General features: G+C 64.5%; 42 protein-coding genes and 2 tRNA genes. 19 read left to right on the top strand and 25 right to left on the bottom strand.

The window, feature by feature from the left end:
* Positions 1-268: 268 nt before the first annotated feature.
* Together IEX64_RS20505 and IEX64_RS20500 are read right to left on the bottom strand one after the other, a co-directional pair.
* Positions 269-1,030, bottom strand: a complete 762-nt coding sequence (locus IEX64_RS20505) for an SDR family NAD(P)-dependent oxidoreductase (RefSeq protein ID WP_188822744.1) — start codon at positions 1,028-1,030, stop codon at positions 269-271.
* A 31-nt stretch (positions 1,031-1,061) separates the two neighbouring features.
* Positions 1,062-1,934, bottom strand: a complete 873-nt coding sequence (locus tag IEX64_RS20500) for a LysR family transcriptional regulator (RefSeq protein ID WP_188822742.1) — start codon at positions 1,932-1,934, stop codon at positions 1,062-1,064.
* 132 nt (positions 1,935-2,066) lie between these two features.
* On the opposite strand from IEX64_RS20500, the gene IEX64_RS20495 reads away from it, so the two are divergent.
* Positions 2,067-3,668 carry a carboxyl transferase domain-containing protein gene (locus tag IEX64_RS20495; RefSeq protein ID WP_188822739.1) on the top strand — a complete coding sequence of 534 codons (1,602 nt, stop codon included), beginning with the start codon at positions 2,067-2,069 and terminating at the stop codon, positions 3,666-3,668.
* A 23-nt stretch (positions 3,669-3,691) separates the two neighbouring features.
* Here IEX64_RS20495 and IEX64_RS20490 read toward each other — a convergent pair whose 3' ends face one another.
* Positions 3,692-4,123 (bottom strand): endonuclease domain-containing protein, encoded by a 432-nt coding sequence (locus IEX64_RS20490; RefSeq protein WP_188822737.1) that lies wholly within the window; start codon positions 4,121-4,123, stop codon positions 3,692-3,694.
* Between the two features lie 99 nt (positions 4,124-4,222).
* Here IEX64_RS20490 and IEX64_RS20485 point away from each other — a divergent pair, with 99 nt between their 5' ends.
* Genes IEX64_RS20485 through IEX64_RS20475 form a run of 3 tightly spaced genes read left to right on the top strand, consistent with a single transcriptional unit; the run spans position 4,223 to position 6,987 of the window.
* The gene (locus tag IEX64_RS20485) at positions 4,223-6,067 is read left to right on the top strand and encodes an acetyl/propionyl/methylcrotonyl-CoA carboxylase subunit alpha (protein WP_188822735.1); all 1,845 of its coding nucleotides are present in this window, start codon (positions 4,223-4,225) and stop codon (positions 6,065-6,067) included.
* A 9-nt stretch (positions 6,068-6,076) separates the two neighbouring features.
* Positions 6,077-6,535 carry a GFA family protein gene (locus tag IEX64_RS20480; protein ID WP_188822733.1) on the top strand — a complete coding sequence of 153 codons (459 nt, stop codon included), beginning with the start codon at positions 6,077-6,079 and terminating at the stop codon, positions 6,533-6,535.
* Positions 6,535-6,987, top strand: a complete 453-nt coding sequence (locus IEX64_RS20475) for a MaoC family dehydratase (RefSeq protein WP_188822731.1) — start codon at positions 6,535-6,537, stop codon at positions 6,985-6,987. The genes IEX64_RS20480 and IEX64_RS20475 overlap by 1 nt, the downstream gene beginning before the upstream one ends.
* A 108-nt stretch (positions 6,988-7,095) precedes the next feature.
* On the opposite strand, the gene IEX64_RS20470 is transcribed toward IEX64_RS20475, so the two are convergent.
* Both IEX64_RS20470 and IEX64_RS20465 read right to left on the bottom strand, forming a co-directional pair.
* Positions 7,096-8,799 (bottom strand): FAD-binding protein, encoded by a 1,704-nt coding sequence (locus tag IEX64_RS20470; protein WP_188822729.1) that lies wholly within the window; start codon positions 8,797-8,799, stop codon positions 7,096-7,098.
* Positions 8,800-8,875: 76 nt separating this feature from the next.
* Positions 8,876-9,676 carry an IclR family transcriptional regulator gene (locus tag IEX64_RS20465; protein WP_188822727.1) on the bottom strand — a complete coding sequence of 267 codons (801 nt, stop codon included), beginning with the start codon at positions 9,674-9,676 and terminating at the stop codon, positions 8,876-8,878.
* Between the two features lie 122 nt (positions 9,677-9,798).
* Between IEX64_RS20465 and IEX64_RS20460 the strand changes: the two genes are divergently transcribed.
* From IEX64_RS20460 to IEX64_RS20440, 5 genes are all read left to right on the top strand, one after another.
* Positions 9,799-11,370 carry an acetate--CoA ligase gene (locus IEX64_RS20460; RefSeq protein WP_229710607.1) on the top strand — a complete coding sequence of 524 codons (1,572 nt, stop codon included), beginning with the start codon at positions 9,799-9,801 and terminating at the stop codon, positions 11,368-11,370.
* A 136-nt stretch (positions 11,371-11,506) separates the two neighbouring features.
* Positions 11,507-12,631 (top strand): FAS1-like dehydratase domain-containing protein, encoded by a 1,125-nt coding sequence (locus IEX64_RS20455; RefSeq protein ID WP_188822723.1) that lies wholly within the window; start codon positions 11,507-11,509, stop codon positions 12,629-12,631.
* A 110-nt stretch (positions 12,632-12,741) separates the two neighbouring features.
* Positions 12,742-13,764, top strand: a complete 1,023-nt coding sequence (locus IEX64_RS20450; RefSeq protein WP_188822721.1) for an alpha/beta hydrolase — start codon at positions 12,742-12,744, stop codon at positions 13,762-13,764.
* Positions 13,765-14,979 carry a CaiB/BaiF CoA transferase family protein gene (locus IEX64_RS20445; RefSeq protein ID WP_188822719.1) on the top strand — a complete coding sequence of 405 codons (1,215 nt, stop codon included), beginning with the start codon at positions 13,765-13,767 and terminating at the stop codon, positions 14,977-14,979.
* A gap of 122 nt (positions 14,980-15,101) precedes the next feature.
* Positions 15,102-16,025 carry an SDR family NAD(P)-dependent oxidoreductase gene (locus IEX64_RS20440; protein WP_188822718.1) on the top strand — a complete coding sequence of 308 codons (924 nt, stop codon included), beginning with the start codon at positions 15,102-15,104 and terminating at the stop codon, positions 16,023-16,025.
* A gap of 11 nt (positions 16,026-16,036) precedes the next feature.
* Here the strand turns inward: IEX64_RS20440 and IEX64_RS20435 are convergent, their stop codons facing one another.
* The 4 genes from IEX64_RS20435 to IEX64_RS20420 all read right to left on the bottom strand — a co-directional run bounded on the left by IEX64_RS20435 (position 16,037) and on the right by IEX64_RS20420 (position 20,474).
* Positions 16,037-16,378, bottom strand: coding sequence for a hypothetical protein (locus IEX64_RS20435; RefSeq protein ID WP_188822716.1), 342 nt, complete (start codon positions 16,376-16,378; stop codon positions 16,037-16,039).
* A 196-nt stretch (positions 16,379-16,574) separates the two neighbouring features.
* The gene (locus IEX64_RS20430) at positions 16,575-17,453 is read right to left on the bottom strand and encodes an SDR family NAD(P)-dependent oxidoreductase (RefSeq protein WP_188822714.1); all 879 of its coding nucleotides are present in this window, start codon (positions 17,451-17,453) and stop codon (positions 16,575-16,577) included.
* Between the two features lie 160 nt (positions 17,454-17,613).
* Complete coding sequence (locus IEX64_RS20425; protein WP_188822712.1) at positions 17,614-20,010, bottom strand: PQQ-dependent dehydrogenase, methanol/ethanol family; 2,397 nt, start codon at positions 20,008-20,010, stop codon at positions 17,614-17,616.
* Positions 20,011-20,246: 236 nt separating this feature from the next.
* Complete coding sequence (locus IEX64_RS20420; RefSeq protein WP_188822710.1) at positions 20,247-20,474, bottom strand: DUF2171 domain-containing protein; 228 nt, start codon at positions 20,472-20,474, stop codon at positions 20,247-20,249.
* Between the two features lie 173 nt (positions 20,475-20,647).
* Between IEX64_RS20420 and IEX64_RS20415 the strand changes: the two genes are divergently transcribed.
* Positions 20,648-21,076 (top strand): PepSY domain-containing protein, encoded by a 429-nt coding sequence (locus IEX64_RS20415; protein WP_373290177.1) that lies wholly within the window; start codon positions 20,648-20,650, stop codon positions 21,074-21,076.
* 241 nt (positions 21,077-21,317) lie between these two features.
* Here IEX64_RS20415 and IEX64_RS20410 read toward each other — a convergent pair whose 3' ends face one another.
* Positions 21,318-21,596 (bottom strand): DUF2171 domain-containing protein, encoded by a 279-nt coding sequence (locus IEX64_RS20410; protein WP_229710606.1) that lies wholly within the window; start codon positions 21,594-21,596, stop codon positions 21,318-21,320.
* Between the two features lie 108 nt (positions 21,597-21,704).
* On the opposite strand from IEX64_RS20410, the gene IEX64_RS20405 reads away from it, so the two are divergent.
* The 3 genes from IEX64_RS20405 to IEX64_RS20395 all read left to right on the top strand — a co-directional run bounded on the left by IEX64_RS20405 (position 21,705) and on the right by IEX64_RS20395 (position 24,312).
* Positions 21,705-22,157, top strand: a complete 453-nt coding sequence (locus IEX64_RS20405; protein ID WP_188822706.1) for a cupin domain-containing protein — start codon at positions 21,705-21,707, stop codon at positions 22,155-22,157.
* A 269-nt stretch (positions 22,158-22,426) separates the two neighbouring features.
* Positions 22,427-23,479 carry a ribonucleotide-diphosphate reductase subunit beta gene (locus IEX64_RS20400; protein ID WP_188822704.1) on the top strand — a complete coding sequence of 351 codons (1,053 nt, stop codon included), beginning with the start codon at positions 22,427-22,429 and terminating at the stop codon, positions 23,477-23,479.
* A gap of 455 nt (positions 23,480-23,934) precedes the next feature.
* Positions 23,935-24,312 (top strand): endonuclease domain-containing protein, encoded by a 378-nt coding sequence (locus tag IEX64_RS20395; RefSeq protein ID WP_188822702.1) that lies wholly within the window; start codon positions 23,935-23,937, stop codon positions 24,310-24,312.
* Between the two features lie 134 nt (positions 24,313-24,446).
* On the opposite strand, the gene lysA is transcribed toward IEX64_RS20395, so the two are convergent.
* The 3 genes from lysA to argH form a co-directional block, all read right to left on the bottom strand.
* Complete coding sequence (gene lysA / locus IEX64_RS20390) at positions 24,447-25,706, bottom strand: diaminopimelate decarboxylase (RefSeq protein ID WP_188822700.1); 1,260 nt, start codon at positions 25,704-25,706, stop codon at positions 24,447-24,449.
* Positions 25,707-25,810: 104 nt separating this feature from the next.
* On the bottom strand, positions 25,811-26,065 hold the full coding sequence (locus tag IEX64_RS20385; RefSeq protein WP_188822698.1) for a hypothetical protein: 255 nt from the start codon (positions 26,063-26,065) through the stop codon (positions 25,811-25,813).
* Positions 26,066-26,070: 5 nt separating this feature from the next.
* Positions 26,071-27,444 (bottom strand): argininosuccinate lyase, encoded by a 1,374-nt coding sequence (gene argH, locus IEX64_RS20380; protein WP_188822748.1) that lies wholly within the window; start codon positions 27,442-27,444, stop codon positions 26,071-26,073.
* 19 nt (positions 27,445-27,463) lie between these two features.
* Between argH and IEX64_RS20375 the strand changes: the two genes are divergently transcribed.
* Entirely contained in the window at positions 27,464-28,054 is a 591-nt protein-coding gene (locus IEX64_RS20375) for a TlpA family protein disulfide reductase (protein WP_188822696.1), read from the top strand.
* 3 nt (positions 28,055-28,057) lie between these two features.
* On the opposite strand, the gene IEX64_RS20370 is transcribed toward IEX64_RS20375, so the two are convergent.
* The 5 genes from IEX64_RS20370 to IEX64_RS20350 form a co-directional block, all read right to left on the bottom strand.
* Entirely contained in the window at positions 28,058-28,978 is a 921-nt protein-coding gene (locus IEX64_RS20370) for a VOC family protein (protein ID WP_188822694.1), read from the bottom strand.
* 101 nt (positions 28,979-29,079) lie between these two features.
* Entirely contained in the window at positions 29,080-30,438 is a 1,359-nt protein-coding gene (locus IEX64_RS20365; RefSeq protein ID WP_188822692.1) for an aromatic ring-hydroxylating oxygenase subunit alpha, read from the bottom strand.
* A gap of 87 nt (positions 30,439-30,525) precedes the next feature.
* Complete coding sequence (locus IEX64_RS20360; protein WP_188822690.1) at positions 30,526-31,770, bottom strand: MFS transporter; 1,245 nt, start codon at positions 31,768-31,770, stop codon at positions 30,526-30,528.
* Between the two features lie 2 nt (positions 31,771-31,772).
* Positions 31,773-32,186, bottom strand: a complete 414-nt coding sequence (locus tag IEX64_RS20355; RefSeq protein WP_188822688.1) for an EthD domain-containing protein — start codon at positions 32,184-32,186, stop codon at positions 31,773-31,775.
* Between the two features lie 12 nt (positions 32,187-32,198).
* Positions 32,199-33,806 (bottom strand): SMP-30/gluconolactonase/LRE family protein, encoded by a 1,608-nt coding sequence (locus tag IEX64_RS20350; protein WP_188822685.1) that lies wholly within the window; start codon positions 33,804-33,806, stop codon positions 32,199-32,201.
* Positions 33,807-34,075: 269 nt separating this feature from the next.
* On the opposite strand from IEX64_RS20350, the gene IEX64_RS20345 reads away from it, so the two are divergent.
* A complete protein-coding gene (locus IEX64_RS20345) occupies positions 34,076-35,008 on the top strand; it encodes an SDR family NAD(P)-dependent oxidoreductase (RefSeq protein ID WP_188822682.1) in 933 nt (310 codons plus the stop codon).
* A 98-nt stretch (positions 35,009-35,106) separates the two neighbouring features.
* Positions 35,107-36,936: a flavin-containing monooxygenase gene (locus IEX64_RS20340; protein ID WP_188822680.1), complete on the top strand. Its 1,830-nt coding sequence runs from the start codon at positions 35,107-35,109 to the stop codon at positions 36,934-36,936.
* 48 nt (positions 36,937-36,984) lie between these two features.
* Here the strand turns inward: IEX64_RS20340 and IEX64_RS20335 are convergent, their stop codons facing one another.
* Together IEX64_RS20335 and IEX64_RS20330 are read right to left on the bottom strand one after the other, a co-directional pair.
* Positions 36,985-38,460: an AMP-binding protein gene (locus IEX64_RS20335; protein WP_188822678.1), complete on the bottom strand. Its 1,476-nt coding sequence runs from the start codon at positions 38,458-38,460 to the stop codon at positions 36,985-36,987.
* Between the two features lie 4 nt (positions 38,461-38,464).
* Positions 38,465-39,388, bottom strand: coding sequence for an enoyl-CoA hydratase (locus IEX64_RS20330; protein ID WP_188822676.1), 924 nt, complete (start codon positions 39,386-39,388; stop codon positions 38,465-38,467).
* 168 nt (positions 39,389-39,556) lie between these two features.
* Here IEX64_RS20330 and IEX64_RS20325 point away from each other — a divergent pair.
* Positions 39,557-39,632 (top strand) — tRNA-Thr (locus IEX64_RS20325).
* Positions 39,633-39,663: 31 nt separating this feature from the next.
* Here the strand turns inward: IEX64_RS20325 and IEX64_RS20320 are convergent.
* From IEX64_RS20320 to IEX64_RS20310, 3 genes are read right to left on the bottom strand one after another with little or no spacing between them, the layout of a single operon-like run.
* Complete coding sequence (locus IEX64_RS20320) at positions 39,664-41,199, bottom strand: hypothetical protein (RefSeq protein WP_188822674.1); 1,536 nt, start codon at positions 41,197-41,199, stop codon at positions 39,664-39,666.
* Positions 41,196-41,579 (bottom strand): GtrA family protein, encoded by a 384-nt coding sequence (locus tag IEX64_RS20315; RefSeq protein WP_188822673.1) that lies wholly within the window; start codon positions 41,577-41,579, stop codon positions 41,196-41,198. The genes IEX64_RS20320 and IEX64_RS20315 overlap by 4 nt, the downstream gene beginning before the upstream one ends.
* An 18-nt stretch (positions 41,580-41,597) precedes the next feature.
* A complete protein-coding gene (locus IEX64_RS20310) occupies positions 41,598-42,650 on the bottom strand; it encodes a glycosyltransferase family 2 protein (protein WP_188822670.1) in 1,053 nt (350 codons plus the stop codon).
* Between the two features lie 200 nt (positions 42,651-42,850).
* Here IEX64_RS20310 and IEX64_RS20305 point away from each other — a divergent pair, with 200 nt between their 5' ends.
* Positions 42,851-45,076, top strand: a complete 2,226-nt coding sequence (locus IEX64_RS20305) for a tetratricopeptide repeat protein (RefSeq protein WP_188822668.1) — start codon at positions 42,851-42,853, stop codon at positions 45,074-45,076.
* Between the two features lie 26 nt (positions 45,077-45,102).
* Here IEX64_RS20305 and IEX64_RS20300 read toward each other — a convergent pair whose 3' ends face one another.
* Entirely contained in the window at positions 45,103-45,714 is a 612-nt protein-coding gene (locus IEX64_RS20300; RefSeq protein ID WP_188822666.1) for an LON peptidase substrate-binding domain-containing protein, read from the bottom strand.
* A gap of 7 nt (positions 45,715-45,721) precedes the next feature.
* Complete coding sequence (locus IEX64_RS20295; RefSeq protein ID WP_188822746.1) at positions 45,722-46,624, bottom strand: tetratricopeptide repeat protein; 903 nt, start codon at positions 46,622-46,624, stop codon at positions 45,722-45,724.
* A gap of 239 nt (positions 46,625-46,863) precedes the next feature.
* Here IEX64_RS20295 and IEX64_RS20290 point away from each other — a divergent pair.
* Positions 46,864-46,938: transfer RNA gene (locus IEX64_RS20290), tRNA-Gly, on the top strand.
* Positions 46,939-47,904 lie beyond the last annotated feature (966 nt).

Here is a 47,904-nt window from a genome sequence, read left to right as displayed (position 1 = left end):
TCTGAATCAGAAATCGTGACCAAAGGGAATCCCATGCCGATTCAGAACGGTCGAAAACCGCTCTAGGACCAACTTGCTCATATCAAATTGCAGGGTGCTGTCATGCACTCTCTCGATTGCTCCGCTGCGCACAGATACCACATGTCTTTGTATGTAGCTGTGTCGGCGTGTTCGAAAAGACAGTTATTGAGTTAAAATCGAGCACAGCGGTCATCTCGCGCTATACCCAGGATCACAATTTGCCCATGGGTAGTCCTGTCTCCGGTGGCTAGTCCGCCGTCACGCCCGCGTCGATGTTGATGCAGGCGCCGTGATACGAGCGCGCAGCAGGCGTTGCCAGAAATACTACCGTCTCGGCCACGTCCTCGATCTCGCACAGCCCGCGCGGGGAGCCGATGCGGCCGATCAGTTCGCGGTCGCATTCGGCGAGCGCCGCCATGCCGCCGACGAGGCCCGTCATCATTCCGCCAGGCGCCACGGCGTTGATGCGGATCGGCGCCTTCATGTATTCCATGGCCAGCGCCTTGGTCATGTTGGTAAGGCCGGACTTGGTGGCGCAATAGGCGGCGAAATAGGCCTGTCCTTGGAATGCCGCGCACGAGGTCACGTTGACGATGGCGCCGTGGCTTTCGAGCAGATGCGGCAGGGCGGCGCGGATCAGGAAGAACGGGGCTTCCAGATTGACCTTCATGGTGAGGTCCCAGGCCTCGTCGGAAAATTCCGGCGTTGGTCCGGGCTTCATCACGCCGGCCACGTTGCACAGAGCGTCGAGCCGGCCGAACGCCGCAAGCGTGTCGTCGACGGCCTTGGCGCAGTTGCTGCGGACCGACAGGTCGAGCGGGAGGACCAGCGCTTCGCCGCCGGCCTCGCGAATGGTGCTGGCGGCCTCTTCCAGCCCCTGTTCGACCACATCGACCAGCGCCACTTTCGCGCCGAGCGCAGCCAGCCGTTCCGCCGATGCGCGGCCCAGACCCGCTGCCGCGCCGGTGACCAGCGCGACCTTTCCGCTCATGTCCGCAGGTTGCAGCATATCTCTCTCCTCGCCTGTCTCTTCGGGCGCTTCATGCCTTGCCGTAGTGCCGGCGGACAAGGCCGATGAAGGGGCTGGCCAGCGCCTGAGCGATATGCGGCTCACCGGCATGGAGCAGGCCGACGTCGCGGGTCAGTTCGAAGTCCTTGACCGGCACGAAGCGCACCGCAGTTTCGGCGAAACATTCGGGCATCATCCCGACCCCGGCTCCCGCGCGCACGACGGCGAGCACGCGCTCGTCTGTGGTGGTCTTGAGCACGAAGCGCGGGCGCACCCCGCGGGCTATGAAGAAGCGGTTGATCTCGGGCAGGGCCTCGCAGTGGCGGCGCAGCGCCATGCGGTCGCGCGCGAGCTGTTCGGCCATGACTTCGTCCTCGTCCGCCAGGGGGTGATCGGTGGGCAGAACCATCATGTAGCGCTCGCGCGTGAGCACTTCGGGATGGAAGCGCGCATGGTGCTGGCGCACGACGGTCAGCGCCAGGTCGATGCGGCCGCGTTCGAGTCGCTCGGTGATGTCCCGCTCGCTGCCGTCGAGGATTTCCAGCGCCTCGCCCGATCCCAGCGCGCGGTGCTGCTCCAGCAGGTTTTCGATCATGGCGGTGGGGATCGTCCCGAGCACGCCGATGCGCAGCAGCGTAGGGTCGGAGACTTCGGACAATTCGACCAGCGCATGTTCGTATTCTGCCGCGATTCGCCGGGCGCGCACGAGGAAGCGGCTGCCGGCGGGGGTCAGGGCAACGCCCTGGCGATCCCTGTCGAACAGGCGCGCGCCCAGTTCGCGTTCCAGCTTGGCGATCCCCGCCGACAGCGAAGGCTGGGTCACGCTGACGCGCTTGGCTGCGCGGCTGAAACTGCCGGTTTCGGCGACGGCGAGGAAATAGCGCAGCTGGTACTGGTCGATCATAGAAGTTGTCTATGACGTGCTGCCAAAACTTTCAATTTCCTCTGTCGTTGCAGCTTGGCTAGATAGGCTGTGTAAATCGAAATCCTGCGGGAAGAGGCTGATGCAAATCGTAGCCGGGAAGGAAATCAGGGCATGAGCGCGCCGGTGCTCCCAACCAACGTGAACCTCGAAAGCCCGGAGGCGAAGGCGCGCGATGCGCACAACCGCGCTCTGGCCAAGGATCTGCACGAGAAGGTCGCGACTGCGGCCCTGGGCGGAAACGAGAAGTCGCGCGCACGCCATGTCAGCCGCGGCAAGCTGCTCCCGCGCGATCGCGTCGAGCGTCTGCTCGATCCCGGCTCACCGCTGCTTGAACTGGGCCAACTCGCTGCGAACGGCCTTTATGGCGAGGACATTCCCGGCGCGGGGATCATCACGGCCATCGGCCGCGTCTCGGGCCGCCAGTGCATGATCGTGTGCAACGATGCCACCGTCAAAGGCGGCACCTATTACCCGATGACGGTGAAGAAGCACGTCCGCGCGCAGGAGATTGCCGAGGAAAACAACCTGCCGTGCATCTACCTCGTCGACAGCGGCGGGGCCAACCTGCCGCACCAGGCGGAAGTCTTCCCCGACCGCGACCACTTCGGCCGCATTTTCTTCAATCAGGCGAACATGAGCGCGAAGGGCATTGCCCAGATCGCCTGCGTCATGGGTTCGTGCACCGCGGGCGGCGCCTATGTGCCGGCGATGAGCGACGAGAGCGTCATCGTGAAGGAGCAGGGCACGATCTTTCTCGCCGGACCGCCACTGGTGCAGGCGGCAACGGGCGAAGTGATCTCGGCGGAGGATTTAGGCGGGGGCGATCTGCATAGCCGCAAGTCGGGCGTGACCGATCACCTCGCCGATAACGACGAGCACGCGCTGACGATCGTGCGCGATATCGTCAGCCACCTCGGCCCGGTGCATCGGCATGACTTGCCGGTCCAGGAGCCGCGCGCGCCGAAGTACGATCCGGAAGAGCTCTACTCGATCATCCCCGAGGACGTTCGTGCGCCTTACGATGTGCACGAGGTCATCGCCCGCGTGGTCGATGGCAGCGAGTTCCACGAGTTCAAGGCGCTCTACGGTAACACGCTGGTCTGCGGTTTCGCGCATATCCATGGCATGCCGGTGGCGATCCTCGCCAACAACGGCGTGCTGTTCTCCGAAAGCGCGCAAAAGGGTGCGCACTTCATCGAGCTCGCCTGCCAGCGCAAGATCCCGCTGCTGTTCCTCCAGAACATCTCGGGCTTCATGGTCGGCGGCAAGTACGAGGCCGAGGGCATCGCCAAGCACGGCGCAAAGCTGGTGACGGCGGTTGCCACCGCGACTGTGCCTAAGATCACCGTGCTGATCGGCGGCAGCTTCGGCGCCGGCAACTACGGCATGTGCGGCCGCGCCTATGACCCGCGCTTCCTTTTTACCTGGCCCAATGCGCGCATCTCGGTGATGGGCGGCGAACAGGCGGCTTCTGTGCTCGCCACCGTCCACCGCGATGCGTCCAAGTGGGACGAACGCGAGGCCGAGGCTTTCAAGGCGCCGATCCGCCAGAAGTACGAGGACGAAGGCAACCCCTACTACGCCACCGCGCGCCTGTGGGACGACGGCGTGATCGACCCGGCCCAGACCCGCGATGTGCTGGGACTGGCGCTGGCGGCGAGCCTCGAGGCGCCGATTCCCGATCGTCCGCAGTTTGGCGTGTTCAGGATGTGATGACGGTGCAGGTGAAATTGTCCTCATTCCTCCCCGAGCTTGTCTCGGGGAGGGGGACCGCCCGGCGCAGCCGGGTGGTGGAGGGGGAGCCGCGCCCGCGCTTCGGAAACGATCAGGGCCAAGGCCGCCGCAAGGTCATCCAAAATCGCGCTTGCCGGAATGCGCAAGGTCGCAATGCCCGCACTTGCGAACCAACGATCTCTCGCCTCATCCCGCGGCGGGTTGTCCCCCATGCCGCGCGCCATGCCATCCACTTCGATGGCAAGCCGCGCATCGGCGCAGTAGAAATCCAGAACAAAGGCCCCGCTGGGGCGCTGGCGGCGAAATTTCAGTCCGCCAGGCCGTTTGCGCAACTCACGCCAGAGCAGGACTTCCGGCAGCGGCATTTCGCTCCGCAGCTTTCGCGCTCGGCCGATACCGCCAGCGCGCGGTTTGGGCGCAACGTTTTTGAACATCGCTTTTCCCCCTCCGTCTCGCTTCGCGAGCCACCTCCCCGAGACGAGCTCGGGGAGGAATGGGTTTCCGGCATCCGGATGGGGATTGGGAGTTAAATCATGATCAAATCCCTCCTCATCGCCAATCGCGGCGAAATCGCCTGCCGGGTCATTCGCACCGCGCGTGAACTCGGCATCCGCACTGTGGCCGTCTATTCCGACGCCGATGCGCAGGCGCTGCATGTGCGCGAGGCCGACGAGGCCGTGCGCATCGGCCCGGCGCCGACGCGCGAATCTTACCTCGTCGGCGAGAAGATCATTGCCGCGGCCAAGCAGACCGGCGCCGAGGCGATCCATCCCGGTTACGGCTTCCTTTCCGAGAACGCCGCGTTCGCGCAGGCGGTGATGGATGCGGGGATCGTCTGGGTCGGACCGAACCCGTCTTCGATCACCGCGATGGGCCTCAAGGACGCCGCCAAGAAGCTGATGGCCGAAGCGGGGGTGCCGGTGACGCCGGGCTACATGGGTGAGGATCAGACGCCGGGCGTGCTGGCCGACGAGGCGGCAAAAGTCGGCTATCCGGTGCTGATCAAGGCTGTCGCCGGCGGCGGCGGCAAGGGCATGCGCCTTGTCGAAAGCGAGGAAGACTTCGCCGACGCACTGCAATCGTGCAAGCGCGAGGCGGCATCGTCTTTCGGCAACGATCACGTGCTGATCGAGAAGTACATCGCCTCGCCGCGTCACATCGAAGTGCAGGTCTTCGGCGACAAGCACGGCAATGTCGTCCACCTCTTCGAGCGCGACTGCTCGCTGCAGCGCCGCCACCAGAAGGTGATCGAGGAAGCCCCCGCGCCGGGCATGGACAGCGACACACGGGAAGCCCTTTGTGCTGCAGCGGTGCGTGCAGCAAAGGCCGTCGACTATGTTGGCGCGGGCACGATCGAGTTCATTGCCGACGGCTCGGGCAAGCTCTCGGCGGACAAGATCTGGTTCATGGAAATGAACACCCGCCTGCAGGTGGAGCATCCCGTCACCGAGGAAATCACCGGCGTCGATCTGGTCGAATGGCAGCTGCGCGTCGCTTCGGGCGAGCCTTTGCCGCTGCGTCAGGAAGACCTGACCATCGACGGCTGGGCGATGGAAGCGCGCCTCTATGCGGAGGACCCGGCCAAGGGCTTCCTGCCGAGCATCGGCAAGCTCGATCTGCTGCAGTTCGGCGAGGCCGACGGCGGACGTATCGATACCGGTGTCTATGAAGGCGCGGAAGTCTCACCGCACTACGATCCGATGATCGCCAAGGTCATTGCCTGGGGCGAGGACCGCAGCGAAGCGCGCGAGCGGCTTGGCGACATGCTGGCCGACAGTGCGGTCTGGCCGGTCAAGACCAATGCCTCGTTCCTGGTGAAGGCGCTGCAGCATCCGGACTTTGCTGCGGGCAATGTCGATACCGGGCTGATCGGCCGCGACGGCGAGGAAATGGCCGAGCCGCCGGTGCCGTCCGACGATGTGCTGCAGGCGGCCGCCGATGCGCTTGTGCCGGTGACCGACATGGCCGGGTTCCGGCTCAATGCTGCACCCCAGCGTGCAGCATGGTTCCTGCTGGACGGCGAGAAAGTCGAAGTCGAGCTTACCGGCGAAGGGACGGATGACCCGGCGAGCGGCGTGCTGGTAACCGAGCAGGGTCAGGCCTGGCTGCTCACCCCGTGGCGGCACGATGCCGCGCATGGGGCTGCAGACGGCTCGGGCGCGATCATTGCGCCGATGCCGGGCAAGGTCATCTCGGTCGAGGTCGAGAAGGGCGATGCCGTGATCAAGGGCCAGAAGCTGCTCACGCTCGAAGCGATGAAGATGGAGCACACGCTCACCGCCCCGTTCGACGGCACGGTGGCCGAGCTCAATGCCAGCGCGGGAGCGCAAGTGCAGGTCGATGCGCTGCTGGTGATGATCGAGGAAGAAGCGGAGTAAGCCGCAGACATGGAGCGCGAACCGGCAACTTATGCCCACCACTATGCGGGTGGTTGCCATTGCGGACGCATTCATGTCGCGCTGCACAGCGACAAGGCGCCGGGAGACTTCACGCCGCGCGCCGATAGCTGCGGCTTTTGCGTGCGGCACCGCGCGGTCGTGCTGTCGGACCCTGCAGGGCTGGTCGAGCTGGCGGTCCCGGCTGCGCTGGAGCCTTACCGGTTCGGGCTGGGAATCACCGACTTTCTGGTGTGCGGCCACTGCGGCGTCTTCGTCGCGGCGGTCTGGTACAAGGATGGTGCGGCCAGAGCTGTCGTGAACATGCCGGCGCTCGATGCGCGGGATGCGTTCACCAGTGCGCCCGCGCCCATGGATTTTGAAGGTGAGGATGTCGCAGCGCGCGAAGCCAGGCGGGCACGCAACTGGACGCCGGCGCGGGTGACACTGACGGAACAGGAGACGATGTAATGCCGGGCCGGTTTTTCGACGAGTGGAACGTGGGCGACAAGATCGTCCACCAGCCGAGCCGCACGGTCACCGAGACCGACAACCTGATGTTCTCGGCAATGACGCACAACATGCAGCCGCTGCATCTCGATGCCGAAACGGCGAAGGCGAGCGAATTCGGGCAGATTCTCGTGAACTCGACCTTCACCTTCAGCCTCGCGGTGGGCTTGTCGATTGCGGACACCACGGTCGGCACACTCGTCGCCAATCTCGGCTTCGACAAGGTGGTGACGCCCAAGCCGACCTTCATCGGCGATACGCTCACCTGCTCGAGCGAAGTGGTGGAGATGCGCGAGAGCAAGTCTCGCCCGACGCAGGGTATCGTCGTGTTCAAGCATGAACTGACCAACCAGCGCGGCGAAACGGCGCTCTCGATGCTGCGCACCGTGCTGTTGAAGAAGAAGGACGGCTAGGGAGCAACCGCCCTCTCCGCTCATCCTGAGCTTGTCGAAGGATGAAGTCACGCGCGGCGCCCCTGTCCTTCGACAAGCTCAGGACGAACGGATTGCGTGTGCGCTCGATCAGCCGCCTGCGTGTTCTTTCAGCGCCCGGTCGAGCAGGTCGCTGGGCTGGCCTGCGGCATGTTTCGCCGCGAGCCAGCCGTGCGTCATGCCGCGCGCGTTCGACATGCCGCTCTGCATGACCGCGCCGTTGTCGAGGCGCGAGACCGAGTTGCCGGCGAGATAGAGCCCTGCGATCGGTTCTCCGTCCCAATTCACTGCGCGGGCATGGCGGTCGGTGACGATGCCGGTCGAGGCGATGGCCGAACCGGTCAGGCGCTTGAAGCGCAGCGCATAGAACGGCGGCTTGAGCAGGGGCCCCAGTTGCGGGTGCGGCTTGTGGTTGGCGTCGCCGCACAGCCATGCACCCCAGGGGTAGGCGTGGCGGTTGAAGTCGGGGTCCACCCCTGCCTCGGCGAAACGGTTGAAGCGCACGACGGTCTCTTCCAGTCCGTCGCGGTCGATGCCCGTCAGCGCGGCGAGTTCGGCAAGGCTGTCGGCTTTTACCGCGACCTCCTCGGGCACTTCGTCGCCGGGCATGATCGAGCCGAGCGGGTACTTGCCGCGGGCCTGTGAATCGAGGATTGCCCAGGCCGGGAAGTTGGGGTGCGTCTGTGTGCCACCGTCGATCGCGTCCACGGCATAGTAGATCGAGCGGTAGAACCCCTCGTTGGCGAAGCGCTTGCCGGCGCGGTTGACGACGATGGTGTGCGGCAGGCCGATGAAGGTCATGCCGCCGCGCCAGAGCGGGGTGCCGTCCTGGGTTTCCTCGCCGGGGATATTGTAGCCCAGCATGGTCACGTCGGGCATGCGCGCGATGCGCGCCCCGAGCGCACCGACGAGGCGGAAGTGGGCGCCGTCGACCGTGCCGAACGTTACCATCGAACCGGGATCGAGTTGCGGGCCCAGCGTGCGGGTAAGTTCGGGGTTGCGGTCGTAACTGCTCACCGCGACGAGGACGCCGCGCCGGGCCTTCACGAAGTGGTCGCGGCTATCCTTCACATAGCGCACGCCGACTGCGCGCTCGCCATCGATGAGCACTTCGCGCACTTCGGCTCCGGTTTCGACCGGGATCGGCCGGTCGAGCACGCCCTTCACGAAGTAAGCCGCAAGCGCCGGGCCGAGACAGCGTTCGTCCTCGGCAAGACGGCGGGCCATTTCGGTGTAGTCCCAATGCATCACGTTGCAGGTGCCGCCCATGGCGTAGATCTCGTCGTGGGTGAGGCCATAGGGAACCTGCGGCGAGACGCGGGTGCGCTCCTGCCATTCGCCCAGCGCTTCGCCGCGAAAAGGTGCGGGCTCGAGCAGGCGGCCTTCGGAAACGGCGTCGTTGCTGTGGCCGCGATAGTAGTCGGGGCAACCGCGGATGACCTCCATCTTCAGGCCGATGCGGTCCTCGAACCATGCGAGGGCGGGCGCGGCGTGGACGACCTGGTTGAGGATCAGCGCATCCTCGCCATAGCCCATCGAGAGCTGGCGCACGTAGCGGAACGCGCTTGCGGCGCTGTCTTCTATGCCGAGCGCGCGGGCATGGGCGTTGCCGGGAACCCAGACCTCGCCCATCGAGAGCGCAGTAACGCCGCCCAGCTGGTCGGCGCGTTCGAGCACCATGGCGGACAGGCCGTGCTCATGCGCGGCAATGGCGCCGGAAAGACCGCCGATGCCCGATCCCACGGATACGAAATCGACTTCCGCATCCCACTGCGCGGGCAAGCTGCTGGCCATGGCGTCCTCTCCTCTTTTCCTTTGCGAGAGAGGGTTGCCCAAGAACGCCGGGCCTGTCCACGACAGATGTCGAGAATCAATCGGACAGTTGTTCTGTCAGGCTGCGGGCGGAACTGAGCAGGGCTTCGCGCAGGCGCGGCAGGTTTTCCCCGCGCACCGCGGCGCCGAGGCCGATGGCGACAAGCGCATGGGTCGGGCGCATGCCATCCCTGTGCCCACTCTTCCAGACCGGGGCAGCGGCGACAGTGACGCCCGAGATGTAGTGCCCGGCGTCGACGGCGATACCGGTCACGCGCGCCTCTTCCACCTGCGCTTTCCATTCTTCCCATGTGGGCGCCTCGTCCCAGCGCAGCCTGGCAAAGCGCGGCTTCAATTCGCTGTCGGGGTAATTGCCATAGGCGGCGATGCAGCGGCCGGTTGCCGAGACCAGCGCCGGGAAGCGGCTGCCGACCTGGGTGGAGAGCTGGAAGTTCTGGCTCGACTGCGACATGGCGGTCACGACAATGTGCTGCAGGCCGAAGATCTGCACACCCAGCGTGGTCAGCCCGAACTCCTGGCTGATCCGGTCGAGCGCGGGCTGGGCGAGATCGTTGAACTGGTCGCGGCGCAGCCAGTTGCGCGCCAGCGTCAGCACGCCCGAGGCAAGCGTGTAGCGCTTGGTGGCCGGATCGAAGGCCACCAGTTCCTCCGTCACCAGCGCCCGCAGCACGTAGAGACAGGTGCTGGGGACCAGTTCCAACTCGCGGGCGATCGCCTGCACACCCAGCGGTGCATCGCTCTTACCTAGCAGGCGCAGGACCGCTGCCGCCCGCGCAATGGCCGGTGCCTTGCTGGCCTTCGCCGTGTCGGCGGCAGGTGTGTCGTTCGGCTCTTTCATTCAATATGTTGAATAGCGTTCAATATTTGCAACAACAAGCAAATTGTGCCATTGCGCCGCTCAACATGTGGACAAGGGCGTGAGTCGTGCTTGCGACGAACACCGCAATGGGAGAGTCCCGGGTGAAGTTGACCGATTACACGAGCTATGCCGATGCGCAGGCGCACGCCTCCTCGGCCGCGCTGTGGGAGCTGTTCGACGGGGACCGCGAGCATCTCAACATCGCGCACGAGTGCATCACCCGCCATGCCGACGGTTCGGGTCGCCCGGCCGTGCGGATCGCTCATGCCGACGGTCACGACGAGATCCTCAGCTTCGACACGATTTCGTCGGGTGCAGCGCAGTTTGCGCACTGGCTCGATGCCGAAGGCGTAAAGCCGGGCGATCGGATCGCCTTCATGCTCGAGCCTTCGCTGCCTTTCTATGTGTGCCTGTTCGGCGCGATGCAGACCGGTGCGATCTCGGTGCCACTGTTCACGCTGTTCGGGCCCGACGCGCTTCGTTTGCGCGTGGGCGACTGCAATCCCTCGGTGCTGATCACCAATGCCGAGAAGGCGGAGCTGGCCCGCTCGGTTGCCAATGCGGACGGCACCCCGCGCGTGATCGTCGCGGACGAGGCGTTCCTGGCAACGCTGAAGGACCTGCCCACCACTTACACGCCGAAGACCAAGGCCAGCGACATGGCCGTCTTCCAGTACACCAGCGGCACCACGCGCGAACTGCCCGAGGCGGTCAAGCATTCGCACAAGACGCTCGTCACGCTGATGTTCGCCGCGCTCTACGGTACCGGCATCCGTCCGGGAGACGAGTTCTTCTGCCCGTCCTCGCCCGCATGGGGACACGGCCTGTGGCACGGTACGCTCGCCCCGCTGGCGATGGGCGTGACCACCGGCACGTTCGCCGGGCGCTTCGATCCGGTCCGCCTGATGAAAGCGCTGGACGACTTCAAGATCACCAACATGTCCGCCGCCGCCACCCACTATCGCATGATGAAGAACAGCGGGAAGGGCGGCGACTTCACGTTCCACTTCGACAAGCTGTCGTTCACCGGCGAGCCGATCGATCCGGGTACGCTCGAATGGATCGACGAGTACTTCAAGGTCCCCGCCTGCTCGATGTACGGCACCACCGAGATTGGCGTCGTGCTGGTGAACTATCCGGGTGCCAAGGACTTCGTCGTGAAGCCCGGCTCACTGGGCAAGGCAGTTCCGGGCCAGAGGCTGGAAGTGCACCGCCCCGACGGCACGGTATGCGATCCCGGCGAGATCGGTGAACTCATGCTCTGGCGCGGGGGCGGGTGGATGACCACCAAGGATCGCGCCAAGACCGACGAGGACGGCTATTTCTACCACTGCGGCCGCGCCGACGACGTGATCATCTCGGCCGGCTGGACGATGTCCGCGGTCGAGATCGAGAACACCATGCTGCGCCATGACAACGTGATGGAATGCGGCGTGATCGGTGTGCCGGATGAGAAGCGCGGTCAGGTTGTGAAGGCCTTCGTCGTCGCCAATTGCGAAGGCAGCGATACGCTGACCAAGGAACTGCAGGAGTTCACCCGCGAACGCCTCGCCCAGCACGAATTCCCGCGCATCGTCGAATATGTCGACGAGCTGCCGAAGAACCCCGCTGGCAAGGTCCACCGCAAGAAGCTGCGCGATCTGGAAGCCGAACGCGCGGCGGCGTCACAATGAATTTCGTCATTGCGAGTGCAGCGAAGCAATCCAGGGCGGTTTACGCTGGCTCTGGATTGCCGCGTCGGCTTCGCCTCCTCGCAATGACGACTGTTTGAAATTGAACGAACCCAGAGTTTTTGAGGAGCCAAGAAGAATGTCAGCCAAATTTCCCAAGATCACCGAGGAAGGCCTCGACGATCTGCGCAAGCGCATCGGCGTGAAGATCGAGAACACGGTCGAGCCCTGGAACTACGAAGCCACCCGCGACGCGATCCGTCACTATGCCCATGGCATCGGCGACGACAATCCGCTGTGGTGCGAGCCCGAGTACGCCGAGCAGACCAAGTACGGCACGCTCGTCGCTCTGCCCTCGTTCCTCTTCACCACCAGCCGCATCGTCTCGGGCTACTGCGGCGGTCTCTCGGGCGTCCACGCGATGTGGGCCGGGGCCGACTGGACTTGGCACAAGCCGGTCCTGCGCAACGACACGATCCGCACCGAGGCCTACCTGAAGGATCTCGTCGAGCACCAGACCAAGTTTGCCGGTCGCTCGTTCCAGCAGATCTATCACGTCGACTTCTTCAACCAGAACGGCGACCACGTTGCGGGTGCCGACTCCTGGGTCTTCCGCACCGACCGTGACGAAGCCCGCGAGCGCGGCACCAAGTACACCGAAGCGCGCGGCCGCGTTGAGCCCTTCACGCAGGAGCAGCTCGACGAATTCTACGACATCTACGACCAGGAAGAGATCCGCGGTAACACCCCGCGTTACTTCGAGGACGTGAACGTCGGCGACAAGCTGCCGCCGATGATGAAGGGCCCGATGACCGTCACCGGCTTCATCTGCTACGCGCAGGGCTGGGGCGGCCTCTACATCCGTGCCAACAAGCTGGCCTACAAGATGCAGAAGGCGCACCCGGGCCTCGGCATCCGCAACCGCTTCAACGTGCCGGATTGCCCCGAGCGCGTGCACTGGGACGAAGCCTTCGCTCTCGAAGTCGGCGCCCCGGGTGCTTACGACTACGGACCAGAGCGCTGCTCGTGGCTGACGCACCACATGACCAACTGGATCGGCGACGACGGCTTCCTGCACAAGTCGAACTGCCAGATCCGCCGCCACAACCCTGACGGTGACGCTATGGTCATCACCGGTGAAGTGACGAAGAAGTTCGAAGAGAACGGCAAGAAGTACGTCGAAGTGGAGCAGAAGGCGACCACGCACCGCGGCGAACTTTCGGCCTTTGGTACAGCCGTCGCGGAACTGCCCAGCAAGGGCTGATCGCGCTTCAGCGGTATTCGCTGAATCCGGCAAAGCGATTCCGGCCCGGGCCTTTACGAAAGGTCCGGGCCGTGTCGTAAAAGACCGGAACATAGCGAAGAGGAGAGGTCATGAACGGCATCAGCAATAGCAAACCCGTGTTCCAGGCAGACGGCAGCGTGATTGTGCCGGAATTCGTCCTGCCGGTTTCCCCGCTGCTCAGCGAACAGGCGGCAACTTTCCAGCGCATGCGCGCGACGGTGCCTGCCTTCGATGCGGCAGGCGAGGGGCTCGATGCCACGACCCGGCGCGAGCAGATCAACACCTTCATGGCGCCCCAGATCGAGAGGCTGCGAGCGATGTTCGCCGTCAACATCGAGAAGGCCGAACTGGGCGGCGTCGAAGTGCTCGACCTGACCCCGGCCGATGGCAGTCACGATCCCGACCGCGTGCTGATCAACTTGCACGGCGGCGCCTTCACGGTCGGCTGGGATGGCGTGGCGCTGGTCGAATCGATCCCGATGGCGGCGCTGGCCGGCTATCGCATAGTCAGCGTGAACTATCGCATGGCGCCCGAGCATCGGCACCCCGCCGGCGTCGAGGATGTCGCGGCCGTATATGCTGCACTCCTCGAACACTACGCGCCGGGCCGCATCGGCATTTATGGCGGGTCTGCGGGCGGCGCGCTGACAGCGCAGGCGGCAGCCTGGCTGCCCGCGCACGGCCTGCCGCAAGCGGGCGCGGTAGGCATTTTCGGGGCAGGTGGCGTGCCGTTCCACGCAGGTGAGTCCGCCTGGACAGCCGGGTACATTGACGGCTCGTTCCCGGCTCCGCCCGCCGATGGCAGCCCGCTGGAAGACATCACACGGGGCTATTTCGACAGCATCGACGAAAAGAACGACCCCAGCGCCTGGCCGGGCTATCATCTCGATACGCTGGCGACCTTTCCGCCCACGCTAATCATCACCGGCACGCGCGCGATGGACCTCAGCCCCGCGATCTACACCAATTCCCAGCTTCTGAAGGCCGGTGTGCGCTCCACGCTGATCGTCGGCGAAAGCATGGGACATTGCTATCACTACCAGGTCACTATGCCCGAAGGCCGTGATGCGGTGGACCAGATCATCGCCTTTTTCCGGGAGAACCTAACCTAGATGACCGACAGTCCGGACAGTCCCTGGAAAGGTCCTCTCGCCGGCGTGCGCGTGCTCGATTTCACGCGCGTTCTGGCGGGGCCTGCCGCCAGCCTCGCGCTGGCCGATCTCGGCGCCGAAGTTTTCAAGATCGAACCGCCCGGCACTGGCGACGAGACTCGCACCTTTCCGCCGATGCGCGACGGCGAGAGCCACTATTACCTCGCCATCAATCGCGGCAAGCGCTCGATCGTCGTCGACTTGAAGAGCGCGGAGGGCATTGCTCTCGTCAAGGATCTCGCCGCGAAATGCGACGTTCTGGTCGAAAACTACCGGCCCGGCGTGATGGACCGCCTCGGCCTCGGCTACGAGACGATCAAGGCGATCAACCCGCGGCTGATCTATTGCTCGATCTCGGGCTACGGCCAGACCGGTCCGCTCAAGGACCGCCCCAGCTTCGACATTGTGCTCCAGGCGATGAGCGGTGCGCTCTCGATGAACGGTGAGCCCGATGGATTGCCGATGAAGCTGGGCATTCCACTTGGCGATCTGGTCGGGGGGATCAACGGCCCCATCGGCATCCTGTCCGCACTCTACGAACGCGAGCGGACCGGGATGGGCCGGCATATCGACATCAGCCTGATGGACGGACTTATGGGCATGCTCGGCTATATTGCCCAGCTCGCCTTCTTCACCGGCAAGGACCCGCAGCGCGTCGGCTCGCAGCATCCCAATCTCGTGCCCTATGGCATCTTCCCGGCCAACGACGGGTCGATCGTTATAGCCTGTCTGACGCCTTCGTTCTGGAGCCGTGTATGCCGCTCGATCGAGCGGCCCGAACTGATCGAAGATGCGCGCTACGACACGCTAGAAAAGCGCCGCGACGCGCGGGAGGAGGTCAACGCCATCGTCTCGGCCTTTACCGAGCAGCATACGGTCGACGATCTGGTCGAAATCTTCACGCATCACGAAGTGCCGCACGCGCCGATCCTGGGCGTGACCGAGGCGCTCAGTCAGCCGCAAGCGGTGGCCCGCGACATGGTGGTCCAGACCGATCACGCGACGCTGGGCTCGATCCCCATCGTCAATCGCTCGATCCGCTTTACTGACGCCGAGCAGCCCGTGCCCGAGGCGCCCCCGGTGCTGGGCCAGCACACCGAGACGATCCTGTCTGACGTGCTGGAACTTTCGCCCGAGCGGATTGCGGCACTGCGGGCGGCGGGAGTGATTGCGTGACACGCGTCCTTTCGTCATTGCGAGCGTAGCGAAGCAACTCAGAGCGGTTTGCGCGAAGCTGGATTGCCGCGTCGGCTACGCCTCCTCGCAATGACGAAGAGGGAACTATCAGGAGAGACCCAATGCCCGATCTTCGTTTCGACAACCGCGTAGCGGTGATCACCGGCGGCGGGCGCGGACTTGGCCGGGCGCATGCGCTGCTGCTTGCGAGTCGGGGCTGCAAGATCGTAGTGAACGATCCGGGCGTCTCGATGGAAGGCGATGCCACCGACGAAGGCCCGGCCGAAGCGCTGGCGGCAGAGATCCGCGCGATGGGCGGCGAGGCTGTCGCCAGCACCGATTCCGTCGCCACGCCCGAAGGTGGCAAGGCGATCATCCAGTCTGCGCTCGATGCGTTCGGACGCATCGACATCCTGATCCATTCGGCCGGCAACGTCCGGCGCGGCAGCTTGTGCGAACTGGCCTACGAGGACTTCACCGCGGTGCTCGATGTCCATCTCAAGGGCGCCTACCACGTCGTGCGTGAGGCCTTCCCGCACATGATGGCGCAGAATTACGGGCGCATCGTTCTCACCAGCTCGATCAACGGCCTCTACGGCAAATCTGACAATGTCACGTACTCGATCTGCAAGGCCGGGTTCATGGGCCTGTCCAACACCGCCGCGATAGAAGGGCAGAACAACAACGTGAAGTCGAACCTGATCGTTCCGGCCGCGGTGACGCGCATGTCCGACGGGATCGACACCAGCAAGTTCCCGCCGATGACGCCCGAACAGGTTGCACCGATGGTCGGCTACCTCTGCCACGAGGACTGCGCGGCCACCGGCGAGATGTACGTCGCCATGGGCGGCCGCCTCGCCCGGGCGTGGGTTGCCGAAAACGAGGGGCTCTACCGGCCCGAATGGTCGCTGGAGGACGTTGCGGCGCAGATCGAGGCGATCCGTACCGGCGGAAAGGAACTTGCCTTCCCGCCTGTGCCCGACGGCCAGCTGGAGCACCTCGTCCATGGCTTCGGCATGATCGGCAAGGCGCAGGCCGAAGGCTAGACCTAAATAGCTCACTCCGTCTGAGTCAGTTTCCCCTCAAGGATTTCAACCTCGTCCCCTCGCGCGGGGATTAGGCGGCCATCGACGAATTTGAAACGCATCGTGATGCCTCTCCCGTCCTCATGCGTGCGGAGCAGGAGGGTTGCTGTCCAGAGGCATTCCGAGGGCATCACGGCGATTGGGCCGCGGGGAGTGAGGAGGGTCTGATACGAGACCACATCCATGTCGGCGACCATTTCAATCGCTCCGGCGGGTCCTTTCGCCTTGGCCGAAGTGCTGTAGTCGCCCCGGAAGACAGAGAATTCGGCGTCGGGCGACACGAGCTGCGCCAGACTTGTGGAGTCGGCGGCCATACTCGCTCGCAGGATGTCCAATGCGCGAGCGGTGTAAACGCGATGTGCCGCGACTTCGCTTGTTGGCCCATTCTCGAAAGCAGCGCAGGAATCCGTGACTGTCGCGGCATGGGCCGAGGCGCACGCCACAGAGATTAGCAGACCCGTCAGCGCGAAGCACTTTGAGGCTAATCTGAAAAGCATGGCGGCCTTGCTCCTAAGCATTTCGGGCCTTCATCGCTGCCAGCATCGCCTCGGGAATACGCGGCTTGCCGTAGTCGCCAGCCTCGATCTCGGAGATCTTGTCGCGGATGAAGCCATCGGGATCGGCGGCGTGGCGGGCCATTGTCGCCCAGGCTTCGTCGTGTGTCGGGATCAGGATCTTGCCTGCTTCCATGCCGTCCGCCAGCGTACGGGCCACATCGTCGACGGTCGTGAGGTCGAGGTCGCTGCCGGGGCCGCGCATTTCGAGCCCTTCGGTCCAGGTCTTCATGCCGTCGAGCACGTTGGTCATCACCGGGCCGGGGATCAGGCAGCTCACGCGGATGCCCTGCGGCTCCAGATAAAGCGCCAGCGATTCCGACAGGGCAATGACACCCGCCTTGGCCGAGACATAGGGCATGCGTGTGGTAGCGAAGGGATAGAGCCCGGCGAAGGAGGCGGTGTTGACGATGAAGCCCGAGCCCCGCGCCAGCATCTTCGGCAGGAACACGGCGTTGCTGCGCACCACCGGCATCAGGTTGAGATCGAGAATGCGCTGCCATTCGGCGACGGGAATGTCCTCCGGGTTACCATGCAGGATGCCGCCGACATTGTTCATCACGATGTCGGCTTCACCGAATGCCGCGTGGGCAGCCTCGGCCACTTCGCGGACCGAAGCGTCGCTGGTCACGTCGCAGCGATAGGCTTTGGCCTGACCGCCACCCTCGACGATCATGGCGGCGGTGTGCTCGGCCTCGGTCTGGTCGATATCGGCAACGGCGACCCGCGCGCCGCGTAGCGCGAATTCGAGAGCGACGGCTCGGCCGATCCCCTTGGCGCCGCCGTAGATGAGCGCATTGCGCCCCGCGAAAACCGATCCGGTCTGCTCCGTCATGCCTGCTCTCCCAAGCCCGCCTCGCGCATCGTCGCGGCACGATCGTTGGGCTCTGCGGATAGTGCACACCGGCGCGGTGCGCGATGCAAGCCTGCCGTTATGGGCAGTGCGCGAGGATCGTCATGGCGAAGATGCCTGACGAGGACGCCCCGCCGCCGGTTCAGCGCGTACCCGTGACCGGGAACGTGCCGAAGGGACCGTTCGAATTCTCGCCCTGCAGTTCGCCGTCCTTCACCGTCAGATCGTAGGCGATAGTGATCGGCATCGGCATCGAGGCCTTGCCCTCGATCTTGATCCGCCCATCCTTGAACGCGCCGGCGAGATCGACGTTGCCCTGATCGGCCTTCGCCGTCCCCGTCACGACATTGCCGTCCACCTTGAGGTCGAGCACGGCTTTCTGCGGGCCGACCGGCGACTGGATGACGATGTTCCACTTGCCCGCGAAGTCCTGCGGCTTGGCATTGCTCGCCTTGGCGGCCTTGAGCTTGTTCATCGCCGCCTTCTTCTCGGCCGGGGCCTGCTGGGCGCGGGTGCGCAGGTAGAAGCGCAGGTCCTCGAGGTCCTTGTCCGAGATCTGCGGGAAGGGCGGCATGCCGTTGGGCTTGAGCGCGCCGTGGACGACCGCCTTGAAGGTGTCGGGGGCGGTGATGATCGGCGAATAGCGCAGATCGGGCGCCGCCCCGCCGCCGACGGCATTCCAGCCATGGCACACGAGGCAGGCATTGCCGGCATAGATCATGAAACCGGTCTGGCTGCGCTTGGCATCGGGCTTGTAGTCCGGGTCCTCGGGCGGCGTCGGTTCGGAATAGGTGAACGCGGGCAGGGTGTCCTTGCCGTCGAGCGTGAAGGTCAGGACCCGGCGCGGCAGGCGGTAGTCGGTGCGGTATGGCGCATCGGCGATGGTCTGCATGCCCGCGCCCTGGCCCCCCGCGCCGGTAATCACGGTGACGTACTGCTTGCCGTTCATGCGGTAGGTGATCGGCGCGCCGACGACCGGGCTCACCGTCTTGAACGACCACAGCTCCTTGCCGGTCCTGGCATCGCGGGCGACGAACTTGCCGTCGATCTGGCCTTCGAAGACGAGGCCGCCGGCACTCGTCATCACCCCGCCGGGCCACGAGCCGGGCAGCTCGACCTTCCAGACTTCGGCCTGTTTCACCGGGTCCCAGGCCTTGAGGAAGCTGCGGTGGCCGCCGGGCAGGTCGACTTCGGGGATCAGCGTTACCCCCATGCCGCGGGTGATCTCGCCGCCGCCTTCCTGGCCGTCACCGATCAGCGCGCCGTTCTCGAGCACGGGGATGTACACCAGGCCCGTGTTCGGGCTGTAGGCCTGCGGCATCCAGCTGTGCGCGCCCGTCGGTCCCGGCCACATCTCGAACATGCCAGGCTTGCCGTTGTAGCGGATACCGGGGTTTTCGACCGGACGACCGGTCTTCATGTCGATGTGGTCGGCCCAGGTCACCTTGGCGATCTTGCCGGGCTGGTTGAGCAGTTCGCCGGTCTTGCGGTCGAGCACGTAGAAGAAGCCGTTCTTCGGTGCCTGCATCAGCACCTTGCGCTCCTTGCCGTCGATCTTGAGCGTGGCCAGCGTCATGTCGGTCGTCGCGGTGCAGTCCCACTGCTCGCCGGGGCAGACCTGGTAGTGCCACTTGTATTCGCCGGTATCGGCATCGACCGCGACGATCGAGGCGAGGAAAAGGTTGTCGCCGCCGCCGGGGCTGCGCTTGTCGCGGTTGTAGGGGAAGCCGTTGCCCACGCCGATGTAGAGCATGTTGAGATCGGGGTCGTAGCTGAAGGCGTTCCACGCCGTGCCGCCACCGCCGCGCCGGGTGCCGTCCTCGTTCTTCCACCCGCTTGGCCAGGTCTTGCGCATGACCTCCTCGGCCTTCTTGTTGGCCGGGGGCACCGTGTCGCCAGGGGTGGTATAGAAGCGCCAGACCTTCTTGCCGGTGTTCTCGTCGTAGGCGGTCACGAAGCCGCGCGCCGGACTGATGTCTGCGCCGCCGAAGCCGACAATCACCTTGCCAGCGAACACGCGCGGCGCACCGTTCGAGTTGCGCGGGGAGTGGTCCGGGTAGTCGTAGACCTTCCACACTTCCTTGCCCGTCCTGGCATCGAGCGAGACGACATAGCCGTCGGTGGTGACGAGGAAGACATGGCCCTTGTCATAGGCGATGCCCTTGCTGCCCCACGACATCTGCAGCGCCGACTTGGCGCGCTCGCGGGTGCCGCCGTCGTACTCCCAGAGCAGTTTGCCGGTTTCGGCATTGAAGGCGCGGATGTGCGAGTGGCCGGTGGTTATGAACACCTTACCCTCGGCCATCAGCGGCGTTGAAGCGGTGTATCCGGGCTCCAGATCGTAATGCCAGGCGAGCTTGAGATCGGCGACGTTATCGGCATCGATTTCGTCGAGCGGCGAATAGTGCGTTTCCGAGCCCGTGCGGCCCCAGCTCGGCCATTCGTCGGGATTGACCGTCATCAGGTCGGTAACCGGCTGCGCAGGGCGGTTGCAGGCGGTCAGCGCCAGGGGCGCGATCGTCGCCAGTGCCGTTGCCATCGTGACTTTTGCAAAACCTGCCTTCACCCGATCTGCTCCCCATTCACTTCTTTGGCCGGGGACCTACCAGCAAGGCGCGGGCAAGGAAAGAGTTACTGTTCACTGTGTATCATATCGTCGCAGTGACGATCCTGTGAGGGCAATTCAGACACGAGAAACCCCGGCATCCCGCAAGGGAGCCGGGGTCTTCGCTGATAGGCCGCGTTACCCGCCTGTCAGTGCATTGGCTTGCGCCGTCAGTTGACGCCGGCACCCATCGGGATCGGGGTGCCCTGCTTCAGGTAGACCCGGTTGTCGTCCACCTTTTCGACGTTATCGAGCGCGACGTAATGGTGCGCGCCGTCGGAGCTGTCGGTGCGGGTCAGCTTGATCTTGTCGTCCTTGATCTCGTCGACCGTGCCGACGTGCTGGCCGGATTCAGTGGTGACTTCCATGTGCTCGTGGATGCGAAGCTTCTCGAACATAATAGGCTTCCTCCTTTTTTGCTGTTTGCTTAATATGTTGATTCAACGGAGTTACCGGGCATTTCGTTCCCGATTCCGTCGCAGCTTGAAAACGGCTCGTGGAGGAAGGGCGCAAAGCTACCAATTGCGACAATTTGGGGCTTGCGAAACGTGGCTGGTTGCGCTTGCATATTATGCAATCTCCTAACAGGCAGGATCGGGTTCTCACAATGCGCAAATGGCACCGCTGGGTTTCGGTTTTCTTCGGTGTGTTCATGCTCTGGATCGCGGTGACCGGCGTCCTGAGCCAGGTCGCTGTACTTTGGCCGGCTGGCGCGCCCGATCCGGCTGCACAAGCCGCTGCCACGCCGCCGGCGGGCTTCGAATGCCCCGATGGCTGGCGCTGCCAGCCGCCGCGGGCCAATGCCACCGGCATCCGCTCGATGGTCGGCACATTCCACCATCTGCATTCGGGCGAGACCTTCGGAACGATCGGCACCATCATCTCGGTCCTGTCCGGACTGGCGCTGGTGTTCTTCTCGATTTCGGGGATCTGGCTCTACGTCCAGATGTGGCGCTTCCGCAGCGACCGCAAGCTCGCACCGCGCTGGTTCTGGAAATGATCTCCCGAGAGGTTTTCGGTCCGATCATACCGAGCCGGCCGAAGCGCTCTCATCCTGAGCTTGTCGAAGCGCTCTCATCCTGAGCTTGTCGAAGCCCTCTCATCCTGAGCTTGTCGAAGCCCTCTCATCCTGAGCTTGTCGAAGCCCGCTCATCCTGAGCTTGTCGAAGGATGTGATCCCGGCGCCATGCCAGCGTCCTTCGACAGGCTCAGGACGAGCGGAGGGGGCATCCCTCAGCGCCTCACGGCTGCGCGCCGAGCCCGAAAGTCGCATCGCCGCGGCCCTGCAGCAGCACGCCTTCCTCGCCCACGCCATCGACCTGGGTGAGCGAGATGAAGTCCTTGCCGTCGTCGCCGTCGAGCATCACCTCGTCGCCCTTCACGCTGGCGACGTGGCCGAGACAGGCGCCGTCCGGATCGATCACTTTCATGCCCTTGCGGATTGTGCCGACGACAGTTGTCCAGGCGGTTTCCCCGTCCGGTGCTTGCCCCTTGGCTGCATCTGTTGTCTGCTGAGTCACGAAAGTTCTCCTGCTGAGGCCGGCGGCGCCGGTCGGACTACACAACGATAATACTCCTCCAGCGGCCACGGTTCCGCATAAAAATGGGAGGAGCGAGAGGAGTTGGATATGGCGTTGCCGAAACACAGGCGCGTGGTGACCGGACTGGATCGGGACGGGCGCTCGTGTGTGATCGTCGATTCGCCGATCGCGATGACAAGCGCGGTGGGCGGCATGGCCTGGCGCACCGAGTCGCTGCCGGCGGACAACAGCGGCAGTGCCGATGTCGCAACGACATTCGATTTCGATCTCATCCATCAGGGCGGCAGCGCCTTCATGCTCGTGCGCCTGCCGCCTGACGCCGTTCCCTACATGCATGCCACCGATACGCTCGACTACATCGTCGTGATCGAGGGCGAGATCGTGCTTGTGCTTGAGACCGGCGAAACGGTGCTGCGCGCGGGCGATTTCCTGGTCGACCGGGGCGTGCTCCACGCCATGCGCAACGACGGCGAAAGCGACGCGCTGATCGCAGTGGTGACGCTGCCCGCGCATCCAGTCGGCAAGGGCCGGACGGTGTGACCGGATGCGGGGTGCGCGTCCTTGAGGCTGAGGAATGCGCGAGTCGCGTGGCGGCGGGGTGGATTACAAGGGCTAGCGTCCCCACATATGCACAGCCGCAAGATGTGCCCGCAAAGCTGTGTAAAGATTGACCAGGTCACTCCTCTTGCGGGCAAATTTGGTTATCAAGAGGTTTCGCGCCCGACCTTGCGGACGCACCGAATTTTCCGCCCGAAGCCGCACAAGAGGCCGGGCAGCATAACCGAATCGCACCACCGGAGTTGTCGCACATGCCGCTGATGGAAGCCCGCAAGACCTACAAGCCCTTCGAATATCCCTGGGCCTACGACTTCTGGAAGCGCCAGCAGCAGGTGCACTGGCTGCCCGAGGAAGTGCCGCTGGGCGAGGATTGCCGCGACTGGGCGCAGAAGCTTTCCGAGCACGAGCGCAACCTGCTCACCCAGATCTTCCGCTTCTTCACGCAGGCCGACGTCGAAGTGCAGAACTGCTACCACGAGCAGTACGGCCGGGTGTTCAAGCCGACCGAGATCAAGATGATGCTCGCTGCCTTCTCCAACATGGAGACGGTGCACATCGCCGCCTATTCGCACCTGCTCGACACCATCGGCATGCCCGAAAGCGAATACGGCATGTTCCTCGAATATCAGGAACTGAAGGACAAGCACGACTACCTGCAGCAGTTCGGTGTCGATACCGACGAGGACATTGCCCGCACGCTCGCCATGTTCGGCGGCTTTACCGAGGGCCTGCAGCTCTTCGCCAGCTTCGCGATGCTGATGAACTTCCCGCGCTTCAACAAGATGAAGGGCATGGGCCAGATCGTCACCTGGTCGATCCGCGACGAATCGCTGCACTGCGAAGGCATCACCAAGCTGTTCCACGCCTTCGTGAAGGAACGCGGCTGCCTGACCAAGGCGGTGAAGGAGGACATCATCGACTGCTGCCAGAAGACGGTGCGGCTCGAAGACAACTTCATCGACCTCGCCTTCGAGATGGGCCCGGTCCCCGGCATGAGCGCCAAGGACATCAAGCGCTACATCCGCTACATCGCCGACTGGCGCCTGAGCCAGCTCGGCCTGCCGGCGATCTACATGGCCGAGGAGCACCCGCTGCCCTGGCTCACCCCGCTGCTCAACGGCGTGGAGCACGCTAACTTCTTCGAAACCCGCGCCACCGAATACTCGAAGGGCGCCACCCGCGGCGACTGGAACACCGTGTGGACCAACTTCGACCAGCGCCGCAAGGCGAAGGCCAACGACGTCGATGACGCAGATGACGGTAGCGAGCCGGATATGTTCGGAGGCACGCAGGCGGCGGAGTGATGTCTCCTTTGCACTCTGAAATTCTCCGGCGCGTTAAGCAGGCTGGCGAAATCGACGGTCCCATCCAAGTGGATGGACACTGTGAAGATGATTGCCTTGCTGCTGCACACGATCTTGTCAAAGCGGGGTATTTAAAGGGTGCTTTTCCTCCAAATGCCAATTGCAAGCACGGAATAGATTGGGGGTTTTTGATTTTTTCATCAAGATGACGGGATCTATCTGCCAGATTGCCCACCCCGCTGCGACTATCCTCACCTGACGGTTCGGCAAGTCTCGCGGCCCTCCCGCTTGCGGGAGGGCGGAGTCCGCGCTGCCAAGAGACAGAGCGCTGATACTCCCCTCCCGCAGGCGGGAGGGGTTGGGGGTGGGCTTCCTCACCCGGCGCTTATTTGGCACGCCGAAGCGTTTTCTGATCCTTAACTGGCACAAGCCACTCAAACCCGCAGCCTGTCCACATGCGTGCTTTCAACCCTCGCAACACGGCACGCGCTCGCCAACTGCGCCGAGCCGCAACGCCGGCGGAACGGGTTATGTGGCGGCGTCTGTCCCGCTCGCAGCTTGGGGTTAAGTTCGCGCGGCAGATGCCGGTCGGGCCGTACTTTGCAGACTTCCTATGCCGTGAGCTGAAACTGGTGATCGAACTGGACGGGCATTCGCATGATTGCCGGCCGGAGCAGGATTCCGCGCGGGATCGGTGGATGCGGGAGGACGGGTACCGGGTGCTGAGGTTTACGAACGCCGAGGTGTTCGGAAATTTGGAAGGGGTGTTGGCTTCGATAATGGCAGTTGTGCGCGAGATGTCGGCTTTGGGGAGCCCACCCCGTTGCGACTAGGCGGCACGCCGCCAAGTCTCACGGCCCTTCCGCTTGCGGGAGGGCGGAGCTAGCGTTGCCAGGCTACGTGGCGCTGGAACTCCCCTCCCGCAAGCGGGAGGGGTCGGGGGTGGGCTTCCCCGCGCAACCTCACCTCAATCCAACCACTCCGGCACCTGCTCCGCCGCCAGAATCGTCGCCGGTTCGATGCGGTTTGCCACCAGCGCCCACTTGTCGCCGTCGACCATGACTTCGGGCACCAGCGCGCGCGAGTTGTAGGTGTTGGCCATCGTTGCGCCATAGGCGCCGGCGGTGCGGAAGGCGGCGAGGTCTCCGGCCTTCACGGCGTCGATCTCGCGCGCCATCGCGAAAGTGTCGGAACTTTCGCAGATCGGGCCGACGACATTGGCGATCATCGTCTCGCCGCTCGGCTTCACCGCCACGAAATCGTGCCAGGCATCGTACATCGCCGGGCGGGCGAGGTCATTCATCGCGGCGTCGACCACCACCCAGGGATGGCCCGCGCCCTGCTTCACGCGCACCACTTCGGTCACCAGCACGCCCGAGTTGCCGGTGATCACGCGGCCCGGCTCGAACATCAGCGTCACGTCCCAGCCCTGCGTCACGTCTGCCACCATCGCGCCGTAGTCGGCCGGGGTGGGGAGCTGCTCCCCCGCCTTGTAGGGCACGCCGAGCCCGCCGCCGAAGTCCATGTGGGTGACGGAAAGCCCCTGATCGCGCAGCGTGCGCATCAGTTCGCCCATCTTGATGAAGGCCTGCCGCGAGGGATCGAGGTCGCCGATCTGGCTGCCGATGTGTACCGCGAGCCCACGCATATCGAGGCCCGGCAGGGCCGAAAGGCGCGTATAGATGCCGGCGGCCATGTCATAAGGCACGCCGAACTTGTTCTCGGCCTTGCCGGTCGAGATCTTGGCGTGGGTCCTGGCATCGACATTGGGATTGACGCGCAGCGCGCAAGTCGCGGTCTTGCCCAGGGCCGCCGCGATCTCGCCCAGCTCGACGCCCTCTTCCTCGCTTTCGAGGTTGAACTGGCCGATCCCGGCCTTGACCGCCGCGGTCAGCTCGGCGCGGGTCTTGCCGACGCCCGAGAAGACGATGTCGGCTGCGGGCATCCCGGCGGCCAGCGCGCGGTTCATCTCGCCTTCGGAAACGACGTCCGCCCCGTAGCCTTCCTTGGCCAGCAGGCGCAGCACGGCAAGGTTGGGGTTGGACTTCACGGCAAAGGCGATGTGCACTTTGGGTAGCGCGGAAAGCGCCTCGCGGAAGACCTGCGCATGGCGCGTGAGCGTGGCGCGCGAATAGACGTAGACGGGCGTACCGACTTCGCGGGCAATCGCGGTGAGCGGCACGTTCTCGGCGTGAAGCTCGCCGTTCCTGAGTTCGAAATGGTCCATGGTCGTCCTGAAATTTAGCCTGACCCCGCTCGTCCTGAGCTTGTCGAAGGACGCTGACACCACCCTTCGACAAGCTCAGGGTGGGCGGAGTTGGGGGGCTTGAGTTACTCTGGCTGCGGCGCTTCGGGTGGCGGCAGGTCGAAGGGGTCGTCCTCGCGCTCCTCGGAGCGGGTGCGCAGTTCCACGCTGCGTTCGGGAATGGCGAGCGTGGGCAGTTCGAGCAGTTCGGCCGAGTCCGGTTTCTCCGTCCGGCCATAGGGCGCGGGCGGAAGCTGCTGGCCGGGTTTGAGGCCAAGGTTCGAGCGCTGGCCGCAGGCGGCAAGGGCCGCAAGGATGGCGAGGACGGCGATCTTGCGCATGCGGTTTACTCCAAACCGAGCGCGGCGCGGGCTTCGGCCACGCGCTCGCGCACCTGATCGGGCGCGGTGCCGCCGTGGCTCTTGCGCGCGGCGACCGATGCCTCGACCGAGAGCGCCTTGAATACGCGCTCGTCGATGCGGCTGTCGATCTGTTTCAGGTCTTCGAGCGGCAACTGGTCGAGCGCAACGCCGCGCGTCTCGGCCAGCTTCACGGCCGAGCCGGTGATGTGGTGCGCCTCGCGGAAGGGAATGTCGCCCTCGCGCACCAGCCAGTCGGCCAGATCGGTGGCGGTGGCGAAGCCGAGTTCGGCGGCGCCGCGCATCCGGTCGGTGCGGAACCTGGTGTCGGCGACCATGCCGGTCATCGCCGCGATCGAGAGCGCCAGCAGTCCTGCGGCCTCGAAGACCGGCGGCTTGTCGTCCTGCATGTCCTTCGAATAGGCGAGCGGCAGGCCCTTCATCGTCATCATCAGGCTCATCAGGCAACCCGAGATGCGCCCGGCATGGCCGCGCACCAGCTCGGCGGCGTCCGGGTTCTTCTTCTGCGGCATGATCGAGCTGCCGGTGGAAAGCGCATCGGGCAGCGCGACGAAGCCGAAGGGCTGGCTCGCCCAGATGATGAATTCCTCGGCAAGGCGCGAGAGGTGCAGGCTGCACTGGCTGGCGGCCATCAGGTAGTCGAGAGCGAAATCGCGGTCCGATACGGCATCGAGGCTGTTGGCGGTCGGCCCGTCGAAGCCGAGCGCCTGCGCGGTCATTTCGCGGTCGATGGGAAAGCCGGTGCCTGCCAGCGCCGCAGAACCCAGCGGGCTGCGGTTCATGCGCTTGCGGGCATCGGCAAAGCGCGAACGGTCGCGGGCGATCATTTCGTAGTAGGCCATCAGGTGATGGCCCAGCGTGACCGGCTGCGCGGTCTGCAGGTGGGTAAAGCCGGGCATGATGCTGCCCGCATGCTCGCCGGCGCGGGTGACCAGCGCGACCTGCAGCGCCTGCAGCCCGGCATCGGCCTGGTCCATGGCATCGCGCACCCAGAGGCGGAAGTCGGTCGCCACCTGATCGTTGCGCGAACGCGCGGTGTGCAGCCGCCCTGCGGTCGGGCCGATCAGTTCGGCAAGGCGCGATTCGGTGGTCATGTGGATGTCCTCGAGGTCCCAGTCCTCGGGCACGCCGTCGGCCTCGTACTCGGCGGCGACTTTGTCCAGACCGTCGCGGATCGTGACCGCATCGGCATCCGAAACGATGCCGCAAGCCCCCAGCATCGCGACGTGCGCCTTGCTGGCGGCTATGTCCTGCCGCCACAATGCCTTGTCGAAGGGAATCGAGGCGTTTATCTCGCGCATGATTGCCGACGGTCCTTCCGCGAACCGTCCGCCCCACATCTGGTTGGAGCCTCCCGCCTTGCCGTCTGCCATATCGCTCAAGTCGCTCGTCCTGTGTTCCATTGCCGGGGCCGTGACCCTCTTGGCCGGCGGCTGCGATAGGCAAAGCGGCGAGGACGCGCAACAGCAGGCTTCGCCGGGCGCGGCGCAGGGCAAGGATGTTGCGGTGGAGAAGCTCGACCGCTCGCACAAGGGCGAGCCGCTGCCCGACATCACGCTGGTCGACCCCACCGGCGAAAGCCTCGACCTGTCCTCGCTCAAGGGCAAGCCGCTGCTGATCAACCTGTGGGCCACGTGGTGTGCGCCGTGCATCGCCGAAATGCCGACGCTCGACGCGCTGATCGACCGTGAACAGGAACTCGGTGTAGTGGTCCTGCCGATCTCGCAGGACATGGAGCAGGACGACAAGGTCGTTGAGATCCTGCGCCGCCGCAAGCTCGACAATATCCAGCCCTGGATCGACGAGAAGGGCGACCTCGGCTTCCAGTACGGCGGCAACCTGCCGATGACGATCATGTTCGATGCGCAGGGCAAGGAAGTGTGGCGCTACACAGGCGGTAACGACTGGACCTCGCCCGAAGCGCTGAAGCTGATCAAGGAAGCGAAGTAGGCGTCAGGCCGCGGCCATCTCGGCCAATTTCGATCCCGCGCGCGGATAGCCCTCCGGCGTCACTTCGGTGAACCAGATCAGGCGGCCGTGGGCTTCGTCGGGGTGAATGGCGAAGCGGTCATCGGTGTTGCCGATCAGGGTCAGGCCCTTGCTGCGCAGGTACGTTGCGGCGCTGGCCGCGTCCTTCACCTTGAAGACGAGGTGGTAGATGCCTTTCACGTCGCGGGCATGGGCGGTGATGGGCGAAGCGTCCGACGTGCCTTCCATCGTTTCGAGCACGGTATCGCCCATGGCGAAGGCGGCGCAAGTGGCATCGGGCAGGTCACGCGTGCCGATTTCGCTCCATTCCAGCTTTCCGGCAAACAGGTCGCGGGCTTCCTCCAGCGACGGGGCACTCACGCCCACGGCCTGCAGGCCTTCGATTCCCAGCGAATGGGCATCGCGCCATTTTGCCGGTGACCAATCCGGAGCGGTGCGCGGCTCGTTGGGCATGTCCTGCTTCACGATTTCCAACCGCATGCCCATGGCCTGACCGCGGGGAACCAGGAAGTAATGCGCTTCCATGCCGCGATCGTAGTGCCGCTTGAACCCGCGCTCGGCGAACCAGGCGTCGGCGTTTTCGAGATCGTTGGTCTTGAGCGCCAGCCCCAGCCAGCGCATCGGCGCGGAGGAGCGGCGAAGCATGTCGCCCAGCGGTGCGCCTTCCTGTGCGCCGCGTCCGGCGGGCGCGATGGGGATGACCATGGCATCGCCGATCATCATCAGCGTTTCCTCGCGGTCGAGGCCCATCTTCTCGGTCTCGGGCGTTACGAGGATCTCATAGACCGGCTCGGCGCCGAAGACGTCCTGAAAGAAGGCGTCGCAGCCCGGTCGGTCGGCATTGTCGGCGAGAGCCCAGCTGATGTGGACGAGCGGAAACTGCATGGTCGGACGATCCTCTCAGCCTGGGAGAACTCCCTGTCCCCCCGTCTGCGCGGGGGTGACGGCGCGGGACGGATGATCGACCCGTCCCGCGCTATCGCGCCTCAATAGGTCTTGGGCGCGCCCGTTCCCATGAACTTGGCAAGGTTCATGTGCAGCGAGGCGACCGAGCGTTCCATGTAGGGATTGGGCTGGGCGCCGCGATAGCCGACGTTCTTCATGCCCTGCTGGACGGCAGCCATGTTGTTGAAATCCTGCTGCAGCACCGGCGGCCATTCGTGGGGCCTGGTGTATTCCCACTCGGTCTCGGGCGCTTCGCCTTCGGGCCACAGTTCGTAGACGGCGGCTTCGAAGATGCACTTGTCGGGATCGGTGCCATAGGGGCGCGCCTGATAGCACAGCATGTTGTTGACGGCCTGCCCGATCTGGAAGTTCGGGAAGATCTGCCAGGCGGTGCCTGCCTGCGAGGTGTGCTGCGGATCGACCTGCGCCCACTCGACGCCGCGCGCCTTGTCTTCCTCGCGGGCGGTCTTGATCCAGTAGGCCGAGACTTCCGCCGGGGGCGTGCCTTCGGGCAGTTCGTCCTTGAGGCGGTTGGCAACCGAGACAAGCGTCATCGTCGTGTTGGTATTGGCGTTCTGCCAGGTGAAGTTCTGCATCTCCGCCGTGGTCAGGCGCGGGTCCTCGCCGGCGCCGAGGCGCAGCTTGCCCGAATCCTCTTCCTGGCCCTTGGGCGCATCGTAGCCGATGTTGGAGTGCAGCCCCTGATTGCGCGCCCAGCCGCGAAACTGGCCGAAGTCCATGAATTCGGGGTGCGTGGTGGAGACGTGGTAGGTCTCGCAGAAAGCCTCCATCGCGACTTTCCAGTTGCACTCGAAAATGATCCACTTGCGCCAGCGCGGACGCATCTTCTCGAGACCGTAGGGTTCGAGCATCGTTGCTGCCGGCTGGAGGTATTCGGCCAGCGGCATGCATTCGGGATCGAGGTTGATCCAGATCCAGCCGCCCCAGGTGTCGACCTGAACCTTGCCGAGATCGGCGAGGCCGTCGCACAGGTGGCCCTGCCAGTCGTCCTGATGCTCGATGTACGTGTTCTTGCCGTCGAGATCGAACGTCCAGCCGTGATAGCCGCAGATGAAGTTCGGCCGCGTGCCGTGGGCGTTGCGCTTGCCTTCCGGAATATCGACCAGCTTGCGGCCGCGGTGCGGGCAGACATTGTGGAAGGCGCGGATCTCGGTTTCCGAGGCGCGCACGATGATCACCGAATCGTCGATGATGTCGAACGTGATGTAGTTCCCGACCTCGGGGATATCCTCGAGCCGTCCGGCCTGCAGCCAGACCTTGCGCCACAGCTTGTCACGTTCGGCCTTGGCGTATTCCGGGGACACGTAGGCCTCGGCCGGGACATTGACCGGCGCGACGAGTTCTTCCGGCGCCTGCACGATCTTGCCTATCTCACCCATGGGTTCCTCGTTCTCTGTCAATTTGTGCGGATTTGCGTTCAGTATTTCATTATTGGCACGCCAGCGCAAATCGCTGAGGCGCTGCCGTCAGTGTGCCGCGAATGCTTCGTCGCGCCGTGGCAGGCTGGCGACGGCCAGGCTGCTCGCGGCCATGAAACCCAATGCCAGCCACAGAAAACCATCGTAGCTGCCGGTCACATCGAAGATGCGCGCGGCCACCAGCGGGCCCACAGCGGTGCCGATCGAAAGCGCCGCCAGGACACCGCCATAGAGCCCGCCGAAGTTCTTCAGCCCGAAGTGGCGGGTCAGCAGGAACACGACCACATCTATCTCTGCTCCCAATGTGAGGCCGATCAGCCCCGATGCAAGGACCATGGCGCCATAGGAATCGCCTCCGAGCAGAAGCAGCAGCGATCCCGCCACCGGCAGCATGAAGACTGCGGCGCCCACCAGCGAGGCGGGAAGACGGTCCAGCAGGAAGCCGGTGCCCAGCCGCCCTGCAAGCGAAAACCAGCCCACGAACGAGGCGATGCCGGCAGCCGTCAGCGGATCGGCACCCTGGTCGCCGAGGATCGAGGTGAAGTGCACGACGATGGCGATGATGGTGAAGGTGAAGAGCAGGCTGGCGATGAACAGGCGTTGGTAGATCGTCGAGCGAAGGCCTTCAGCGAGTGTCACGCCCGGCAGGTCTTTCGGGCTGGCAACCTCACCTTCTTCCTTGTTCTTGCGGCCCCGGTCGTAGCGCCCGTGGAAGAACAGGAAGATCACCGGAAAGGCTATGATCAGCCAGACGGCGGCATGGGCCGAAAAAGCCATCTCCCACCCGAGCCGGGCGATGGCATAAGTGCCCATCAAGGGGAAAACGCCTGCCGCGATCGAGGCCCCGCAAAGCGTTACCGCGAAGGCCATCCCGCGCGAGACATGGAACAGCGAGGCGACCGCGCTGGTCCAGACCGACGCTTGGACGGGCAGGGCCGCCAGCGCCACGAGGCACCACAGCAGATACCACTGCAGCAGCGATCCGTTGGCCGTGCCCAGCAGCGAAAACGCGACACCCAGCAGGACCAGCCCGAGGACCCCGAAGCGGCGCGGGCCGAAGCGATCGACGGCAAGCCCGATGAAGACGCCGCCCACCGCCTGGACCAGCGTGGCGATCGTCAGACCGAAGGTGACTTCGGTGCGTGTCCAGCCGAACTGCTCGGCGACCGGGCCAAAATAGGGGCCGATGCCGTAGATGTGGATCACGCTGGTGGCATAGCCGAGCCCGGCTGCCACCGGCACCAGACCGTGGGCCTTCCATTCCTCGCGCCCGCTGCGCGTTTCCGTGTTCATATTCAGTCGCCGTATCGCAGATCGACGTGGGTGGCCTCGCCATTGGGGCCCATCGGCGAATCGTATTCGATGCAGGTGCAGACGGGGTTCTCATGCCCGGCGAAGAGCTTTTCCTCGTCGGCCTTGGTCATCGGCAGGCGCTCGGGCGAAGAGATGATGGCTTGCGACCGCTCGAAGTCCTCGCGGCTGTTCCACCAGATCTCCATGATGCAGTCGTAGCCGGGATCGTGGATCTCGCCGGTGATCGGATTCCTTTCAGGTACCAGATAGCGCCGCACATAGCGCACCGCGTTCGGGATCGCCGGCTGCGCGCCCATCTTCTGGGCAAGCTGCGAGTGCTGGTTCTCGTAGTAGTCCATGAACTCGTCCATGGTCATGTCGGGGCGCTTGCGGAAGAAGCAGATCTGCTTGAGCATGACGGTCCTCCCTCAGACCCGGCCGATTGCCAGGACGCTGCCCTCGGCGTCGGCAGCCAGATAGATCGTGCCGTCTCCGGCAATGGCGATGCCGACCATCGTGCTCATCGGCCCGCACATGTCGCCCACGCCGCCAAGTTGCAGCAGCTGGACGCCGCCGGGGCCGCCGATGGGCAGCTTGGAGGCAACGGTATCGCGATTGCCGCCGGCAAGATCGCTCACCACGACCGATTGGGAGCCGGGATCGGCAACAGCGAGCGTGCCGTCCGCAATCGCGATACCTTCCGGCCGCGCAAGCCCGTCGAGCACCGTCTCCGCCTTGCCGCTCGCGAGCTTTACGACGCGCCCGGCGCCGCTTTCCGCGACGTAGACGGTGCCGTCTCCGGCAATCGCGACACCCATCGGGCGGTCGAGCCCGCTGGCCAGTTCGCTGACTTGGCGATCCTTGACCGACAGTACGCGCCCGGTGGGATACTCGGTAAAGACGGCAGAACCGTCCGATGCCATGGCAATGCCCATGAGGCGGTCGTAGCCGCTCGCGAGAACCTGCGTTTCCGCCGTGGCCGGGTTCCAGCGCGCCACATCGCCGTTGGCCGTCGTCACGACCCACTCGTCGGTGCCGCAAGCCGCCGCATCGCGCGTCCAGCCGGGGAAGCCGGGAGAGAACAGCATGCCGGCCAGCTGCAATTCCTCACCGGGCGTGAGCAGGTAGGTGAAGCCGCCGTCGGCAACGAGGATATGCCCGTTCGGGCCCACGGCAAGGCCGAGCGGCCACTGGAGGCCGCGGTCGATCACCGGCTTGGCGGTGCCCGACGCGGTGATCTCGTGGATGGAGCCGGTGATGTGCGAGACGAAGGTACGCCCGTTGACGAAGGCGACGTTGTCGAGGCCCGGGCCGATGTCGGCCAGCACTTCCTTTTCGCCGGTGCGCGGATCGATCTTGAGCACCTGCCCCGAATAGACCTGCGTCGAGACGATGTAGCCGTCGGGATGGAACTTGACCGAGTCCGGAACGCCGAGATCCTTTGCCACCACTTCGGGCTCGCCGCCGTCGAGGCTGACGCGCCAGATCTCATTGGCGCCCTGGGCCGGGAAGTAGAGCTTGCCGTCGGGGCCGACCTCGAAAGCGTTGACCATGGGAAGCCCCTCGACGATCACGCGCGGCGCGCCGCCGTTCTTGTCCAGTTCCATGATCCGCGCGCCCATGCGCAGCTCGCCGGCGATTACGCGGTCCTGATAGCAGGTGATCGGGTTGGCGACGGGCATGTCGCCCTGGATCACTTTGTATTCGCCCTTGGGCGTCATCATCGAGACGCGCCCTTCGGTGATCTCGGTGCAGAAGAGATTGCCCGCGCTGTCGAACGCAAGGTCGTCCGGGCCGACGATGCCGGTACCGCCAGCGGCCGGGGCGGGGCTGATCGTCTCGACTTCGCCGCTGTCGACGTCGACTGCACTGACCTTGCTGCCCGCGACCTGTGCCACATAGATCCGGCCGTCGGCGCCGGTGCGGATGCCGTTGGCGCCGTTGAGGCGGCTGGCCGGGGTCAGGCGATGGAGCGCCCAGCCTTCGGACGGTTCAGCGGACAGTCCACTCTGATTGCGGCCACTCGGTTCCAGCATGTATACATCCTTCTCCCACGGCGACGTGCCGAGTCTTTGCCGAAAGCCTATCGTTGCCGATCGGGAGGCGCAACGCAGAGGCGCTTTCGAACCTGCAGGAGGAACGGCCATCGCCGGGGCGGATGAGGGAGCAGGATCTGCGGTTGCCAAGGCGAGGGCTGTCCGCATACTCGTTCATCGAACCGATAATCATCTTTCGCTAGGGCGTTGAGGGAGAAGATCCCGCAGAAGATCCGAGCGGACCGATACAAGAGAGGACTGTCCAGCCCATGCCCGAGACCGAATTGCGCTTCGATGGCCGCGTTGCCGTCGTTACCGGGGGCGGACGCGGACTGGGGCGCGCCTATGCGCTGCTGATGGCCTCGCGCGGGTGCAAGGTCGTCGTCAACGATCTGGGCGGCGCGATCCGCGGTGACGGTCCGGATACAAGCGTGGCGCAAAGCGTGGTCGACGAGATCGTCGCGGCCGGCGGCGAGGCGATTGCCAATGCCGACAGTGTGGCCACTCCAGAAGGCGGCAGGGCGATCATCCAGGCGGCGCTAGACACCTGGGGCCGGATCGATGCACTGATCCACAATGCCGGCAACGTGCGCTACGGTTCGATCCGCGACATCAGCTACGACGACTTCAAGTCGGTGGTCGACGTCCACCTGATGGGCGCCTTTCATGTCGTGCAGGCAGCCTTCGCGCCCATGTGCGACCAGAACTTCGGTCGCATCGTGCTCACCAGTTCGATCGGCGGCGTTTACGGCAACAAGAACTGTGTGAACTACGGCGCGGCCAAGTCCGGCATGATCGGCCTCAACAACGTGGCCGCGCTTGAAGGCGAAGACTTCAATGTGAAGTCGAACGTGATTGTGCCTAGCGCCGTCACCCGCATGGCCGAAGGCATCGACATCTCGCAGTATCCGCCGATGGATCCCGAACTGGTCGCGCCGGTGGTGGCCTGGCTGGCGCACGAGGCCTGCTCGGTCACCGGCGAGATGATCGCTTCGATCGCCGGGCGTATCTCCCGCGTGTTCCTTGCCGAAACCCGCGGCGTCTATCGTCCCTCGTGGACGATCGAGGACGTCGCTGCGGCTTGCGAGCAGTTTCACGACAAGGGCGCCGAGAACCCGCAAGTGCTCGATTTCGGGCTCCACGGGCATGTCGATCACATCGGCTACAGCTTCGCCATGGCGCGCGAAGGCTCGGACAGCTAATAAACAACACTGTTGACAACTAAGCGCGCAAGCCTATCCACAGCGCGCATATGGCGATCGTGTTAGAAGAATCGCCGAACGGAGAAGTGGGAAAGCACATGACCTGCCAGAAAACAGACGTGCCACCGGCCGAAGAACTCGACATTCCCGCGCTCAAGGCGAAGTACCGCGCCGAGCGCGACAAGCGCCTGCGTCGCGAAGGCGGCGAGCAGTATGTGCGCCCGACCGACGACCTCTCCGACAACTACGCCCATGATCCCTTTACGCCCGTCGCGGAACGCGATGCGCTGAACGAGGAAATCGACGTTGCCATCCTCGGCGCCGGCTTCTCGGGCATCCTGGCGGGCTACCAGCTTCACAAGCAGGGCGTCACCAATGTCCGCAACATCGACCATGCGGGCGGCTTCGGCGGTGTGTGGTACTGGAACCGTTACCCCGGCGTGCAATGCGATAACGATTCCTATTGCTACATGCCGCTGCTCGAGGAAACGGGCTACATGCCCTCCAAGAAGTTCGCGGATGGCTGGGAAATCCAGGCCTATTGCCAGAAGATGGCCGAGGACTTCGACCTTGCCGACAAGGCGCTGTTTCATACTCTCGTCGAAAGCATCGTCTGGGACGAGACCATCAAGCGCTGGCACGTGAAGACCAACCGGGGCGACGACATCAAGGCGCGCTTCGTGATCATGGCCGGCGGCGTGATGAACATGCCCAAGCTGCCCGGCATTCCGGGCATTCACGACTACAAGGGCAAGATGTTCCACACCAGCCGCTGGGAGCATGATTACACCGGCGGTTCGTGGAAAGATCCGGTGCTCGACAAGCTGGCCGACAAGCGCGTTGCCATCGTCGGCACGGGCGCGACCTCGGTTCAGGCGGTGCCGTACATCGGCAAGTACGCCAAGCAGCTCTATGTCCTGCAGCGCACGCCATCGAACATCGACGAGCGGCCCAACCCGCCGACGGATCCCGACTGGGTGGCATCGCTCAAGCCGGGCTGGCAGCAGGAGCGCATGGCCAATTTCCATACCGGCGTGCAGCACATGTTCGCGCCGGGCGAGGAAGACCAGATCTGCGACATCTGGACCGAGCTCGTGCGCAACCTATGCAAGGACCTCGAAGCCGAAGGCTGGCCCGAACTGACGATGGAAGAGCTCATGGCCCGTCGCGAGGCTATGGACTTCCAGGTCATGGAACGCATGCGCCGCCGCGTTGACGCTCTGGTCGAGGACAAGGAAACTGCCGAAGCGCTCAAGCCGTGGTTCCGCTTCATGTGCAAGCGGCCGCTGTCGAACAACGAGTACTACCCGGCCTTCAACCGCCCCAACGTCAAGCTGATCGACGTTTCGCCCACACAGGGTGTCGAGCGCATGACCGAAAAGGGCTTTGTCGCCGATGGCGTGGAATACGAAGTCGACCTGATGGTCTTCGCGTCGGGTTTCGAAGTGACCTCGGACCTCAAGCGCCGCTGGGGCATCGATACGGTTACCGGACGTGGCGGTGAGTCGATCTACGACCACTGGGAAAATGGCCCCAGCACGATGCACGGTGTCATTACCGACAATTTCCCGGGCATGTTTTACATGGGCTACATCCAGGGTGCGACGAACTCGAGCACGACCGAGCAGTTCAACCGGCAGGCCGAGCACATCGCCTTTATGATCGGGGAGGCCGAACGTCGTGGTGCACAGACGGTTGCCGCCACCAAGGAAGGCGTCGAAGCCTATGTGCAGCACTGCCGCGAGAACGAGGTCGACATGTCCGAGTTCCAGGCAGAGTGCACGCCCAGCTACTTCAACAACGAAGGCGAAAAGAATCCCAAGTGGGCGCTTTTCAAGGGCTACATGGCCGGCTGGGATGCCTTCCGCGACATGCTGGCGGACTGGCGCAAGTTGCCGGACCTGCCGGGCGTCACGTTCGAATCCTGATTGCGAGTGCGCCGGAGCCAGTGGTTCCGGCGCCTCTGCAGTTTGCCGTCAGGCGCTGTTCGTCTGCGCGGCAATCCGCTCGGCGCGCAGCGCGCTGCGACGGGCCTTGCCCGCCTCGTCTCGCAGCGGCGTGTCGGTGAATTCCAGGCTGCGTGGTACCTTGTAGCCGACCAGCCGGTCGCGCACCCAGTCGAGCAGAGGCGCCGTGTCGGCATCGCCTCCATCCTCCAAGCGGACGATGGCATGAACGTGCGCTCCCAGATCTTCGTCCGGCAATCCGATCACGATCGCTTCGGCGACCTCGGGATGGGCCAGCAGTGCCGTTTCGATCTCGGCGGGATAGAGGTTGCGACCGCCTGACAGGATCAGGTCGGTGCGCCGGTCGGCGATATAGAGATAGCCGTCCTCGTCCACCCAGCCATAGTCGCCGAAACTCTCGAAGCCGTCGGGCAGGCGCCGGCCATCGGCGCCGACGTAGTGATAGGCCTTGTCTTCTCCGGTCGCGCCCTTGCGCCGCATATAAACCTCGCCGACTTCGCGGGGGGGCAGCGCCGCACCATCATCCCCCCGGATCAGCACTTCGGACCAGGTCGGTTTGCCGACCGATCCGCGGTGTTCCAGCCACTCCGCGCCGTTCAGCTGCGTGGTCGCGAAGCCCTCGGTGCCGCCGTACATCTCCCAGACTTTCTCCGGCCCGATCCAGTCGATCCAGAACTCCTTGAGTTCGGGCGTAATCGGCGCGGCGGTGTGCCACAGGGCTTCGATGGAGGAGAGGTCGTACTGCGCGCGCATCTCGTCCGGCAGGCGGGCCACGCGCTGCATCATGGTGGGCACCAGCGCGGTCCACTGCACCTTGTGCTTATCCACCAGACGCAGGAACGCCTCGGCATCGAAACGCTCCATACCGACCACCGAATTGCCGTGCACCATCACCGAGTGCGACATCGCGAAAGGGAAGTTGTGATAGAGCGGCCCGGCATTGAGCATCACCCCGTCGACCGGAATGCCCAGCCCGCGCACCGAATCGTCGAGCTGCGAGGGATGGTGATCGACGATCAGCTTGGGCCGTCCTGTCGAGCCGCCCGAAGTCATGGCCTTCCAGCTCGGCGCCACGAGTGCTGGCAGCGGTGTGCCATCGGCATGATCGCGGCCGAATGCAACCGGTAGCCCTTTGCATCCCGCGCGAAGGTCCTCGTCGGCAATCACGGCTGCACGCGGTTCGGCCAGCGCTAGGATCGCCTCGAATTCGGGCCTGGGCAGCCGGTGTGAGACCACCGCTGGCGTCGCGCCCAGCTTCCACACGGCAAACGTCCATTCGAAGAAGGCGTTGCCGTTGGGTATCGAGAGCACCACGCGGTCGCCTTGCGTCACGCCTTGCCCCTGCAGTGCGTGCGCCCGGCGGGTGGCGGCGTCGGCGAGTTCGCCCCAGCTCAGCACGGCGTCGCCATGGCGCACGGCCCAGTGGTCAGCACCGCGCCGCGTGGCATTGCGTTCGGGCAAGTCCCCCAGCACGATTCCGGCCATGGGCTCAGTCCTCCGATGGCTTGCGGGTGGCGGGCATGCCGCCGCTGGCCGCAAGCGCCTCTTCCAGATGGCGCCGCACCGAGGCGGGCAGGCGGGTGATGTCGATGGGAAAGCCGTGAAGCAGCATGTTCTGCAGGTGGCCGATCTGGTGATTGGCAAAGGAGGTCTGCATCGCCTCGCGCCGCCCCATCGCATCCTGCGCGGCGTTGACCGAGGCTTTCATCAGCTTGAGCGCGAAACGGTCGGTGCGGGCGATCTCCTGCGCCAGCTCCAGCGCTCGCTCGTGCAGCTGCGCGCGCGGCACGACTTCGTTGACCATGCCCGCAGCGGCGGCAGCCTGCGCCGAGAGCCAGCCGCCGGTGAACAGCATCTGCTTGGCGCGCCGCACGCCCAGCTCGAAGGGGTGGGCGAAGAACTCGACGCCCGGCACCCCCATGTCCGAACCGGTGTTGTCGCGGAACCGGGCGTCGTCCGCCGCGACGATGATGTCGGCGAACCACATCAGCATCAGCCCGCCGGAGATCACGCTGCCCTGCACGGCTGCGATCACCGGCTTCGGGGCATTGCGCCAGCGCTCGGTCATTTCCAGATAGACCTCGCGCTCGCGGGTGTAGGGTCCCTCCCAGCCCGGCGTGCCGAACTCGCCCCACAGGCTTGCCCGCTCGGCAGGCGCACCCATCGGGCCTTCGCTCATCGACAGGTCGTGGCCGGCGCTGAAGTGGTCGCCGTCGGCTGCCAGCACGATTACGCTCACGGCCTCGTCGTCGCAGGCCAGCCGAAGAGCGGCATCGATCTCGTAGGTCATCCGCGTGCCCTGTGCATTGCGCTTTTCCGGGCGCGCGAGCGTTATGCGCGCCACCTTGGGCGCGGCGATGTCATAGCGGATCTGTGTGAAGGCCGGCTCCTCACCGGCATCGGATTGCGGCATCTTTCCCTCGGTATGTGCTTAGACACTTGTCTAGTAGCATACGCACGATCCGTATGGCGGCAAGCCGAACAATTGCCCATGCCGCGCAAAGCCTCTTGCACGAGCCCGCACGCCTCGGTAAAGGCGCCCACTGTCCAGGCGCTGGAGATTTCCGGAAACGCCAGGCATGCCGCTTTAGCTCAGTTGGTAGAGCACATCATTCGTAATGATGGGGCCACAGGTTCGAGTCCTGTAAGCGGCACCATTTCCCCAAATGACCAGCACAAGAAGACGGCTTATCGCTTCCGGCGATAGAGCACCGAGGTGCCTGAGCGTGCCACGGCTTTCCAGCCCGGCACGTCTAGCTCCGGGGCGTGCCACACGATCCAGAGATAGGGGATGGCGGCAGGGATGCGCGCAGTGCTGTCGAGTACCGGGACCGATCCCTGGCAGCTCTCGCCGATCTCGATCGACGACGGGTCACGGTCGAACGGCGCGGCGGCCGGGTTGTGGATCGTGAGCAGCTGGCCGCCCGACATCGAGAACTGGTCGTTGGCGAAGGCATGGCGGTGAAGGAGGGCGAAGCTGGCCGTATGCATGTTGCGCAGGCGGCTTTGGAAGATGAAGGGACGGCAAGGCAGCGCGCGGAAGGACACCAACTGCGAGCCGCGCGGCAGGGCGTCCAGCACAGCGATCTCGCGTTTGAACTGCTTGTCCCACATTGCCATGCTTACGGTGGTTCCCGCGAGGCGCACACCGAAGAAGGCGAGTCCGGCCAGAACCAGCCAGCGGGCCTGTTTTCGCGGCAGCTCTGGCCGGGCGGCGATGAGCGCGAGCGCAAACATCGTCGGCGTCAGGCGCATGTCTGCGAAGTAGGAGCCATACACCCAGCCGGGCAGCAGCCAGAACAGACCGAAAAGAACGATCGCGCCCAGGGCAAGGCCCTTGTGCACTGTGCCGGTCTTCGAACGCCAGGTCATGGCGATCATAATGGCAAGCACGAAGGCACTGACCACGTCGAACGGGCTCCAGCGGTCCATCAGCACATTGGTGAGGAAGTAGACCTTCTCGCCGAGCCGGAAGAAGCCGTGGGTCGGCAGGTGCTCGGGCGTGTTGGGCCACAGCATGCCGAGGACTTGAGGAATCAGCAGGCAGGAAGACGCGAGAAATCCGCCCGAAAGCGCTTTCCAGAACGGACGGCCCTGTACGTAGCGGGCCACCAGTTCGCACGATCCCACCATCACGCAAAACACAGCCCATCCGGCAAGGTGCCCTACCCACAGGACGCAGGCGATGAAAGTGAACAGGGCATAGCGGAGCGCCGGCCTGGCGCGCATCGGCTGGCTGATCCAGAGCGCGAGCGACAGCGTCGCCAGTGCCGTGGTCAGCGAGAAATTCAGAAAGCCATATTGCAGCGGAGCGCCATAGGCGAGCGGAAGGGCGAAGAGAGTGGTGGCCGTCACGCGCCCGTGCGCTGCGCGCGCGAGCAGCAGGTATCCGGCGGTCTGCAGCGCGACGATCAGGATGACGATCGTCTTCACGCCGGGAACGAGGCCGAGCGCCGGTTCGAGCGCGTAGATGAGCAGGTCGGTCCCGAGGTTGGGCAACAGGTTCCAATGGAAGGAGTACCACTGCGCCAGCTCGGGCGTGCGGCCACCGTCCATCTGCACCATGAAGCGCGACATGTGCGCCGGCAGATCGGTCAGCGGCGGGACCGTGGGATAGAGCAGCGGGACAATCGCCAGCAGCACGAGCAGCGGCCACCACCGGTCTAACCGGAGGGGCGCTGTGCCTTTACCCGGATCGGATAGCGTCTTCGGCGGGCCCGTCATGCGCCAGGCCGCGCCCTGAACACGAAGCGGTGCGAGAGCAGGAAGAAGACGGCCGAATAGGCGATCATCGCTGAGCCCTGGGCGATCAGTGTCTCGGCGAATCCAGCGGCCCGCATCAGTGTCAGCACAGCGAGGTTGGCTGCGTAGGAAATTGCAAAGACGGCAAGGAAGCGGTGCACCTCGTGCGCGGCGACACGTCCGCGGACACGGAAGGTGAAGGCGCGATTGAGCACGAAGGAGAGGCAGATGCCGATGGCATAACTTACGGCGTTGGCGAGGTAGTCCCCGGCGCCGAGTTGCAGGAGCAGCGCGATGATGGCGAAGCCGACGAGCGTGTTGGCTATGCCCACGAGGCCGAAACGGGCTGCCGCTTTCACCATCGCACGGAGACCCTCGCCTCAGCCGTGGACGTCGAAGGGAAGGCCGCGCAGGGCCGCTTGGCGGTCTGCCGCCGACGGGACCGGCAGGCGGTATCCATCCGGCCGCGTCTGGGCACGAATGTCGCGTACGATGAACAGCGGACGGTTCTTGCTCTCCATGTAGAGCCGGCCGAGATAGCTGCCGAACACGCCGAGGATGATCAGCTGGACGCTGCCCATGATCAGCACCACCGCGACCGTACTGGTCCAGCCGACCACCGTTCCATCTTCAAACCAGCGGTAAACGGCCCATCCCAGCATGGCGAAGCCGATCAATCCCATAATCGATCCGGCGAGCGAAGCGAGGCGCAGGGGCAGCGTGGAAAAGCTGGTTATGGCGTCGAGGGCCAGCCGCAACATACGCGTGAGCGGATAGTGCGTTTCGCCCGCCGCGCGCGGGTCGCGCTCGTATTCGAGCGCGGCTTGTTCGAAACCGATCCAGCTGACCATGCCACGGATGAAGCGAAACCGTTCGGGCATGGCATTGAGCTGGTCGACCACGCGCCGCGTCATCAGGCGGAAATCCCCCGTGTCCAGAGGGATATCATGTTCGGCAAGGCGATTTAGCAGCTTGTAGAAGACCGCCGCGGTTCCGCGCTTGAAAGCACTTTCGCCGTGGCGCTCGATCCGCTGTCCATAAACGACGTCGAACCCCTGTTCGATTTTCGCGACCATCTTTGCCAGAAGTTCGGGCGGGTCCTGGAGATCGGCATCGATGATCATGACGAGGTCGCCGCGACTGATCTGCAGTCCTGCCGTCACGGCAAGCTGGTGTCCGTGGTTGCGTGAAAGATCTACGCCCACGATGCACGCATTGCGCGCGGCAAGAGCGCAGATTTTCTGCCAGGTGCGGTCTCTGGAGCCATCGTTGACGAGAATGATCTCGAAATCCGAGCCGAAAACGTCGCTGCAGGCAGCAGAAAGCCGCTGCTCGAGCATGTCGAGCACCGACTCTTCATTATAGCATGGTACGACCACCGAAAGGCGGGGACACGCCTGTTCGGCGAACGGCATGATCGGCCCCATCTTCATATCCATTGCCCCGCGAGACTGGCTGATTAGACCGCTCTATCCCCCAGCGATGGTTAACCCGGCGTAAAAGCCGCCATTCCGTGTCCCGCACGTCCTGTCCTGATTGCCTACGTAAATCTGCGTGGTCGTCGATCACCCTCGGTCAACCCTGTCCGTATTAACCATTCGGAAAGGCTCAACAGGACGCAAGGGGAAGCGGCATGAGCGGACTGGAAACACTACTGATCAAGGCCAAGGGTGCGGCCAAGCGCGGCGAGACCGATGCCGCGCGCGAAATCTATCGCAAGGTGCTCTCCAAGCATCCGCGCAATCCGCGCGCGCGCGCCGGGCTTGAAGCGCTGGAAACGGCGAGTGCAAATCCGTCGCAGCAGCAGTTCGACGTCATGGTCGCGGCCTACAAGTCCGGCCGCATGGACGAATGCGCGCGGCAGGGGCAGGCGCTGGCCGAGACCTATCCGCATTCGCATGGCGTGCAGAACCTGCTGGGCGCCTCGCTGCTGGCGCTCAACGACAATGCCGGTGCGGCCAAGGCGTTCGAGCGTGCGATCGAGGCCGATCCCAACCATCCGGCGAGCTACAACAACCTCGCCATTGCACTGCGCAAGCAGGGCCTGCTGGACGAGGCCGAGGCGACCTATCGCAAGGTGATCGCCCGCGCGCCGGACTATGCCGATGCGCAATACAACCTCGCCAACCTGTTGCAGCTTTCGGACCGCCCGGACGAAGCGGCCGAGCACTTCGCCGCCGCCATCCGCATCAATCCGCAATATGTCGATGCCCATTACAATCTGGGCAACCTGCTGGCCAAGGCGGCGCGTCGCGAGGAAGCCGTTGCGTGCTTCAAGAATGCCGTGCGTCTGCGCCCCTCGCACAGTGATGCCTACAACAACATGGGCGGTGAACTGCTCGCACTGGAACGTGTCGACGAGGCACTCGCTTCGCTGAACAAGGCGCTCGAAGCCAATCCGAAGAATGGTCAGGCCCTTATCAACAAGGGCAAGGTGCTCGTGCTCAAGGGCGACGAGCCGGGCGCGATCTCTGCGTTCCGCGGTGCGCTGTCGCTCGACCCCACCGACCGCTCCGCCCGGCTGCAGGCGCTTTTCGAGGAAGCGCATATCTGCGACTGGAGCACGCGCGGCCAGTATCCGCTGACCGTTGGGCCCGAAGCCGCTGCCGTCCAGCCTTTCGCCTCGCTGCCGTTCGTCGACGATCCGGCGCATCAGTTGCGCCGCTCGTTCGACTGTGCGGCCAAGATGTTCCCGGCAGCGCCCGAAAGCCTGCCGCATCCGGCCCCATCTACCGATGGGCGTATCCGTATCGGCTACTTCTCGGCCGACTTCCACAACCACGCCACGATGTACCTGATGGCGGGCTTCTTCCGCGAGCACGACCGTGCCCGCTTCGACGTGCGGCTCTACAGCTACGGGCCCGCGCGCGAGGACGACTACACCCGTGCCGAACTGCGCGGCCATGTCGATGGTTTCACCGAAGTGGGCGCGATGCGCGACGAGGACATCGTGGCTCTGGCGCGCAAGGATAAACTCGACATTGCAGTGGACCTCAAGGGTTACACCCGCGGGACCCGCACGCGCCTGTTCGGCCAGCGCCTGGCGCCGGTGCAGGTGAGCTTCATGGGCTATCCCGGCACTATCGGCCATCCGTGCATGGACTATTTCATTGCCGACCATGTGACGATGCCCGAGGGCGCCGAGCAGTATTTCAGCGAGAAGATCGTGCGTCTGGCCGGCAGCTATCAGGCCAACGACAACCGGCGCGAGATCGTCGCCGACACCAAGGGGCGCAGCGGCTGGGGCCTTCCCGACGAGGGCTTCGTCTTCGCCAGCTTCAACCACACCTACAAGATTTCACCGCGCGAGTGGGACCTGTGGATGGGCCTGCTGCGCGAAGTGCCCGGCAGTGTCTTGTGGCTGCTGCGGTCGAACCGGTGGGCCGAAGGCAACCTGCGCCGCGAGGCGGAAGCGCGCGGCGTCGATCCGGCACGGCTGGTGTTCAGTCCCTCGGTGGCGCACGGCGAGCATCTTGGACGCCTCGTCCATGCCGACCTGTTCCTCGATACCTTCGCGGTCAATGCGCACACGACGGCCAGCGATGCCCTCTGGGCCGGGCTGCCGGTGCTGACGCTGGCGGGCCAGCAATTCGCCGCCCGTGTTGCTGCGAGCCTCGTGACCTCGGTCGGCCTGCCCGAGATGGCGGTGGAGAGTGAAGAGGCCTATGCTGCGCTTGCGCTCGATCTGGCGCGCGATCCGGCGCGCCTTGCCGCCTTGCGCGAGCGTCTGGCCGAAAGCCGCAGCACGACGCCGCTGTTCGACACCGTGCCCTATACACGGCGCGTGGAAGCGGCGCTCGAACGGATGCACCAGCGACAGCTGGAAGGGCAGGCGCCCGACCACTTCGCGGTGGATTGAGGCGCCAGTCGGTACACTGACGCCAGCTACTGCAGCGTTGCGCCATCCTCATCGTCGTTGCTGGTGCGACCGAAGAACTGCATGAGCTGGACGAGCAGTTCGCAGCGGGCCGAGAGGCCGGAGGCTTCCAGCAATGCCTGTTTCGCCGCCGGATCGAACGGGGCGATCTGCGAGACACCGTTGATCAGCGAGACATCGTCGAGCCGGGTCACCTGTTCCCAGTCGACCGAATAGCCCTGTGCGTCGGCAAATCGCTTTGCTTCCCGCTCGAAGCTGGCCCGCTCGATGGGCGCCAGAACTTCGTCCGCTTCATCGTCCAGCAACTCGGCTTCGACCTGCCGGAACGGCGTCGTCACATTGAGTTCGCGCACCACGCGAAAGCGCCGCTCGCCTTCGAGAACGATGTTGAAGCGCCCGTCTTCCAGAGCCTCGACATCGCCGATTCGGCCAAGGCAGCCGATCTCGAAGAGCGGCGCGCCTTCCTCCGGGCGCTGCGGCTGGATCATGCCGATGAGTCGGTCGCGGGCGAGGGCATCGCTCACCATCGCCCGATAGCGCGGCTCGAAGATGTGCAGGGGAAGCTGCAATCCCGGATAGAGAACCGCGCCGGGCAGGGGGAAGATGGTGATTCGTGCCAAGACCGGATCAGCCGAACAGGATCGTGGAGAGCTTGCGCCGGGTGGCCGAGACCCACGGATCTTCCAGACCCACGGCCTCGAAGATCTGCAGCAGCTTGGCCTTGGCGGCGCCTTCGTTCCATTCGCGGTCGGTCTCGACCATGCGCAGCAGCGTGGCTGCGGCATCGTCGCGCTCGCCCGCTGCGAAAGCGGCGTTGGCGAAGGCCAACTGGGCCTCCATGTCATCGGGATGCTCGGCGGCGGCAGAGCGCAGCGAGGCCAGTTCGCTGTCGTCGGGCTTGTTCTTGGCCAGTTCCAGCGCCGTGCGGGCGCGCTCGACGTGCGGATCGGAGGCCATTTCGGGGGCGAGGCCGCCCAGGACCTGCTCGGCTTCCTCGAGCCGGTCGGCGACCACGAGGCCGCGAATCAGGCCGGCAAGCACTTCGCCGTTGTCGGGCGCGACTTCCAGAATCTGCATGAAGATGCTGGCCGCGCGCTCGCCGTCTTCGGCGGCCAGTGCTTCCTCGCCCATCGCGATCAGCGGAGCAATATCGGGCTTTGCCGCTTCGCCGCCCGGCTGCACCGGCAGCTTTTCCAGAAGCTGGTCGATCGTCTGCTTGAGCTGCGACTCGGTGCGCGCATTGGTGAGGTCGGCGACCGGCTGGCCCTGGAAGATGGCATAGACCGTGGGAATCGAGCGGACCTGGAACTGCGAGGCGATGAACTGTTCCTCGTCGACGTTCACCTTGGCGAGAAGCACGCCCTTGTCGGCATATTCCGCGGCGACCTTTTCCAGCACCGGCGTCAGCGCCTTGCACGGCCCGCACCATTCCGCCCAGAAATCCAGGATGACCAGTTGCGTCATCGAGGGCTCGGCCACCGACTTACGGAACCGGTCCACTGCTTTCTGTTCGTCGATATTCAGACCCATGCTGGCCAAGGTACTTGCTCCCATATCCTGCGCGTCAGCACCCTAGATCGGATTTCCGGGGCCATTTGTGAAGGGCGAATGCATCCGTATGTGCCTCAGGGGCCCCGGCTTTGCACGGCGCCGGGACGATCTGCAAAAATTTTTGCATTTGCCCTCTTGCCGGTCCTCAAACCCCCTGCTAGTGGCGCGCCTCCACCCCGGACCTGCCGGACAAAACGGCAGGCCTCCGAAACGCCAGAGCGGGCGTAGCTCAGGGGTAGAGCACAACCTTGCCAAGGTTGGGGTCGAGGGTTCGAATCCCTTCGCCCGCTCCAGATTTTCCAACAAAATCAGCGAATTAGCGCCACGGCGCACCCTCTTTCGCTGGAGACAAAGCCCGCTGCGAAGGCTGTTGTCTCCACATTGTCTCCAGAAAATCGGCAAAGATTGAGTGGTTCTGGCGTCGCGTGGCGAATATCGCGATGGACCTCGCCTTCCCTGACTGAGTCATCCGGTGCTTCCCTTCGGGACCGGCGCTCTATCTCCGCTGCGCTCCGACCGAACCCCTGGCGGGTTTCGGCGCATCCGCGTGACGATCGCCTAGCGGACGGCGTGAGCACGCCGAGCAATAGCCGGTGTGTCCCTGGTGGCGCCGCGAGCGGCGCGGTGCTTGGGGCGCTGCCCCTGGCGCCCTTCGGAGCACCTTCCGCCCAGCTTCCTCCGCGCTTCGCGCTCCGTGCAGCCGGTTCCCCGCGAAGCCGCCCGCTCCGGTTGCACCCCCGGTCTCGCCGACGGGCAGGGTTTCAGCGCGGCGCTTCCCGCTGCGCGGAAACCCGTGGAGTAACGAAGATGACCGATACCATCGAAACCGGGACGACCGAGCAGGCCGAACAGGACAGCCTACCAGCGATCCGGCAGGCTATCCTTGACCGACTGTCTCGCTCACCGCCAGGTCATTGCCCTCTCTGCGGATGCACTCTGCTCAAACCTCCACGTACACTTCTGCCAAAGTAGTGCTAGGCGCTCTCGGCCTAGATATTGCCATTCGCACGCCACTTCGTGAGCGGCGACCCTCGGCTGAACCGTTCATAGGAAATTACGGAAGCAGTTAAACATCAGTACCTCTTTCTCCCGCCGGTCAGCTTGCTGCCCCATTTTGTAGTTCGGTCTGCGCAGATTGAGTTATCTCATGACAGCTGCCAGCACGCGGCAATCAGCATGCGCTCGTTTCACAATTAGAGCGGTTTTCGACCGTTCTGAATCGGCATGGGATTCCCTTTGGTCACGATTTCTGATTCAGA

It is taken from the genome of Novosphingobium indicum (genome assembly GCF_014645195.1).
Taxonomy (GTDB): Bacteria; Pseudomonadota; Alphaproteobacteria; order Sphingomonadales; family Sphingomonadaceae; genus Novosphingobium; species Novosphingobium indicum.
This window is presented reverse-complemented; position numbering and strand designations above follow the sequence as displayed.

Excerpts from the sequence above, each read along its gene's own strand:
- IEX64_RS20505 (WP_188822744.1), bottom strand. The coding sequence starts at position 1,030 with ATGCTGCAACCTGCGGACATGAGCGGAAAGGTCGCGCTGGTCACCGGC.
- IEX64_RS20500 (WP_188822742.1), bottom strand. The coding sequence starts at position 1,934 with ATGATCGACCAGTACCAGCTGCGCTATTTCCTCGCCGTCGCCGAAACC.
- IEX64_RS20495 (WP_188822739.1), top strand. The coding sequence starts at position 2,067 with ATGAGCGCGCCGGTGCTCCCAACCAACGTGAACCTCGAAAGCCCGGAG.
- IEX64_RS20490 (WP_188822737.1), bottom strand. The coding sequence starts at position 4,123 with ATGTTCAAAAACGTTGCGCCCAAACCGCGCGCTGGCGGTATCGGCCGA.
- IEX64_RS20485 (WP_188822735.1), top strand. The coding sequence starts at position 4,223 with ATGATCAAATCCCTCCTCATCGCCAATCGCGGCGAAATCGCCTGCCGG.
- IEX64_RS20480 (WP_188822733.1), top strand. The coding sequence starts at position 6,077 with ATGGAGCGCGAACCGGCAACTTATGCCCACCACTATGCGGGTGGTTGC.
- IEX64_RS20475 (WP_188822731.1), top strand. The coding sequence starts at position 6,535 with ATGCCGGGCCGGTTTTTCGACGAGTGGAACGTGGGCGACAAGATCGTC.
- IEX64_RS20470 (WP_188822729.1), bottom strand. The coding sequence starts at position 8,799 with ATGGCCAGCAGCTTGCCCGCGCAGTGGGATGCGGAAGTCGATTTCGTA.
- IEX64_RS20465 (WP_188822727.1), bottom strand. The coding sequence starts at position 9,676 with ATGAAAGAGCCGAACGACACACCTGCCGCCGACACGGCGAAGGCCAGC.
- IEX64_RS20455 (WP_188822723.1), top strand. The coding sequence starts at position 11,507 with ATGTCAGCCAAATTTCCCAAGATCACCGAGGAAGGCCTCGACGATCTG.
- IEX64_RS20450 (WP_188822721.1), top strand. The coding sequence starts at position 12,742 with ATGAACGGCATCAGCAATAGCAAACCCGTGTTCCAGGCAGACGGCAGC.
- IEX64_RS20445 (WP_188822719.1), top strand. The coding sequence starts at position 13,765 with ATGACCGACAGTCCGGACAGTCCCTGGAAAGGTCCTCTCGCCGGCGTG.
- IEX64_RS20440 (WP_188822718.1), top strand. The coding sequence starts at position 15,102 with ATGCCCGATCTTCGTTTCGACAACCGCGTAGCGGTGATCACCGGCGGC.
- IEX64_RS20435 (WP_188822716.1), bottom strand. The coding sequence starts at position 16,378 with ATGGCCGCCGACTCCACAAGTCTGGCGCAGCTCGTGTCGCCCGACGCC.
- IEX64_RS20430 (WP_188822714.1), bottom strand. The coding sequence starts at position 17,453 with ATGACGGAGCAGACCGGATCGGTTTTCGCGGGGCGCAATGCGCTCATC.
- IEX64_RS20425 (WP_188822712.1), bottom strand. The coding sequence starts at position 20,010 with ATGGCAACGGCACTGGCGACGATCGCGCCCCTGGCGCTGACCGCCTGC.
- IEX64_RS20420 (WP_188822710.1), bottom strand. The coding sequence starts at position 20,474 with ATGTTCGAGAAGCTTCGCATCCACGAGCACATGGAAGTCACCACTGAA.
- IEX64_RS20415 (WP_373290177.1), top strand. The coding sequence starts at position 20,648 with ATGCAATCTCCTAACAGGCAGGATCGGGTTCTCACAATGCGCAAATGG.
- IEX64_RS20405 (WP_188822706.1), top strand. The coding sequence starts at position 21,705 with ATGGCGTTGCCGAAACACAGGCGCGTGGTGACCGGACTGGATCGGGAC.
- IEX64_RS20400 (WP_188822704.1), top strand. The coding sequence starts at position 22,427 with ATGCCGCTGATGGAAGCCCGCAAGACCTACAAGCCCTTCGAATATCCC.
- IEX64_RS20395 (WP_188822702.1), top strand. The coding sequence starts at position 23,935 with ATGCGTGCTTTCAACCCTCGCAACACGGCACGCGCTCGCCAACTGCGC.
- lysA (WP_188822700.1), bottom strand. The coding sequence starts at position 25,706 with ATGGACCATTTCGAACTCAGGAACGGCGAGCTTCACGCCGAGAACGTG.
- IEX64_RS20385 (WP_188822698.1), bottom strand. The coding sequence starts at position 26,065 with ATGCGCAAGATCGCCGTCCTCGCCATCCTTGCGGCCCTTGCCGCCTGC.
- argH (WP_188822748.1), bottom strand. The coding sequence starts at position 27,444 with ATGTGGGGCGGACGGTTCGCGGAAGGACCGTCGGCAATCATGCGCGAG.
- IEX64_RS20370 (WP_188822694.1), bottom strand. The coding sequence starts at position 28,978 with ATGCAGTTTCCGCTCGTCCACATCAGCTGGGCTCTCGCCGACAATGCC.
- IEX64_RS20365 (WP_188822692.1), bottom strand. The coding sequence starts at position 30,438 with ATGGGTGAGATAGGCAAGATCGTGCAGGCGCCGGAAGAACTCGTCGCG.
- IEX64_RS20360 (WP_188822690.1), bottom strand. The coding sequence starts at position 31,770 with ATGAACACGGAAACGCGCAGCGGGCGCGAGGAATGGAAGGCCCACGGT.
- IEX64_RS20355 (WP_188822688.1), bottom strand. The coding sequence starts at position 32,186 with ATGCTCAAGCAGATCTGCTTCTTCCGCAAGCGCCCCGACATGACCATG.
- IEX64_RS20350 (WP_188822685.1), bottom strand. The coding sequence starts at position 33,806 with ATGCTGGAACCGAGTGGCCGCAATCAGAGTGGACTGTCCGCTGAACCG.
- IEX64_RS20345 (WP_188822682.1), top strand. The coding sequence starts at position 34,076 with ATGCCCGAGACCGAATTGCGCTTCGATGGCCGCGTTGCCGTCGTTACC.
- IEX64_RS20340 (WP_188822680.1), top strand. The coding sequence starts at position 35,107 with ATGACCTGCCAGAAAACAGACGTGCCACCGGCCGAAGAACTCGACATT.
- IEX64_RS20335 (WP_188822678.1), bottom strand. The coding sequence starts at position 38,460 with ATGGCCGGAATCGTGCTGGGGGACTTGCCCGAACGCAATGCCACGCGG.
- IEX64_RS20330 (WP_188822676.1), bottom strand. The coding sequence starts at position 39,388 with ATGCCGCAATCCGATGCCGGTGAGGAGCCGGCCTTCACACAGATCCGC.
- IEX64_RS20320 (WP_188822674.1), bottom strand. The coding sequence starts at position 41,199 with ATGACGGGCCCGCCGAAGACGCTATCCGATCCGGGTAAAGGCACAGCG.
- IEX64_RS20315 (WP_188822673.1), bottom strand. The coding sequence starts at position 41,579 with ATGGTGAAAGCGGCAGCCCGTTTCGGCCTCGTGGGCATAGCCAACACG.
- IEX64_RS20310 (WP_188822670.1), bottom strand. The coding sequence starts at position 42,650 with ATGAAGATGGGGCCGATCATGCCGTTCGCCGAACAGGCGTGTCCCCGC.
- IEX64_RS20305 (WP_188822668.1), top strand. The coding sequence starts at position 42,851 with ATGAGCGGACTGGAAACACTACTGATCAAGGCCAAGGGTGCGGCCAAG.
- IEX64_RS20295 (WP_188822746.1), bottom strand. The coding sequence starts at position 46,624 with ATGGGTCTGAATATCGACGAACAGAAAGCAGTGGACCGGTTCCGTAAG.